Source organism: Rhizobium sp. N122, from assembly GCF_002211295.1.
GTDB lineage: Bacteria > Pseudomonadota > Alphaproteobacteria > Rhizobiales > Rhizobiaceae > Rhizobium.
Genome location: NZ_LOKU01000005.1, coordinates 1 through 55,942, shown reverse-complemented (window position 1 = coordinate 55,942; position 55,942 = coordinate 1). Strand labels below are relative to the sequence as shown.

Below are 55,942 nucleotides of genomic sequence, written 5' to 3'. Positions count from 1 at the left end.
AGAAATCTCGGGCGCCAGCCATATAGAGCGCTTCACCGGCATCCTCGATGCCCATGCCATAGGCATCCGCCTTGACGACGGCTGCGGCGCGCGCCGCGCCGGAGCGGCGCGCCATGTCGCGCCAGTTCTCCGTCAGCGCCGTCAGATCGACGGTCAGCCGCAGGCCCGCGGAAGCGAAAAGATCGTCGTCTTCGAAGGGGATGGGGAAATCTGTCATGAATCGCCGTGAACCAGTGGAAGGAAATCGCCAGAGCCAGTTTAAAGCATGTCGCGCAAAAGTGTGCAGCGGTTTTGCGATAACGACATGTGTAAAAACAAAGAGCTAAAGCGCAAGGAGCGAATCTGAAAGATCGCGACGCGCTTTAGAAAGCATTAGGGCCAAGGCAGGTCACATACCACCCTTTGCCTGTCATACGATCACTTTTGTTCAAGACGCGTGCAGGCTTCCGCGATAATCTTGGGGGATGCAGAACGTATCGCAAAAAGAAGCGGCGGAGGCCATGCCGCTTGCGAACGTGGAATCGGCCCGCTTCTGGCGGGATAGCCGCTTCCGCGGCATGGAGTGTTTGAGCGCCACCTTCCTGACCCACGAATATGCGCCGCATGCGCATGACACGTTCAGCATCGGCGCGATAGAAAGCGGCAGCCAGATCGCCACTCTCAGCGGCAGGCGGGAGGAAACCGGCCCGGGCGACCTTTATCTCATCGATCCCGGTGTCATCCATGACGGTGCTCCGGGCGGCGAGGGCTACCGCTACAGGATGATCTATCCCGACATGAAGCTGTTCGTCGATATTCTCGAGGATGTTACCGGCAAGGCCTTCCATGCGACGCCCTCTTTCTCCGGCGGGCTTCCACGTGATCCACAGCTCGCCAATGCCTTTCACGCCGCCCATCGAACGCTTGAGAGCGGGGCCGGCGCGCTGGAATCCGATGAGGGAATGTTTTCGGTGCTGGCAGCGATCTTTGCGCGTCACGGCAGCGCAATCATCGTTCCTGTCGATACGCAGGAACGAAGCGCGGTGGCCCGCGCCCGCGAATACCTCATCGAGAACTTCGACAGCGATGTCGGCCTCGAGGAGCTGGCCGGAGTGGCGGGTTTGAGCCGCGCCCACCTCATCCGTGCCTTCCGCAAGGAATATCACATTACCCCGCACGCTTTTCTGACGGATCGGCGCGTGCAGGTGGCCCGTCGGCTGCTGCGCCAGGGGCGCATGCCTGCCGATATTGCGCTCGAATGCGGTTTTGCCGATCAGGCGCATTTCACCCGACACTTCAAGGCACGGACAGGCGTAACACCAGGCCAATTCCGCACGGGCTGATCACTTTCGTTCAATACGGCCCTGGCTGGCCGGGCTAATACTCCGCGATCTTGATCAGGAGGTTGCCATGTTGCAGCACAGCCGGCCATCCGGCGAATTTTTTGCCGGAATGCGCGCCATTTTTCCGCTCGTTGTCGCCGTGTTGCCGATCGGCCTGGTGTTCGGCGCGGTTGCGGCCACCAAAGGGCTTTCCCCGTTGGAAACGACGCTGATGAGCGCGCTTGTCTTTGCGGGCGGTTCGCAATTCGTGGCCATGGACATCTGGACCCATCCGGCAAGCTGGATCGGCGTCGGCTTTGCAGCCCTGCTGGTCAATATCCGCCACGTGCTGATGAGCGCGTCGATCGGCACGAAGATGCAGTCCTTCTCCAGCGTCAAACGATATATCGCCATGCTCTTCCTCGCAGATGAGCTGTGGGCCATGGCGGAATTCCGCGCCGGCGCCACGCGGCTGACACCGGCCTGGTATGCCGGGATCGTCACGCCCTTCTACCTCACCTGGGTCGGCTCTTCGCTGGCAGGCGCACTGCTCGGCGCCTTTCTCGGCAATCCTGCGGCCATCGGCCTCGACTTCGCTTTTCCGGCCGTCTTCATCGTGCTCGTCATGGGGTTCTGGAAGGGGCCGGAAACCGGCGCCGTCCTTGCGGCAAGTGGTGCGGCATCTGTTGCGGTCCACCATTTCGTGCCGGGGGTCTGGTATATCGCCGCCGGCGCTCTGGCCGGGCTGGCAACGGCCCTGTGGCAGGGCAGGGCGCGGGAGCAGGCGGCATGACACTCGATCTCAACATCATGATCGCCATCCTCGCGATGGCCGCCGCAACGGTGTTCACCCGCGTCGCCGGCCTCCTATTGGTCCGTCATGTCGAGATGGATGAGCGGCGGAGAACGGCGATCGAAGCCATTCCGCCGGCCGTGCTGATGGCGGTCATTGCCCCGACCGCCTTTGCGGCGGGCTGGGCGGAGACCCTGGCCTGCGCGGTAACGACAATCGCCGCGCGCCGTCTGCCGATGCTTGCGAGCATCGTGATCGGCGTCGCAACGGTTGCCCTGTTGCGGACCGCCGGGCTTTAGCTAAGGAAATCGACGCGGAACTGCGTCAATGTTCCTCGTAATGTGTGAAGGAGGGATCGGCGAGATCGGCGAAGCGGGTGAATTCCGACTGGAAGGCGAGCTTCACCGTTCCCGTCGGCCCGTGACGCTGCTTGGCGATGATGACGTCGGCGGTGCCCTTCACCTTGTCGAACAGCGCTTCCCATTCCGGATATTTCGGATCGTGGGGATCGCGCGGCTCCTGGTTCTTGACGTAATATTCCTCGCGGAACACGAAGAGCACGACGTCGGCGTCCTGCTCGATCGAACCGGATTCGCGAAGGTCGGAAAGCTGCGGCCGCTTGTCGTCACGGCTTTCGACCTGACGCGAGAGCTGCGACAGGGCGATGATCGGAACGTTGAGTTCCTTGCCCAGCGCCTTCAGGCCGGTCGTGATCTGGGTGATTTCCTGCACGCGGTTGTCGCTGGATTTACCCGAGCCGGTCATCAGCTGAATGTAGTCGACCACCAGCACGTCGAGGCCGCGCTGACGCTTGAGACGGCGCGCGCGCGCCGAAAGCTGGGCGATCGAAATGCCGCCGGTCTGGTCGATATAGAGCGGCACCTTCTGCATCATCATCGAGCAGGCGACAAGCTTTTCGAAATCGGCATCGTTGATGTCGCCGCGGCGGATCTTCGAGGAGGAGACTTCCGTCTGCTCGGAGATGATACGGGTGGCAAGCTGTTCCGACGACATTTCGAGCGAATAGAAGCCGACGACGCCGCCATTTCTAGCCTTCATGCTGCCGTCCGGCTGGACTTCGCCTTCATAGGCGGCGGCGATATTGTAGGCGATATTGGTCGCAAGCGAGGTCTTGCCCATGCCGGGGCGTCCGGCAAGGACGATCAAGTCCGAACGCTGCAGGCCGCCCATCTTGGAATCCAGCGAATGGATGCCGGTGGAAATGCCGGAAAGCCCGCCGTCGCGTTCCTTGGCGACGGCCGCCATGTCGATCGCCAGCGCAACCGCATCGTTGAAGGCCTGGAAGCCGCCGTCGTAGCGGCCGTTTTCCGCCAGTTCGAAGAGGCGGCGTTCGGTGTCTTCGATCTGAGACTGCGGCGGCATGTCGAGCGGCGCGTCATAGGCGATGTTGACGACATCCTCGCCGATGGTGATCAGCGCCCGGCGCAGCGCCAGATCGTAGATCGCCCGGCCATAATCCTCGGCATTGATGACGGTGACGGCATTGCTGACGAGACTTGCCAGATATTGCGAAACCGTCATGTCGCCGACCTTCTCGTCGGCCTTCAGGAAGGTCTTGATCGTCACCGGGTTGGCGATCTTGCCCATGCGGATAATATCGCCGGCAACCTCGAAGATCTTCCGATGCAGCGGTTCATAGAGATGGATCGGCTTCAGGAAGTCGGACACCCGGTAATAGGCGTCGTTGTTCATCAGGATGGCACCCAGAAGCGCCTGCTCGGCTTCGATATTGTTGGGTGCTTCGCGATAATGCTGCTCCGAGGGAGCAACAGCTGCAATCTTTCGAGCGGCGTCGTTCATCATCATCCGTTCTGTCTTTTTCCAGCTCCCGGATTTGCAATTCCGGACGCGAAAATCAAGAGGTTGCGAAAGGAGCAGGCGCCCGCTTCGCTGAAATCCTGAACGCTGTGCACGTTGTTCGACTTCTCCACAGTCCGGGGCGACACAAAGGAGAAATACCGTCAGTGTCACCCGCACGACACGGCATGGTGCCGACTCAGCCCATCCGTTTCGGAGAAGGTTATTTTAACGCGATGCCATAAGGCACGCAGCAAAAACATCCGGATCATCCCCAACGAAAAAGCCCGGCGCTAAGGCCGGGCTTCCCTCACGCGGATCGCTCCGGCGATATTATGCTTCGTCTTCGTCGACGCCGTCGGCTTCCGGATCGAAGAAATCTTCCGGACGCAGAGCGTCTTCGTCGACGCCGTAGATGGCGTCGACCGAGGTGAGTTCTTCACCCTTGGCCTGGCGCTCTGCCTCTTCGGCGGAACGGGCAACGTTCAGCTCGACATGGATTTCGACTTCGGCATGCAGCTGCAGCTCGACCTTGTGCAAGCCGATCGCCTTGATCGGCGTGTTCAGGTGAACCTGGTTACGGCCGATGTTGAAGCCTTCGGCGGCGAGAATCTCGACGACGTCACGGGCAGCGACCGAGCCGTAGAGCTGGCCGGTTTCGCCGGCCGAGCGCACGACGATGAAGGACTTGCCGTCGAGAACGTCGGCGACCTTCTGCGCTTCCGACTTGCGTTCGAGGTTGCGGGCTTCGAGCGTCGCACGCTCAGCTTCGAAGCGGGTCTTGTTGGCGGCGTTGGCGCGCAGCGCCTTGCCGAGCGGCAGCAGGTAGTTACGGGCAAAGCCGTCACGAACCTTTACGGTTTCGCCCATCTGGCCGAGCTTGGAGATGCGTTCGAGAAGGATGACTTCCATTTTCTTTTACCTTTCTGTGTCTCAGATTTTCGTGTCGGATTGTTTGGGGGCATCAGCATCTTTCGTCGGGGTCAGCGCGATCGCCTTGCGCGTATCGCTGAGACCGAGGACGAGGATGAGGAAAGCTGGCAGCAGCATGAGCATCGAGGCCAGGTAGCTGAGGATGAGGGCCGGCAGGCGCCAGTCCTTGCCGCGCGTGCGGAAATGCAGCGAGGCGAAACCGGAAAGCATGAAGCCGGCGCCGAAAGTGCCGATCACCGTCGCGCCGACCAGTGCCGGCACGCCGCCGAAGAAGCAGGCGGCAAGCCCGGCGAGGAAGATGAAGATCGAGTTGCGGTTCATGCGCAGCGAGGAGGGGATGTCCTCGCGCGGGCGAAGACCGCGGCCGGAGGCTGCGACGATGCGCACGGCAAAATAATAGGCGGCAAACAGCATAGAGACCCACATGCCGCCCTGCACCGCCGGCAGCATCAGCACGATCAGCGACTTGGTCTGCGCGGTCGCCGCCGGATCGGGCATGAATTCCGGTTGCTGTTCCTTGACCGAGGCGATCAGCAGATCGACGATCTGATCGGTGATGGCCGGCCCATAGCCGATCATCACGCCGATGACGATGACGGCGAGCGTCACCAGGCCGCAGAGATGCAGCAGGATATCGGAGAGCGGATACCAGGCAAGCAGATGGTCCGGGCCGCCGAGTTCGGAAGCCGGCCGCGCGAGATTGGCGAGATGGCTGAGCCAGCCGGCCGGCAACAGCGTCACCAGCGTCATGATCAGCGCGAAAGAGCGGGAGATGAGGGCCGCGCCGAGTGCGGCTGCCGTGACCACGGCAGCGATTGCCGCGGCATTGCCCCAGCCGAGCCCGACGATCAGAATCGGCAGCGCCGAGGCCGTATAGAGCAGCGCGCTGAAAAACGACGGCTGCATGCTCGCGCCCAGCATCAGCAGGAAGGCGGTCAATCCGGCGAGTGCGCCGATCAGCAGCGTTTTAAGGTCAGGTCGGTTCAAGGTCGCTGTCCTGCTTCATCAAGCAGTTAGAGGATGTTGCTGAATCGAATTCAGAAACGTCTCAACATGGGTTTTTAGAGTTCCGATCCGCGCCCATCGCGGAAGGGAGGCAACCCCCGGATCCGCGATCCGGGGGGCACATATTGTATCAGGCTACGACGTAGGGCAGCAGGCCGAGGAAACGGGCGCGCTTGATCGCCTGGGCGAGTTCGCGCTGCTTCTTCTGGGAAACGGCCGTGATGCGGGACGGAACGATCTTGCCGCGCTCGGAAATGTAGCGCTGCAGCAGGCGAACGTCCTTGTAGTCGATCCGCGGCGCGTTGGCGCCGGAGAACGGGCAGGTCTTGCGGCGGCGATGGAACGGGCGGCGGACCGGAGCGGAGGAAGTTTCAGACATATCTCGGATCTCCCTTATACGCGGTCTTCGCGCGGACGGCGCGGACGGTCTTCACGGTCGCCGAAGCCACCTTCACGCGGCGGACGCGGGCCGCGGTCACGATCGCCGAAGCCGCCTTCACGCGGGCCACGGCCGCCTTCACGCGGACGGTCGTCGCGGTCGCGCTTCTGCATCATGGCAGACGGACCTTCTTCATGCTTCTCGACGGCGATCGTCATGTAGCGAAGAACGTCTTCGCTGATGCGCATCTGACGTTCCATTTCCTGGACGGCAGCAGCCGGTGCATCGATGTCCATCAGGGCGTAGTGCGCCTTGCGGTTCTTCTTGATGCGGTAGGTGAGGGACTTGAGGCCCCAGTTCTCGATACGCCCGACTTTACCGCCGTTAGCTTCGATCACACCCTTGTACTGTTCTACGAGGGCATCGACCTGCTGGGCGGAAATATCCTGCCGGGCAAGGAATACATGTTCATAAAGAGCCATGACAGCTTTGCCTTTCTTGCGTTTGGTTCAACCCGATATTCGGCGGCTAAGCCTCAACGACTGCTCCTGATTGGGCGAACCCAGGCAAGAAAGCGTTTCCGAGACGGTCGAGAGCGGAGACACGGGAGGCTGGAACGCTTGCGTTCCGAACGATTTCCGAGGAAACCGGCCCTCCGTTCAGCCACCAGCCAGAAGACCGGGTTAACGAACAGCGCGGCTTATACGGATTTTTAGGGGAAAGGCAACCCCCAATCGATATTCAAGCCCGACGCAGACCGTTCGCCAGCGTCGGGCCGGATCAGAGGAACAGGTTCAGAGCGTCAGCGGATACTGCCGGTGCACCTTGGCGATCTCAGTCAGCACTTCGTTCGACAGCGTCAAGTCGGCCGCGCCGATATCGATTTTCAGCTGCTCCATCGAGGTGGCGCCGATGATGGCCGAGGTCATGAAGGGCCTGGACAGGCAGAAGGCGAGCGCCATGGCCGCCGGGTCGAGACCGTATCTGGCCGCGATCTCCAGATAGGCCTTGGTCGCCGGCTCCTGCAGGGGCTGAAGGCGGCCGCCGATATCGTGGTTGATCGAGCCGCGCGAACCCTTCGGCCTGGCGCCACCGACATATTTGCCGGACAGGATGCCGCCGGCGAGCGGCGAATAGGCGAGCAGCCCGACATCCTCGTGATGGGAAAGCTCGGCGAGATCGAGGTCGAAATGGCGGTAGAGCAGATTGTATTCGTTCTGGACGCTGGCAACGCGCGGCAGGCTCTTCTGCTCTGACAGCGTCAAGTATTTCTGGATGCCCCAGGTGGTTTCGTTGGAAAGGCCGATCGCCCGTATCTTGCCTTCCTTGACCAGTGCGCCCAGCGTTTCCAGGATGTCGAGCATGTTGGCGACGGCCTTGTCGCGATCCTGGGTGAAGGGATTGTAGCTCCAGTTCTGGCGGAAGTGGAAATGGCCGCGGTTCGGCCAGTGGATCTGGTAGAGGTCGACATAGTCGGTCTTGAGCCGCGTCAGGCTGGCCTCGAGCGCCAGCCGGATATTCTTTGCGTCGGCGCCTTCGCCGCCGCGTATATAGTCGCGGCCGCGGCCTGCGACCTTGGTGGCGAGTACGATATCCCCGCGTTTGCCGGTCTTTTCGAACCAGGTGCCGATATAGTCTTCGGTCCAGCCCTGCGTTTCAGGCGAAACCGGGGTTGTCGGGTAGAGTTCGGCGGTATCGAAGAAGTTGACGCCCTTTTCGACGGCGTAATCCATCTGCGCATGGGCGTCGGTTTCGCTGTTCTGCGAACCCCAGGTCATGGTGCCAAGGCAGATTTCTGAAACGGAAATGTCGGTGCGGCCGAGTGAATTGTACTTCATGAGAAAACCTTGGGAGAGAGCTGAAGCCTTGGGGAGGACCGGGCAAATCTAGGCCGGATTTGGCGGAGCGCAAGAGTAAAAGCCTGGCTTTTGCGCCGGTCCGGAAGGCTTTGCGGAGGATGGGCCGCCACTTGACTCTGCCGGAAAGAATGTCAATTGGAGGCAAAACGCCTCGCGGGGCGCGCGCAATCAGGGGCATGAGCCAGGGATACGAGAATGACCATTGCTTTCACTTTTCCCGGTCAGGGCAGTCAGGCCGTCGGCATGGGCAAGGATCTAGCCGAAAATTTCGCCGAAGCCCGCGCCGTTTTCGACGAGGTCGATGAGGCGCTCGGTGAAAAGCTTTCGGACGTCATGTTCAACGGTCCCGAGGATACGTTGACCCTGACGGCGAATGCCCAGCCGGCGCTGATGGCCGTCTCGATCGCCGTCGTCCGCATTCTTGAGGCCAAGGGGCTGGATCTGAAGTCCAAGGTCGCCTATGTCGCCGGCCACTCGCTCGGCGAATATTCTGCCCTTTGCGCCGCCGGCACCTTTTCGCTCGCTGACACCGCCCGGCTGCTGCGCATCCGCGGCAATGCCATGCAGGCGGCAGTCCCGGTCGGCATCGGCGCCATGGCGGCGATCATCGGTCTCGAACATACCGACGTCGTCGCCGTCTGCGAAGAGGCCGCTGCTATCGGCGCATGCCAGATTGCCAACGACAATGGCGGCGGCCAGATCGTCATCTCGGGGGACAAGGTAGCCGTCGAAAAGGCAGCCGGCCTGGCAACCGATAAGGGCGCCAAGCGCGCCATCCTGCTGCCGGTCTCAGCACCCTTCCATTCGAAGCTGATGGCGCCCGCCGCCGAGGCCATGCGTGCGGCCCTGGCAACGGTTGCCAAATCCGATCCGGTCGTGCCTCTGATCGCCAATGTCCGCGCCGCCCCGGTGACGAGTGCCGACGAGATCGCCAGCCTGCTGGTCGAGCAGGTGACCGGTCAGGTCCGTTGGCGCGAGACGGTGGAATGGTTCGCCGGCAATGGCGTCACCACCCTTTATGAACTTGGTTCCGGCAAGGTGCTGACCGGCCTTGCGCGGCGCATCGACAAGACAGTCAACGGCATCTCCGTCAACGGTCCGGCGGATATCGACGCGGCCGTTGCCGCCCTCATGGCCTGATTGGTATTTCCAGATATCCAGATATAAGGAACGTTTCCATGTTCGATCTTTCCGGCCGCAAGGCTCTCGTCACCGGCGCATCGGGCGGTATCGGCGAGGAAATCGCCCGCCTTCTGCATAAGCAGGGCGCCATTGTCGGCCTGCACGGCACCCGCGTCGAGAAGCTGGAAGCGCTGGCGGCCGATCTTGGCGAGCGCGTCAAGATCTTCCCGGCAAATCTCTCCGACCGCGACGAGGTCAAGGCGCTCGGCCAGAAGGCCGAAGCCGAACTCGAAGGCGTCGACATTCTCGTCAACAATGCCGGCATCACCAAGGACGGCCTGTTCGTGCGCATGAGTGACGAGGATTGGGACGCCGTTCTCGAAGTGAACCTGACGTCGACCTTCCGTCTGACGCGCGAATTGACGCATCCGATGATGCGCCGCCGCTATGGCCGCATCATCAACATCACTTCCGTCGTCGGCGTCACCGGCAATCCGGGCCAGGCCAATTACTGCGCCTCCAAGGCCGGCATGATCGGCTTCACCAAATCGCTGGCGCAGGAGATTGCCACCCGCAACGTGACGGTCAACTGCGTCGCGCCCGGCTTCATCGAAAGCGCCATGACCGGCAAGCTGAACGACAAGCAGAAGGAAGCGATCATGGGGGCGATCCCGATGAAGCGCATGGGCACGGGCGGCGAGGTCGCGTCGGCGGTCGCCTATCTTGCCTCCTCCGAGGCTGCCTATATGACGGGCCAGACGCTGCACGTAAACGGCGGCATGGCGATGATCTGAAACGACAAACCGCCGGCATGCGAGTATTTCCGCCAATAGCATGTTGAGCAATCACGAACCGTTGATTTTCTCGCTTTGCGGCAGACCTAAAGCATGTTAAGCGGGCCATGACTGTCAACAGTCGTCCCGAGAAAGCAGACGGACCGGCGAGCTTTTTGCAAGCCTGGGACATCTCTGAAGCCGGGTAAACGAGTTTGCCGAGGATGTCTGAAAACATCGCAGGCTGAAACAGGGTAGGGGTGCCGCAACGGCATTCCGATCAGGACATAAGGTCGAGGAAACCGACATGAGCGATATCGCAGAACGCGTAAAGAAAATTGTTATTGATCATCTTGGCGTCGATGCCGACAAGGTCGTCGAGAGCGCCAGCTTTATCGACGATCTGGGCGCTGACTCGCTCGACACGGTCGAACTTGTCATGGCATTCGAAGAAGAATTCGGCGTTGAAATTCCTGACGACGCTGCCGACTCGATCCTGACGGTCGGCGATGCCGTGAAGTTTATCGAGAAGGCCCAGGCCTGATCCTGTAAGTTTGAGAAAGGGCGGGCCTGGAGTCCGCCCTTTTCTTTTCGGCCTATTTCTCCATAGAACATAAGAGACGGGGGAAAGCACGCGATGAGACGTGTCGTCATAACGGGTACCGGCATGGTGTCACCCTTGGGATGCGGAACCGAGGTGACGTGGTCGCGGCTGCTTGCCGGCCAGAACGGCGCCCGCCTCGTCACCGAATTCGAGGTCGACGACCTTCCCGCCAAGATCGCCTGCCGTATTCCCATCGGCGACGGCACCGACGGCACCTTCAATGTCGATCAGTGGATGGAGCCGAAAGAGCAGCGCAAGGTCGATCCCTTCATCATCTACGGCATGGCCGCCGCCGACATGGCGCTTGCCGATGCCGGCTGGCATCCCGAGACCGATGAGGACCAGATCGCCACCGGCGTGCTGATCGGCTCCGGCATCGGCGGCATCGAAGGCATCGTCGAGGCGGGCTACACCCTGCGCGACAAAGGCCCGCGCCGCATCTCCCCCTTCTTCATTCCGGGCCGCCTGATCAACCTCGTTTCCGGCCAGGTCTCGATCCGCCACAAGCTGCGCGGACCCAATCATTCGGTCGTCACCGCCTGCTCGACGGGCGCGCATGCGATCGGCGATGCCGCGCGGCTGATCGCGCTGGGTGACGCCGACGTCATGGTCGCCGGCGGCACGGAATCCCCCGTCAGCCGCATTTCGCTCGCCGGCTTTGCAGCCTGCAAGGCGCTGTCGACCCAGTACAACGACGACCCGCAGAAGGCCTCGCGCCCCTATGACCGCGACCGCGACGGCTTCGTCATGGGCGAGGGCGCCGGCATCGTCGTGCTCGAGGAACTGGAACACGCCAAGGCGCGGGGCGCCAGGATCTACGCCGAAATCGTCGGCTACGGCCTGTCGGGCGACGCCTATCACATCACCGCACCGTCCGAAGACGGCGAGGGTGCCGGCCGCTGCATGGCGATGGCGCTGAAGCGCGCCGGACTGACGCCGGCCGATATCGATTACATCAACGCCCACGGCACCTCGACCATGGCCGACACGATCGAACTCGGCGCCGTCGAGCGGCTGGTCGGCAACGCGGCATCGAAGATCTCGATGTCCTCGACCAAGTCGGCGACGGGGCACCTTCTCGGTGCCGCCGGCGCGATCGAGGCGATCTTCACCACGCTTGCCATCCGTGACAATGTCGCGCCGCCGACGCTCAATCTCGACAATCCCGAACGCGAGACGGCGATCGATCTGGTTCCGCACAAGGCGCGTGAGCGAGAAATCAATGTGGCGCTGTCCAACTCGTTCGGATTCGGCGGCACGAACGCGTCGCTCGTCCTGCGCCGTTACGCGCAATAACAGCCCGCGCGGCGCAATAAGTGTCCCTTGCGCCGCGACGGCCGCTCCTCTGCATTGCGCAGCAGGGCGTGCGGGCGCATAACGACCGGCAGCGGCGCCGTTGAACGGCGGCAGAACCTGCTTTTGCCGCATTGCTTCGCGAAATAGCGATGTGAGGGTCAAGTTTTAGAGGATTGCCGGTGAGCGATACGACGAACCAGAGCAACGATGCCCCGCAGGGCGAGAACGGCCGGCAAGCGCAGAAGGGACCGATCATCCCGAAGTCGCCGAGCGAAGCCCTGCGTCCGGAGCGTGTTCCGGAGCCGCCGAAGCGGTCCAAGAAAGCCCGCGGCCAGGTCGTTCTGTTCATGAACTTCATCATGACGATGGCGGTATTGGTCTGCGTCGTCGCCGTCATCGGCTTCTACTACGCCACCTCGACCTATCGGAATCCCGGTCCGCTGCAGACCAATACCAATTTCATCATCCGCAATGGCGCGGGTCTGGCTGAAATTGCCTCGAACCTCGAGCGCAATGCGATCATCAGCGATGCCCGCATCTTCCGCTATCTCACGGCAACGCATCTGTCTGCCGGCGAGAGCCTGAAGGCCGGTGAATATGAGATCAAGGCCAGAGCCTCCATGAGCGATATCATGGAGCTTCTGAAATCGGGCAAATCCATTCTCTATTCCGTTTCCTTCCCCGAGGGCCTGACGGTTCGCCAGATGTTCAACCGCATGCTGGAGGATCAGGTGCTGGAAGGCGATCTGCCGGCCGCCCTGCCTCAAGAGGGCAGCCTGCGCCCGGATACCTACAAATTTTCGCGCGGCACCAAGCGCTCGGAGATCATCCAGCAGATGGCGGCGGCACAGCAGAAAATCGTCGATCAGATCTGGGACAAACGCGACTCCTCGCTGCCGCTGCGGTCCAAGGAAGAATTCGTGACGCTCGCCTCGATCGTCGAAAAGGAAACCGGCGTTGCCGACGAACGCGCCCATGTCGCCTCGGTTTTCCTGAACCGGCTCGGCAAGGGCATGCGCCTGCAGTCCGACCCGACGATCATTTACGGCCTCTTCGGCGGCGACGGCAAACCGGCCGACCGGCCGATCTATCAGTCGGACCTGAAGCGCGAAACGCCCTATAATACCTACGTCATCAAGGGCCTGCCGCCGACGCCGATCGCCAATCCAGGCAAGGATGCGCTTGAGGCCGTCGCCAATCCCTGGAAGACCCAGGACCTCTATTTCGTCGCCGACGGCACCGGTGGCCATGTTTTCGCGGCGACGCTCGAGGAGCACAATGCCAACGTCAAGCGGTGGCGCAAGCTCGAAGCCGACAAGGGCTCGGACCCGAACATCGCAGTCGACGGCCAGCCTGAAGAGCAGCCGGCCGACGACGGCGCTGCCGTCACGCCGCCGAAGAAAAAGAAGATCAACTGATAGCTTCTGGAGGCTCGTATGGCTTTGCAGTCCATGACCGGTTTTGCGCGGCGCGAGGGAACGAGCGGCCGCTGGCGCTGGGCATGGGAACTGCGCTCGGTCAACGGCAAGGGCCTCGACCTGCGGCTGCGCCTGCCGCCCGGCCTCGAACGCATGGAGGCAGACGTCCGCCGCCTTGCCGGCGAAAGCTTCAGCCGCGGCAACCTGCAGGCATCCCTGTCCGTCACCGCCGACGAGAACCGCTTCGAGGCCGTGCTGAACAGGCAGGCGCTCTCAGCCGTGCTTGCGATGCGCGAGCAATTGGACGGCGTGATCGATCCGGCGCCGCTGAAGCTCGATACGCTGCTGCTGGTGCGCGGCATCGTGGAGTTTCGCGAAGGCGAGGATGGCGAGGAAGCACTCGCCGCCCGTGACGCCGATATCACTGCCGGCCTGTTGGCAGCCCTTGCCGATCTCCGGGCCATGCGCGAACAGGAAGGATCGGCGCTGACCCGCATTCTCCTCGACCATGTGACGACGATCGAAGGCCTGACGCGCACGATCGAGGCCGATCCCTCACGCTCGCCGCAGGAGATTGCCGCTCGGCTTACCGCGCAGGTCGCCTTGCTGATGGACGGCATGGCCGCGCTCGACCGCGACCGGCTGCATGCAGAAGCCGCACTGCTGGCGACCAAGGCGGATCTGCGCGAAGAAATCGACCGTCTGAAGGCGCACGTTGCCGCAGCACGCGATCTCCTGGTGAAAGATGGCCCTGCCGGACGCCGGCTGGACTTCCTTGCACAGGAATTTAACCGCGAATCGAATACCATCTGCTCGAAGTCGAATGCCTCGGCGGTCACCGCCGCCGGCATCGAGCTGAAAGTCGTGATCGACCAGTTCCGCGAGCAGGTCCAGAATTTGGAGTAAGACATGAAACCGGCGAAATCCTCGCCCGTCCAGATCGCCCGCCGCGGTCTGATGCTTGTCATCTCGTCGCCGTCGGGCGCCGGCAAGTCCACCATCGCGCGCACGCTGCTGGAGCAGGATAGGCAAATCGGCCTCTCCGTCAGCGTCACCACGCGCCAGCGCCGCCCGAGCGAAGTCGAGGATGTGCATTACCACTTCAAGAGCGTGCGCGAGTTCGAGCGGATGCGCGACAGCGATGCGCTGCTCGAATCGGCCGAGGTGCATGGCAATTTCTACGGCACGCCGCGCGAGCCTGTGGAGCAAGCCATGGCCGAGGGCCGCGACATGCTCTTCGACATCGACTGGCAGGGCGCCCAGCAGTTGCAGGAGAAGATGTCGGCCGACGTCGTCTCGATCTTCGTGCTGCCGCCGACCATGACCGAGCTGCAGTCGCGGCTGCACCGCCGCGCCGAGGATTCCGAGGAGGTCATCCAGACGCGCCTCGCCAACAGCCGCGCCGAGATCGCCCACTGGCGCGAATACGACTACGTCATCGTCAACGACGATCTCAATGCCGCCTTCGACGCCGTCCAGTCGATCGTCAAGGCCGAACGCCTGCGCCGCGACCGCCGCCACGGCATGTTCGATTTCGTCCGCGAGCTGCTGGAAGAGACGCCGTCGCTCTAAAGACTGTTTGCCAGAAGGCAGAATTCCTCGACCGAGAGGGTTTCCGCCCGCCGCGCCGGATCGATCGCGGCCTTGACGAGCAGTCTCTCGCCGCCGAGCGGTTTGAGGCTCTGGCGCAGCATCTTGCGGCGCTGACCGAAGGCGGCCTGCGTCACTCTTTCCAGATTGGCAACGGCGCAGGGGATGGGGTTTTCCCGCGGCGTCAGATGCACCACCGTCGAAGTTACCTTCGGCGGCGGCGTGAAGGCTTGCGGCGGCACGTCGAAGGCCATGCGCGCCTGCGTCCGCCAGCCGCAGAGCACGCCGAGCCGGCCGTAATGGTCGTCGTCTTCCGAGGCGACGATACGCTCGCCGACTTCCTTCTGAAACATCAGCGTCAGCGACTGCCAGAACGGCGGCCAGGCCTTCGGCAGCAGCCAGTTGACCAGAAGCTGCGTACCGACATTGTAGGGCAGGTTGGCGATGATCTTAATCGGGCCTTCCGGCGCCAAGGCCTCGAAATCGGTCTTCAGCGCATCGCCTTCGATCACCTCCAGCCGGCCGGAATAGTGATCGGCGATCTCGGCGAGCGCCGGCAGGCAGCGTGTATCCCGCTCGACGGCGATAACCTTTTTGGCGCCGAGCGCCAGGATTGCCCGCGTCAGTCCGCCCGGGCCGGGGCCGACCTCGAAGACCGTCGCCTCGTCGAGCGCGCCCGCCGTGCGGGCGATCTTCTGCGTCAGGTTGAGGTCGAGCAGGAAGTTCTGCCCGAGCGCCTTGCGTGCGTCGAGGCCGTGACGCTGGATGACGTCGCGAAGCGGCGGCAGGCCATCAAGTGCTGCCATCAGCGGCGGCTTTCCGCACTACGGCCGAGCTGGGCGGCGAGCTTCAGCGCCGCAACCAGGCTCTGCTCCCGCGCCAGTCCCTTGCCGGCGATGCCGAAAGCGGTGCCGTGATCGGGCGAGGTGCGCACGAAGGGAAGCCCGAGCGTGACGTTGACGCTGTCGTCGAAACCGAGTGCCTTGGCCGGGATCAGCGCCTGATCGTGATACATGCAGACGGCGACGTCATAGCGCGCCCGCGCCTCGTCATGAAACATCGTGTCGGCGGGCAGGGGGCCGATCGCATCGATGCCCTCGTCGCGCAGGCGCTCGATCGCCGGGCGGATGACATCTTCGTCCTCCCTGCCGATTGTCCCGCCTTCGCCCGCATGCGGGTTGAGACCGGCAACGGCGAGCCGCGGCGCCTCGATGCCGAAGCGCTGCCTCAGGTCTTCATGGGCGATCCGGCAGGTTTCGACGATCAGGTTGCCGCTCAGCGCCTGCGGCACGTCCCGGACCGCAATGTGGATGGTGACGGGAATGGCCCGCAGCTTCGGTCCCGACAGCATCATCACAGGTGTCACCGGCCGGCCGGTCGCCCTGGCGGCGAGATCGGCGAGAAATTCGGTATGGCCGGGAAACCGGAAGCCGGCCCCGTAGAGCACGGATTTGGCGATCGGGTTGGTCACGACCGCGAGCGCCTCGCCGTTGATGACAAGCGACACGGCTTTCTCGATCGCCGCGATCGTGCCTTTCGCTGACGCCGCATGCGGCTCGCCGGCCACCACTTCGATACCGGCCGGCACCGTCATGACCGGCAGCGCGTCGGCAAATAGACCGGCCGCCTCGCTGGCTTTATCGACCCCGCGGATCGAAACCGAAAGATTGAGCTGGCGGGCTCGCAATGCCAAGACATCGGGATCGCCGATCAGGAAGAAAGGCGGCAGCCCGAGTTCACGCCGCCGGAGCCAGGCCATCAGCGTAATATCCGGCCCGATGCCGGCGGGGTCGCCCTGGCTCAGCGCAAGCGGTTGCGAAAACGGTATCGTCATCGCAGATCAACGATAGGCGATCTGCGCCTTTTTGCGCAGTTCATCCAGATACTTCTTGCTGTTTTCGTTTTCCGGGCTGGCGTCCTTGTCGGCCTTGGCCTTGCCGAGATCTTCCTGGCGGAAGACCATCTCCGCCGCCTGGTCGTCGGAAACCTGGCGCTGGCTGCAGATCGCCAGATATTCGACGCCCTTGTCGGTGACGCGGGTTCCTGTCGTATTGCCTTTGGCCTGTTCGACCAGCGGCTTCCAATCCGGCGGGATTTCGGGGGCGAGCATCCGGCCGAGATCGCGCACGGAAACATCGCGCATCGTCGCGGCAAAGACCTTTGCCTGGTCGCAACCCGGAAATTTCGCGCGCGACGCCTCGGCCTCGCCCTTGCGCTTGCCGGTGATGGCGTTGCGCTTGGCCTGCGGAATGACGAAGATGATCTGCTGCAGCATGTATTCGGTCGTCACCGGCTTCTGCTTGTTGTTCTGCATCATGCGCGAGACGAGGTCATAGTTCGACAGCCGCGAGGTCGAACCGTAGCGCGCGTTGACGACACGCGGCCAGCTCATCTGTACGGCGATGAAACCCTTGAAATGGTCGACGCCGACGCCGGCGCGATCGAGAATCTGCGACATCTGCGCGACGGAAAGCTTGTTGCCGGCCGAAAAGCGCGCGAAAGACGCATCGACGTCCTGCTGCGAAACCGACATATGGACGCGGGAAACCTCCTGGCGCTTGAGCGCCTCGTCGATCAGTTGCTCCTCGGCAGCCTTGGCGTCGGCCTTGGTATGCTGCAGGCGCAGGAAGGCCTGGCGTTTGGCGACGTCGCCGCTGGTGATGGCGGTGCCGTTCACCACGGCCTTGACCTCGCTTGCGGCAAGTGCAGGAGCGGCAACACCCGTCAGCAAGGCAAGCGCCGCCCCGGCGAGGAACTTGGTTATGGCTTTTTTCGCGTCAATCATCTGTTGACCTCCCGATAGCGCCGCGAGACGTTGTTCGCGGCGTTTTTTACCACAGTGCGAGACACGCGGCCAAACCCCTATGCCTCAGATATCGACTGGCGGCAATGTCCTGCACAGGCATACGGCGAAAGAATGGCTTCAAGCCATGTTTGCGCCGGCCGCCCGTCACTCAAGGGTGTTTGTTCCGATCTTGATGTCGCCGAGCGTCCGGAAGGTCAGCCTTGCGCCGATCGTCCAGTCGCTGGCCGACTCGTCGTCGGAGTCCCGGGTATCGGTATAGGCGATCGTGAAGATCGTGCATTCGTCCTCATAGGAGAGACCGAGCGTCCGGCGGCTGAGCACATCATTGTTCAGATCCCAGGCGATACCGCCGAAGATCGACCAGTAATCCTTGAACTTGACTTTGCTGCTCGTCTGAATCTCGTCGTTGTCCTCGGCAAAGCCATAGGCCGGCTGGGCGCTGAGATGGGTGTAGGTCACCTGCGTCTGGAAGGTGTCGTTCTGGTAGGCCGTCGTCAGGTCGCCGCGGCGGAACTCGAAATCCTTCTCGTCGAGGCGGTAGGAGGCCGCGACGGACACGCCGTACGGTGTTTCGACGCCGCCAAGGCCGACATAATCGGAACGGTCGGTCTCCAGGCCGGAATCCGCACCGACATTGACCAGATCATCGGTTGCAAAGGAGTTCTGGCCGGCAATCTGATAGGATTGTCCGAAGATGCCGTGCAGTTTGTAGCCGCTGTCGAACGTCCCGGTATACTGGATGCCGACATTGGCGCGGGTGCCGCCTTCGACGCGGTCGTAGCCTGAGAATTTATCGCGATCGAACAGCGAGGTGGCGTCGAAGACGAAGCTCTGCGCATCCTCGTTCGGCAGCCGGCCGGCGAGCTGCTCGTCGGGGCGGGCATAGATCTGCGCGATCGGTTCGAGAATATGGGTGCTGTTCTCCGTCGTCATCAGGATCGGATAGCGCAGCTCCAGCCCGGCGGTGAACATCGAGCGGGTGGCGGAATTGTCGTCGAGATAGTTGCCGGCATAGGGAACGCCGTTGGCATTGACCGGACTGTCCATGTTAAGCGCGAAAGCATCGCCGCGCGCGGCCAGTAACGGCGTGATCACCAGGCCGGTCGGCGTGACGTAGGTGCGCTTCCACTGCAGTTCGGCCGTCAGGCGCGAGGTCTGTCCCTTCAGGCCGCGGAATCGGTCGAAACCGTCGACGGTGGTAAGGAAATCGTCATGGGTGCGCGAAATATTCGTCAGGTTGACATCCGCCGACAGTTCGCCGCCGGCAAGCGGCTGCGGCGCCACATAGTGGTAGTCGAGCGACGGATAGACGATCGCCTGCCGTTTTTCGGCCGTATTCGTCCGATCGGCATCCTGGACGTCGAAATAGAACGCCCGCATGTCGAAATAATTGCGTTTCCCAAGTCCCGTCAGGTAGATCTGGTTCGTGCGATCCGTGGCGGTGAAATCCCGCAGCTTGTATGTTTTCGAGAAGTTGTTGTCGCTCTGCACCATGACGTCCCAGCCGAACGTCCAGCGCGGATTGATGCGGAATTCGGCCTTCGAGGCGACCATGCCACGCCGACTGGCTTCGGCATCGCTGGTGCCGGAGCTGAAATTGTCCGGCTTTGCCTGGTCTATGCCGGCGACGCGCAGGATATGCGTACCGTTTTCGAAGCGCTGGCGGAATTCGCCTTCGACGAGGAAGCCCTGGGCGGTGTAGCCGGTGGTGGTGACCGTGGCGTCCATGCTCGGCGAGATCACGTAATAATAAGGAATCGAAAGTCCGAAGCCGAGATTCTGCGACAGGCTCATCGTCGGGAAGAGAAAGCCCGACTTGCGCTTCACCGTATTGTCGGGAACCTCGATGAACGGCAGGAAGGCGATCGGATAGCCGAGCAGCTCGAAACGCGCACTTTCCAGACGGATCGTGTGGGTCACGCCGTTCTGGATCACGCGCTTGGCCTTGACCTGCCAGAAAGGCGCGCGCTTCGGATCTTCGGCGCAGGGAAGGCAGGCGGTGTAGACGCCCTTGTTGAGAATCATCATCGTGCCGCCGACACGCTGGCCGCTTTCGGCGACGATACGCGTATTGTCGGAGGTTTCGATGCGCAGCGAGTTCAGGAACCCGTCGGCGAAATTGTCGGTCACGTCTAGGTTGTCGGCATAGATGCGGTTGCCGTCCGGGCTGACCAGCTCGACATTGCCGAGCGCCATCATCCGGCCGGTCTTCTGATTGTACTCGACCTTCTGCGCGACCATCTTGTAGCCGGCATAATTGATCTGCACGCCGCCGACCGCCGACACCAGATCGGCGTCACGGTTATAGACGAGTTCATTGGCCGAAAGCAGGAGCTTGGCCCCTTCCGGAATCTTCTTCCCAATATCTTGAGCGGACGTATTGGCCTGGCCGTAAGAGACCGGGACACTGCCGAAATAGGAACATAGAGTCGCGCCGACGAGCAGGGCAACCAACTGTTTACTAAAATACTTGCGGTCGCCTGCCGCCACTAGCCGTCCTCCTGATGAAGCAGAATAGTCGCACCCAAGGCCAGCGCGACGATCACCGGTATCCAGGTCGCCACGAAGGGAGGCACGACTCCACTGCTTCCGAATGCCTTTACAAGCACGGTGATGACATAAAGCATGAAGCCCGAAAGGATGCCACCCAGAATCACCGAGCGGGATTGGTTGAACCGGCTAAATTTTAGGGACACTGTTGCAGCAATGAAAGTCATGGCCACCAACAGCAACGGCTGGGACAACAGGGAGTTGAATTGCGTCTCCAGCGCCTTGGTCGAGATGCCGAAGGATTTGGCCGCGGCGATGCGGTTGGAAAGGTCAAAGAAACCAATTGTTTCCGGCGCTGTCAGCCGCTCCTGGACGAAGTCCTGTTTCAGATTGGTGCGAAGTTGAACCGAAGCTTTACGCATCGGGATTTCGCCAGGCTTGCGCTCGACAACGTTGTTAAGTTGCCAGTAACCATCTTCCAATTTAGCCGTCGCGGCGTCCTGTCTCAGAATGACCTGACCGCTTGAATCGAAATGGATCAGTACGGCGTCGATCAGCTTGGTTCCGTTCTCCTGAACCGTATGAGCGCCGATGATGACATCGTCCCGGCCGCTGATCTGGCGCAGCCACGGAATCTGCGGCGCCTTGCGCAGAACCGCGTTCTCGCCGCGCCAGTCGGATTCGACGAGCAGCGCCTGGCGCTGCCCCCAGGCGGCAAGCGGGTTGAGCGCCGTCATCGTCAGCAGGCCGAGTATCAGCGAGCCGGCGATGAAGGGGAACATGAACTGCCAGACCGAAATGCCGGCGGCGCGCGTGACGACGAGCTCATATTTGCGGTTGAGCCCGATCAGCACCGTCATGCCGACGAACAGCGCGATGAACGGCACCGTCTGCTGCAGGATGAGCGGCAGGCGCACGGCGGTCATCAGAATGCCGCCGCCGATCGTGTAGCCGGGCAGGCCCGACATCCGGCCCGCCGTCTCGCTGAAATCGAGAAGGAAGGAGATCGCCGAGACGCCGATCAGGAACCAGCCCATCGTCACTAGGTAGCGGCGAAAGAAATAACGCGACAATGTCCCGAACATCATTGGGCGGCATCTCCGCCGGTCCTGCCGGTTGCGGCAAGCAGCCTTTCCTGCGTCCGTCTCCAGAAAGACGACATCCGGTCGCGAATGAACGACGGGACGGCCAGTCGTTTGTGCAGGCCGAGGAAGACGATCGAGATGATGCTGCTGACGATCGGTATGGCATAAAGAACGACGATATATTCAGGATCGGTATCGATCTGATTGGCAGCGTAAAACGCCGCCCATCTGAGCGCGAAGGCATAGGCGAGGGCGCTCACCATCGGATGCAGCCGCGCTTCGCGGTGCGAGCGCGCATCACCGGCAATCGCCAGCGAAAACAGCGCGAAGACGACAGGCAGGACCCAGTCCGTCAGCCGCCGATGCAGTTCGGCGCGATAGCTCTGCGGCCGGATCGTATAGTCCTTGTCGGCCGGATCCGGATTGAGCAGGAACCACAGGTCGCGGTCGCTGGCGCGCAGCGTCGCCTGGCCGCGATTTTCCGTCATGTCGGAGAGGTCGAAGGAATAGGAATCGAAATTGATGACCGAGACATTGCCGTCGGGCGTTTTGCGGTGCACCTCGCCCTGATGCATGATCAGCGTCGTGCCCGTATCGTCGACGGCGCCTTCCTTCGCATAATAGATCAGCTCGTAGGCCGGATCGCGCTCGTCGGCGACGAAAAGGCCCTTCAGCATGCGGCCGGCCATTCGCTTCGAGATCTGCACATAAAGGCCTTCATCAAGCTTGCGGAAGGTCTTCTCTTCGATCACCGAAGACAGCAGATCGGCATAGGTCTCGGCGATCATCTGGCGCACGACGGTCTTTGCGCGCGGCTCGACGACGTTGTCGACGAAGAAGGAAAAGAGGCTGACGACGGCGGCAAGCAGCAGGATCGGGCGGATCAGCACGCTGCGCCGCGCCCCGGCCGCGTCGATGACGGTCAGCTCGGAATCGTTGTTCATCGTCGTCAGCGTCTGGGTGATCGCGATGACGAGGGCGAAGGGCAGGACAACAGGAATGATCGACGGCAGGATCATCGTCGCGAGCTTGGCGAACGAACCGATCGACTGGCCGCTGTCGGTGACCAGGTTGATGCGCTGCAGAACCTGAGTCGTCCAGATGATCGCCAGAACGGGCAGGAGCGCCACGAGAAACATCTGGCCGACGCGCCGCAATATGTATGTCTCGAGTAGTTTCATGCCTGCCCTTGAAAGCACCTGCACGCCCAAACGGCTTTGCAGGAGAAACCCTCTACGCTCTTTGTCGCCGTATTGCGACAAGCTGGTGTCAAAAATTCATTCAATTTTCAGAATTTTTTTGATGCTGTTGCGACTCAGTTAACGCCAGCAACGCGGCGAAGACGACAAGCGATGAAAGCCATCCGAGAACGACGTCGGAAAGGTAGTGCGCGCCGAAGGATAGCCGCATTGCAGGCGTCAGGATCGAGATCGCCGCAAGGGGTGCCGCCACGGCATACCGCAGGGATTTCGGCACGAAAAGCAGCAGGCAGAAAAGCCAGCCGGCGCTCGCGGCCTCGCCAGAGATGAACGAACAGTTCGAAACGCATTTTCCGGCAAGCGAACCGGCCTCGACGAAATGCAGCGCGCCGCCGAAAATATCGGTCTGTATCGGCCGCGGCCGGCCCCAATGTTCCTTCAGCACGACATTGACGAGCAGCACCGGTCCGATCAGCAGCGTTCCCAGCGCCACTTTCAGCTTGCGCGCCCGTTCGGCGTTGAAGGTCGCGCCGTGCTGCTGGTAGCATTCGATGAATTTCCACGCCATCACGATGGCCACCACATAGGGCAGGCGGAAGAAGATCGTGCGCAGCAGGTCGAAGTTCCCCGAGTCGCGATAGGGAAAGCCACCGCAGATGCTTCCGGCCGCAGCCGTCGGGTCGCAATCCGTGGCCAGAAAAAAAAGCTGGGAAAAGTAGATGTCTATCCCGGGAAAGGCGCGGAAGGCGGCAAGCAGCGCCCACCACACCCAGAACAACAGCATGAATGCACCGAAAGTCGTTTTAGGCAGGCGGACGACCGGCCCCCGCGGGCGATTTTTCGAAAAAACTGTCAACGCGAATATCTACGAAACTGACGAAAACATGGGGGCCGTGATGGCCGCGGGCGACCATAACAATTGTCGCCAGCCATTGACAGACCCGCCAAACGCGAAATTATCCGCCGGGAACGGATTTCAAGAATCCCTGCGGAGAAGACATGTCAGCAAAGTTCGAAATCTCATTTTCTAAGTCGGCAAAGCTCACCGGCGGTTTGGCGATCCTGCTGAAGACCGGCGAAGCCGACAGCGCTGCCGGCGCCGAAACAGCCGATCCGGCAGGCGTGATCGCCAAGGCTGCCAGAATCGCCCGGTTCTCCGCGAAATCCATGAGCGCGCTCGATATCGTCGCCCCGGAAGGCGCGCCCGTCGAGCGCATCGTCGTCATCGGGCTCGGCAAGGCCGCCGATCTTTCCGCCCATGACTGGCTGAAGGCCGGCGGCTGTGCGGCAGCGAGAATCAAGAATACCGACAAGGCGGCCGTGTTCATCGACGTGCCCGGCCTTCCGGCGAGCGCGCGGGCGGCCGCCGATTTCGCGCTCGGCATGCTGCTGCGCGCCTATAGCTTCGATAGCTACAAGACGAAGAAGAGCGACGACGAGGAAAAGGCCGGGAAATCCGTCAAGGTGACGATCGTCACCGCCGATCCGGCAGGTGCCAAGAAGGCGTTTTCCGATTCCGAAGCGATTGCCGGCGGCGTCAATCTTGCCCGTGACCTCGTCAACGAACCGCCGAACGTGCTCGGCCCCGTCGAGTTCGCCGCCAAGGCGAAGGAGCTGGAAAAGCTCGGCGTCGAAGTGGACATCCTGACCGAAAAGGAGATGCGCCGTTTCGGCATGGGCGCCCTTCTCGGCGTCGCCCAGGGCTCCGTCCGCCCGCCGCGCCTGGCGGTCATGCAATGGAAAGGCGGTAAAGCCAAGGATCGTCCCATCGCCTTCATCGGCAAGGGCGTCGTCTTCGATACCGGCGGCATTTCGATCAAGCCGGCCGCCGGCATGGAGGACATGAAGGGTGATATGGGTGGTGCGGCGGCCGTCACCGGCCTCATGCATGTGCTCGCCGCCCGCAAGGCCGCCGTCAACGCCGTCGGCGTCATCGGCCTGGTCGAGAATATGCCTGACGGCAACGCCCAGCGTCCGGGTGATATCGTCACGTCGATGTCGGGCCAGACGATCGAGGTGATCAATACCGATGCCGAAGGCCGCCTCGTGCTCTGCGATGCGCTCTGGTACTGCAACGATCGTTTCAAGCCGCAGTTCATGATCAATCTCGCCACGTTGACCGGCGCCATCGTCGTGGCGCTCGGCAATGTGCATGCCGGCCTGTTTTCCAATGACGACCAGCTTTCCGCGCAGCTGACGGCAGCCGGCCTATCCACAAACGAGAAGCTCTGGCGCATGCCGCTCGGCAAGGATTACGACAAGCTGATCGACAGCAAGTTCGCCGACATGAAGAACACCGGCGGCCGGCAGGCCGGCTCGATCACCGCTGCGCATTTCATCAAGCGCTTCGTACAGGACACGCCCTGGGCGCATCTCGACATCGCCGGCACGGCGATGGGCTCGCCGCAGGACGAGATTAACCAGTCCTGGGGTTCCGGTTTCGGCGTGCGCCTGCTCGACGAGCTCGTTCGCGCCCATTATGAAGCCTGATGACGGACGTTCTCTTTTATCATCTGACCGAAACCAGGCTGGAAGACGCGCTTCCGCCGCTGATCGACAAAAGCGTCGAGCGCGGCTGGCGCGTCGCCGTCCAGACGCGCGAGCCGGCGCGGCGCGATGCTCTCGACGCGCATCTCTGGACGTTTCGCGAGGAGAGTTTTCTGCCGCACGGCACCGACGAGGGCGATTTCGCCGAAAGCCAGCCGGTGCTTTTGACGGTGACCTCAGGCAATGCCAATGCTGCGACCGTGCGTTTCATCATCGACGGCGCCGAGCCGCCGCCGGTCGATGCCTATGAGCGCGTCGTCTTCATGTTCGACGGTCACGACCAGGCGCAACTGGAGGCGGCCCGGGCGCAATGGAAGAAGCTGAAAGGCGAGGGGCATAACCTCACCTATTGGCAGCAGACGCCGGAAGGGCGGTGGGAGAAGAAGGCTTGAGCGCTTAAGCGGAGATACCGACAATCGGCGCCAGTATGGCACCGATTGTCGGCCTGCGAAAAACCTGACCCTTGCGGCGGGTCTTGTTGCTCAGCCTGCAAGTCCAAGGAGGCGTCCCAAAGCCGCCAATGGCTCAGTCGTGGAACGCGTCCACGAATTTGCGCTTGCCGAGCATGAAGGCGTCGGCGACGTGGCGCAGCGGCGCCAGATCCACATCCGATGTGCCGGCTTTGATGATTTCGGCGAAGCGGCGGTAGAGCGAGGGATATTCCTGCTCCGGCTCGGCGAAGGTCAGCGTGCCGTCGATGGAAAGCTTGGCGCCGCCTTCGGCGAGAACCATCTGGCCGGCCGCCGTCTCCGCGACGATATCCCAGCTCTGCTTGCCGGTCTGGCGCCAGTCGAATTCGGCATGAACCGGAAGGCCGTCGGCATCGCGGAAGCGAATGTCGGACGCGATCGGCGCATCGCGGTTTTCAGGAAATTCGAGCACGGCCTCGGTGATGAAGATCGGCCGCGGCAGGATATGGGTGACGATCGACAGGGCGTTGATGCCGGGATCGAAAACCCCGAGGCCGCCGGCCTGCCAGATCCAGTCCTGGTTCGGATGCCAGTGGCGGACGTCCTCCTTCCAGATCACGTGCACGCTGTTGATCGTCGTCGAAGCCAGAAACGCCTTGGCGGCTTCGACGGCCGGCGCATAGCGCGAATGCCAGCTGGCAAACAGTGACGCGCCCTGCTTTGCGGCAAGCGCCTCGAGATCGGCCACTTCGCTCAGCGTGGCACCCGGCGGCTTTTCCAGGAAGACGTGCTTGCCGGCGACGAGCGCCTTATAAGCGGCCTCGTAGCGGTATTGCGGCGGCATGCAGAGCGACACCGCATCGATCGACGGCTCGGCGTCGAGCATCGCCTCGATCGTCGTATAGCTGTTGATGCCTTCGACCGTGCCGTGGCGGCTTGCCGTGGCGACGAGCTTGAAATCGGCATTCTTGGCGATGGAAGGGAGGTGCTGGTCGCGGACGATCTTGCCGACGCCGACGATGGCGAGGTTGATAGGAGACATGGTTTCGCTCGAGCCTGTGAAAAGTATGATTTATTGCGCTTCTTTTAGCAGAAAGGAAAGCGCCGACAAGCTCTCTCCCGTCATTCTATTCTATCCTACCGCATGATGGCCCGTCTTACCTCATGATAGTGTGGCGAAGGAAGCTGTAACCCATGGCCGCGCGGGCGGCGCGCTCCTCGGAATTGCCGTCGCCGCCATGCCCGCCCGAGCCGAATTCATGGAAGAGCGGCCGGTGTCCGGCTTCCTCCAGCCGCGCGGCAAAGCGGCGCGCATGCGAGGGATGCACCCGGTCGTCATTGGCGGAGCTTTCGATATAAATCGGCGGATAGCTGATGTCGGTCGCCGGCCTGACATTGTGAAGCGGCGAGTAGCCGAGCATGAAATCCCGGTCGGCCGGTATCTCCGGATCGCCATATTCGTCCATCCAGGCCTGCCCTGCGCTGAACAGGTGGAAGCGTGTCATGTCGAGCACCGGCACCTGGCACCAGACGGCGCCGAAATCCTCCGGGTAGCGCGTCAGCATCACGCCGGTCAGCAGACCGCCATTGCTGCCGCCCTGGCAGGCGATCCGCGACGGCACGGTGTAGCCGCGGGCGACGAGATCGCGGGCGACGGCGACGAAATCGGCAAAGGCCTTGTCGCGTCCCTGCCGCTTGGCGCTGCGATACCAGTCGGGCCCGAATTCGCCGCCGCCGCGGATATAGGCCTGCACGTAGGCGCCACCTTGTTCCAGCCAGCGGCCGGTTACGCCGGAATAGTTCGGCGACAGCGACACATCGAAGCCGCCATAACCGTAAAGCAGCACCGGCAGCGCGCCCTTGGTCCATTGCTTCGGCAGGACCAGCCGGTAGGCAACCCTGGTCCCGTCCTCGGACACCGCCTCCAGCAGTTCGGATGACATGCCGGTCGCATCGAAATAGCTGGGCGCCGCGGCGACGAAAATCGGCTCGGCCTCCTTGCTGCGGTCCGACAGCTCCAGCCGGTAACAGGCCGGAGGCTGCAGGAAGCCCTGGCCGATGATGCAGAGCGTATCGTCGCCAAGATGCAGATCCGCATAGAGCGGCCTGAAATGAGCCGTCTGCATGTCCGCCGGCAGCGCGATCTCGCGCTGTTCGGCGTCGGGCTTCGTCAGATCCAGCACCATGAGACGCGGACGCAGCCGATCGGAGATGATGAAGACGCACCACTCGCGCATCAGCATCAGCTGCGAGATCGACTGGCCCTCGCCAGGCTGAAACAGGATCCGCTCGGGCCCGAGCGGAACTGTCGCCGAGCCGGGATCGAAGCGCTGCAGCACGAGGCTGCCGGTGGGAACGCGCTCATCGTTCTTTGCCCGCCAGAGGCAATGATCGTGATTGAACTGGAAGTCCGCTTCCTTGGGCAGATCGATGCGCCGCTGCGTGCCGTCGTCGGCAGTCAGGAAGGCGCTGGCCACGCCGATCTCATGGGCAGCGACGAAAATGTCGATCAATCCGGCATCCGCCGTAGCGCCCGACAGGGCGGGGTCGATGATGAGATTGAAGCCGTAGACGTCCTCGTTCGCAGCTTCGAACATGACGGCCGCATCTTCCGGCCGCTGCCCGCGCTTCAAGCGCCGCCCGACCCGCGGCCATCCGGAGCGGGTCGCCGAAAATCGGTCGATCGAACCGAAATAGCAGATCTCGTCGCGGTTCAGCCAGTTGGCATGCGATCGTGCGGCCGGCGTATCGAAACCGCCCTCGACGACCTGTTTGCTCTCGGCGTCGAATTCGAGCAGCCGGAGAAGATCGGAGCCGCCGTCCGAAAGCGTCAGCAGCACCCGTGTCGGCTCCCATGGGCAGGTGACGACGCCGCGCCAGTTCCAGCGCTTGCCTTCACTGACGCAGAAAGCATCGAGGTCGAAGACCGGCTCCCAGTCGGCGTCCGGCAGCGGCTCCTGGTCATCAGGCAGACGCAGCCAGACGCCCAGAGGATTGTCCTTGCTCTGCCGAAAATCGAACAGCCAGCCGCCGCGCCGCATCGGCACGATCAGCCTGTCCTGCCGCTCGATCAGCGCCTTGATCGCATCGCGATCCCTGGCGAATTCAGCCGTCCTGAGTGCCGCGTCGGAAACCCGGTTATATCCGTCGATGAACTGACGGGTGCGCGGATCGTCGTCCGTTTCGAGGTGAAGGTTCATGTTCGACCTGCCGGCTCCTGTTTAGCGTCTTCCAAGATGCTGTAGCATTTTGAATTGTGCAGGAGCCACTATTTCGCAGAGTTAGGGCGAAATTGGCACAGGCCGCGTCAGGCCGAGATGTTCGCGAAGCGTCGAGCCGCCATATTCCCTGCGGAACAGGCCGCGCTCCTGCAGGATCGGCACGACCAGCTGCGTGAAGTCTTCCAGGCCTCCGGGAAAAAACGGCGGCATGACGTTGAAGGCATCGGCGGCGCGGCTGTCGAACCATTGCTGCATCCTGTCGGCGATTTCGACCGGCGTGCCAAGGACGATATGATGGCCGCGGCCGGCAGCAACGCGCAGCGCCAGCTGCCGCATCGTCAGATCCTCGCGCCTTGCCAGCGCCGTCAGCAGTTCGGCGCGGCTGCGCAACTGATCGGAGATCGGCAGATCCGGCAGCGGGCCGTCGAGATCGTATTCGGCAAGGCTGTGGCCGATGCGTTCTTCCAGAAGCGGCATGGCGCTTTTGATATCCGTCCACCTGTCGAGTTCTGCAAGCTTGTCCGCGGCCTCCTTGGTCGTGCGGCCGATCACCGGCAGGAAGCCCGGCATGACGGCGACGTCGTCCGGCTGGCGCCCGAAGCGAGCGACACGCTCCTTCAGACTGCTGTAAAAAGCCTGCGCCTCTTCAAGGCTCTGCTGCGCCGTGAACACCACGTCGGCGGTGCGGGCGGCAAGATCCTGGCCCGGTCCGGACGAGCCGGCCTGGATCAGGATCGGGTGGCCCTGCGGTGCGCGCGGAATGTTCAGCGGTCCCTTGACCGAGAAATACTTGCCCTTGTGATCGAGAACACGGAGCTTGGCCGGGTCGGCATAGACGCCGCTCTGCTTATCCTTGATGAAGGCATCGTCGTCCCAGCTGTCCCAGAGCCCGCGCACGACGTCGACAAATTCCTCGGCCACGGCGTAACGCTCGTCATGCTCGGGATGGGCCTTGGAGAAATTGTTCGCCGTGCGGGCATAGGAGGTCGTGACGATATTCCAGGCGGCGCGGCCGTGGCTCAGATGGTCGATCGAGGCGAAGGCGCGGGCCGTGTGATAGGGCTCTCCGTAGGTCGTCGACGCCGTTGCCGCCAGCCCGATCTTGTCGGTCACCACGGCCAGCGCGGAAAGTAGCGTCAGCGGTTCGAAACGGGCGATCGTCGAGGGATGCGCATCGACGCCGCTGGTCAATCCGTCGGCCAGGAAGACCATATCGAATTTCGCCGCCTCGGCGATCTCAGACACGCGCCTCAGCAGGTTGAAATTCTCGCTTCCCGCCTCGGCATGAGGATGACGCCAGCCGGATACGTGGTGGCCGGCCCCTTGCAGGAACAGGCCCAGATGGATTTCTCTCTTGCGGGTCATGGCAAAATCTTTCGTCAAACGAGGTTTTGGGCGGCATCTTGATTGAGCAGCGCCAGGAGTTTTCGAAGGTCGGCGGCGCTGTGCATGGTCCGGACGAGTGAGGGGATGTCGGCGAAGGCCGGATGGCGACCGGTCGCGTCACGAAATTTTTCCGTCGGATCGGTCAGCCCCGGCAGGCCGTCGAAACGGCGCTGTATCGTGCTGCCGTCGGCAAACGCGATATCGACGATGACGAAGCGGGTCCGTGGATCGCTCGACATGCGCGGCGCGGCCTCGTCATGGCGGCGGCCGGCGCGCTTGACGAGCGCGATCAGCCGTGGCGCGACCGGCTGCCCGTCAAAATGATCGAGCCGCAGGCCGCCGTCGATCAGGGCCGCCGCGAACACGTATTCCGGGCTGAAGCGCGCCTCGATCCCGTTGGTGGGCTCGCTCACCACCAAGGCTGCATCGGCACCGGGCGGATAGGTAAAGGTGATGCGCTCGATTGCCTCTGCGCGCAGGCCTTCCCTGTTGAGATCGATGCCGAGAGACGCGACCGGATGGCTGGCTGTGCAGCAGGGATAGGCCTTCAGCGTCAGCCCTGGCGCGACGATCTGCCAGGGCGAGCCCCAGTCCTCGGTCAAGGCGGACAGGCGTTCCGCTCCGAAGGCAAAGACCGAATGGAAGCCGACGGGGTTGTCGAGGAAATCGGACGCGCCGCCAAAACCGGCCGCCGCCAAACGCGCCGACAGGAGCCCCGATCGCGCCGCCATGCCGGCATGAAAGGGTTTGGCGTCCTTGCCGAACTGCAGCCGCAGGCCGGACGATTGCGTTGCCGCAAGGCCGAGTGCGACAGCGGTCTCGTCCACCGAGGCGCGCGTCAAGTGGGCGATTGCGGCTGCCGCCCCCACCGTGCCCAGCGTTGCCGTGGCATGGAAACCCTTCTCGTAATGCTTCGAGCCGAGTGACAATCCAAGCCGCGCCATGGCTTCGAGCCCGACGATATAGGAGGCGACCAGCGCCTCAGCGGAAAACGCGCGCTCGGCGGCCAACGCCAGCAGCGCCGGAACAATCACCGTAGTCGGATGGCCGCGCACGCTCGCATGCACGTCGTCATAGTCGAGCACATGGCCGGCATAACCGTTGACGACCGCAGCTGCCAGCGGATCGGTTCGGCGCGCGCTGCCGATCAGGATCGCTTCACCCGGGAGATCGGCTCCGACCGCATTGGCCAGAAGGCCGGTCGTCCTGTCTCGGGCGCCGGCAATCGCGCAGGCGAGAAAATCGATGATCGCCAGGCGGGCCGCGTCCATCGCCGCGACATCCTTCAACGGGTCCGAGGCGATGATCGCTTCGGCGAATGCCGACGTTAGAGGTGCGAATGTTCTCGTCATGACAATATCCTACATGCCTTCGCCGCGGTCCATGCCGCGTCCGCCGGCAAGGCCCCCGACGAACTGGCGGATACGGGCATTGTCGAACGTATGGAATATTTCTTCAGGGGAGCCGTGGTCGACAATGCGTCCGTTCTCGGTGAAGACGACGGTGTCGCTGATCTCCTCGGCGAAGCGCATTTCATGGGTCACCAGGATGCTGGTCATGCCGTCGCGGATGAGGTCGCGGATCACCCACAGCACTTCGCCGACCGTCTCCGGATCGAGCGCCGAGGTGACTTCGTCGAACAGCACCAGTTCCGGCTTCATCGCCAGCGCGCGGGCAATCGCCACGCGCTGTTGCTGGCCGCCGGAAAGCTGTCCGGGATAGGCGCCTGCTTTTTCGGAGAGCCGCACCTTTTCGAGCAGTTCGCGCGCCAGTTTTTCTGCCTCGCCCCGCGCGACACCGAGGATGCGGGTCGGAGCCAGGACGATATTGTCCAGCACCGTCAGGTGAGGAAAAAGATTATATTGCTGAAAGACGATGCCGACGCGCTTGCGCAGCGCAATGCGCTCGCTTTCCGTGGCCAACTGGTCGACGCGGGTGCCGCCGACCGTGATGCGGCCGCGCTGCGGCGTCACCAATGCGTTGATGCAGCGCAGGATCGTCGACTTTCCGGAGCCGGATGGGCCGATAATGGAGACCGCATTGCCCCTGTTGACGGTCAGGTCGATGCCCCTCAGCACCTCGGTCTGGCCGAAGGAAAGGTGTACGTCTTCCAGTCTTACGATCGCGTCGTCGGTTTTCATGTTCATCGTCTCAAATCCTGGAGCCCGCGTTGAAGTGCTGCTCGAGGCGTCGGGTCAGGCGGGCGATCGGGTAGCAAAGCGTGAAAAAAGCGGCCATCACCACGATGTAGGCGATGATCGTGAAATCGAGCCGGCGCACGGCCGTGCTGGCATCGGTTGCCGCATGCAGGAGTTCGTGCACGCCGACCAGCGAGGCAAGCGACGTGCCCATGGTGATGGACGCCAATATGTTCATCCATGGCGGCAGCGAGCGCCGCAGGCATTGCGGCAGAATGATCCAGCGCAGCGCCTGGCTGCGGGAAAACCCCAGTCCCTTTGCCGCTTCCCATTGCGTGGTCGGGATCGAAAGAATGGCGCCACGCGTAATCTCGGCCACATAGGCGCTGGCCGGTATGGCAAGCCCAATCACCGCTTTCAGCCAGTCCGGGAAGGGCAGATAGTTGCCGAACACGACGATCTCGAAGGGAAAGATATAGGTCGTGGCGAAAATCAGCACGAGATGCGGGGCATTGCGGAAGGCCTGCACATAGGCGACGACGGGGTAACGCACCGGCCTGTAGGGCACCAGTTGAAGAATGCCGAATATGGTTCCGACCACCGTTCCCAATGTCATCGCACTGAGGCTGATGACGACGTTCATCAGGAAGCCGGAGGCGAGATAGGGAAGCCACTCCACCAGTTCGCGCCCAAGGGTGAGATCGGCCAGCGACCAGAGGAGAATGAGGGCAGGGAGTGCTGCGAAGCCGATATTGCGCAGCAGGTGGCCGCTCTTGCGCGGCTCGGAAAGCGCCACCGTCGTCATAGGCCATATCCCGGAACGGCGAGCTTGCGCTCTACCCATAGGCCGACGCGGGCGACGACGAGATTGATGAGACTGAAGAACAGCAGGATGACGATCATCAATGACACCACATTGTCGCGCTGCGTCCACACCATGATAGAGGCATAGGTGATCTCGCTGACTGCAATCGCATTGCCCACCGTCGTCAGTTTCACGAGGTTGATGAGGTTGTTGACGATCGCCGGCAGCGACGCCCGGAACGCGAGAGGAATTTCGACGTAACGAAGGATCTGCAGCTTGCTGAAGCCGATACCGCGCGCCGCCTCCACGGTCGAGGCCGGAACCGCTTCGATACCCGCTCGGATCGCCTCGGCATGCAAGGCGGCAATGTGCAGCCCGACCACCGCCACCACCCAGAAGAACGGCGTCAGCGGATTGTTCTGCGCGCCGCCGACCAGGTTCGACACGAAGGTATTGAGGACGAGGAAGCTGAACATCAGTTGCACCAGCGTTGGCGTGTTTCGGGTGATTTCCACGAAAGCGCGCACCGGCGCGGAGAGCCAGAGCCTGTCCGATGTCAGGCAGGCGGCAAACAGCAGTCCGGCAATCAGGCTGACCGGGATCAGCAGGGCGATCAGATAGAGCGTGGTAATGAAACCGTCACGCCATATCTGCGCTTCGTAGCCCGTTGCCAGAAACTCGTAGTTCAGGCCAAGCCTCTTCGTCAGGTCGACGAACAGGCCGGTTATGCCGCTATTCCACATGTCGCTCTACGACCCGTCTTATTTGCTGGCTGTCAGGGTCTTGCGCTCCTGCTCGAGATATTCGGTGTTGCTGAGCCTGTTCGCCTTGGCAAACTCCAGCAATTTTCCGGAGGTATGAAGCTGCCGAATCGTCTTATCGAGTGCCTCGGCCGTTTCCTTTTCGCCTTTGCGAACCCAGATGACGGAATCGGACGGGATCAGTTCCGTCGGGAACAGAATGGCGTAGTCCTTCCAATCCTCAGGGCGATCCTGCAGCAGCAGGCCAAGAGTTGCGCCGACATGCACCGCGACCACGCAATTGCCCCCCTGCAGCGCCAGCAGCGATTCCGGCTGGCTCGGCAGGCCCTTTACCTCGGCGCCGTATTTTTCGATCAGCGGCTGGGTGTAGTTAGACCCCTGAGAAACGCAGACCGGCTTTCCTTTGAGATCTGCCCAGTCCTTCAGGCCGCTGTCTTTACGTCCGACGGCAGCGCCGCCGCTGCGGTCGTATGGCGTTGGCACCCAGTCGAGGACTTTGGCGCGATCTTCGGTGTATTGCATGTTGGCAATCAGAATATCGACCTTGCCCTGCTGGAGAAATTGCACCCGGTTCGGCGGCGTGACGGTGACCGTTTCGAGTTTGACGCCGAGATCGTCGGCCAGCGCTTTGGCGATATCGAGATTGTATCCCTTCTGCGTTTGCGATGTCGGATCGATATAGCCGAAGGGCGCGCCGGACAGGATGACGCCGACGGTGAGGGCGCCGCGGGCTTTAATGCGATCGAGCGTGGCATCCGCGAATGCCTGCGTTGTGGCCAGCAGCGAAATCGACATGGCGAAAAGCGCCTTTGGCAGAATTTTATGTGACATTTTGAGCTCCATTACGAAACGTAGGAAGGAAAGAAAGGGATGGAAAAGAGAAGGCCGGACGAAATCGAAACCGGCGATGCGGCGGGCGCTTGGTGAATAATCTCACTCATGCCTCGTCTCCGGATGCGTCGAAACCGCCGGCCTGAAGAAGAGCCGCGACCGCCTTTCGGGCAATCTCCGCCGGCCTCGCTTCCGGTCGCAGGACCGATGCGGCAAGCACGCCTTCGTAGACGACGAGCAATTGCTCGCTGATCTCGTCGTGAGCCGGGCCTGGCGGGACAAGCCGGCCGAAGAGGGCGCGAAGAAAGGCCTTATGCGCGCGGGCCACGTCCCGGATCGCTGCCGAGCCGGGGTTTTCGGTCACCGCAATGAGGAAGGCGCAGCCCCGGAAGCTTTCGTTGCGGGTCTTGTCGGCCAGGCTATCGAAGATCGCGAAAATGGCCGGCGCACTGCTTTTGCCGGCGACGAGTTTCTCCAGTTGATCGCTGACCAAGGTATGGCGGTGGCTGAGATAGGTGACGATGAGACCCTCTTTGCCGTCGAAATGACGGTAGAGAGTGGCGCGGGCAATGTTTAGTTCCCGTACGATTTCGTCGATGCCGACCAGATAGGTGCCGCGCTGGTAGAAAAGGTCGCTGATCGCATCGATTATTCTTCCGCGGGTCGACATTTGGGCAGTTTTGAAAGGCATCGGTGACCAGTGAGAGAGAAGGAACGTTCTTTCTCAAAAGATCACCATCACGATCGTTTTTATAGATTTTATTTTTTCAAATTCATGCGAGCTTTGAAAAATCCTCCGCGCGAGACGCCGTTGATTGGCCTCTCGTCTAACGCGTGGTCACGAAATCGGCCGAGGCGACGAGGTTGCTCGGCGCCTGCGTCTTCTTGAACCTCAGCGTCACCACCTTGTAGCCTTCGGCCTCGAGTTCCGATAGCAGGGTCGGCAGCATCGTTGCCGTGCGTTTGTGGATGTCATGCATCAGGATGATGCCGCGGCCGCGCTTGTGCAGCAGGTCCATCGTCCGCTGCGTCACGGAGGCCGGTGTGATGGCGAAATAGTCCTTGCTGTCGATGTCGACATCCATGACCACCATATCGCGCAGGGCGATCGCGGCGCGCAGCCGGTGGCTCTCGGCAAGATAGGGGAAGCGGAAGAAGGAGACGTCGGTTCCCGTCGCCTTGGTCACCGCCAATTCGCCTTTGATCACCTCGGCCATCGCCGCGTCGAAATCGAGCAAACTCAGATTGGCGTGGTCATAGGTGTGACTGCCGATCGTGTTGCCGTCCTCGGCGACCTTGCGGGCGAGCGCCGGATGCATCTCGGCCATTTCGCCGACCATCATGAAGGCGCCCTTGACGCCGAACTGGTCGAGGATGGCCAGCACCTTGTCGGTCCGGCCGGGGATCGGGCCGTCGTCGAAGCTCAGGATCACTTCCTTGTTCTGCAGCTTGAGATCGGCGAGGGAGGAGACCTCAAGCGTCCGTCCGGCCAGATGGTGCCAGCCGGTCATACGCGGCGCGGCTGCATCGTCGCCGGCATAGCCAAATTTCCGCCCCTCGGGCGCAATCACCGAGGAGGTCTTGATCGATGTATCCGGGGCCTGTTTGGTGGTGCTGCAGGCAGACAGCGCGGCCGTAAGGGCCATGCAGGACAGAATGAAAAAGCGATACATCGAAAGGGCTCAACAAATCGGTAACGAATGTTGAGACAACCTTTCGAATTATGGTTAACGATTGGTTGATGGCGGCCGAAATTGTGCCGATCCGCGGCACTTCGCCACGCTTTGGACGGAGCATGATGCCGAAAAGTGTCAGCGGTTTTCGGGCGACATCATGTTTTGAGGAATGTGGCTATCCTGCCATGGCTTCTTCGTATTCGGCCGAAAGCATCAGCCAGTCTTCCTCGGCGGCAGCCAGCTTGGCCGCGGCCTCGCCGCGCTGCTTTGCCTTCTCGGCCGCCTTGGCGGGCGTCTTTTCGTAGAGGGCGGGATTTGCAAGTTCCGCGTCAAGCGCCTGAATCTGTTTCTCCAGCTTCGCCGTCAAGGATTCGATTTCGTTGATCTTTTTCTTGAGCGGCGTCAGCGAGGCACGACGTTCGGCATTGAGCTTGCGCTGGTCGGCCTTCGACGTCGCATCCTCAGTCAGCTGCGGCTTTTCTTCTTTTTTTTTACCGGATGTGACGATCAGGTCGCGGTATTCGTCCATGTCGCCTTCGAAGGTCGTCACCGTGCCGCCATTGACCAGCCACAGCCGGTCGACCGTCGCCTCGATCAGGTGGCGGTCATGCGAGATCAGAATGACGGCGCCTTCGTACTCGTTCAGCGCCTCGATCAGCGCCCGGCGGCTGTCGATGTCGAGGTGGTTTGTCGGTTCGTCGAGGATCAGCAGATTGGGTGCGTTGAAGGCGGCGAGCCCCATCAGCAGCCGGGCCTTTTCGCCGCCGGAAAGATCCTTGGCGGCGGTCGCCATCTTCTCGGTCGCAAGCCCCATCTGGGCGACGCGGGCGCGCACCTTCGGCTCCGGCGCGCCGGGCATCAGCCGGCGCACATGCTCGACCGGCGATTGCTCGGGAATGAGGTCGTCGAGCTGATGCTGCGCGAAGAACCCGATCTTCAGGCTCGGCGCCAGCTTCACTTCGCCGCTTTCCGGCGCAAGCCGGCCGGAGATGAATTTGGCGAAGGTCGATTTGCCGTTGCCGTTCGAGCCGAGCAGGGCGATGCGGTCGTCATTGTCGATGCGCAGGTTGAGGTTCTTCAGGATCGGATTGCCGGGCTCGTAGCCGACGGCGCCGCTCTGAATCGCCACGATCGGCGAGGCCGGCTGCTTTTCCGGCTCGGGAAAAGTGATCGGCTGTACGTGATCCTCGATGACTGCGGCAACGGTTCCCATGCGCTCGAGCGCCTTGACGCGCGATTGCGCCTGCCGGGCCTTGGAGGCCTTGGCCTTGAAGCGGTCGATGAAGCTCTGCAGATGTTTGCGCGCCGCATCGTTCTTGGCCTTGGCCTTGGTCTGCAGTTCGTCGGCTTCCGCCTTCTGCCGCTCGAACTGGTCGTAGCCGCCGCGATAGAAGGTCAGCTTCTTCTGGTCGAGATGGACGATTGCGTTGACCGCGTTGTTCAGGAGGTCGCGGTCGTGGCTGATGATGATGACCGTGTGCGGATAACGCCGGACATAGTCTTCCAGCCACAAAGTGCCTTCGAGGTCGAGATAGTTTGTGGGTTCGTCGAGCAGCAGCAGGTCCGGCTCGGAAAACAGCACGGCGGCCAGCGCGACGCGCATGCGCCAGCCGCCTGAGAAGGAAGAGGCGGGGCGGGCTTGCGCCGCCTGGTCGAAGCCGAGGCCGGCAAGAATGCTCGCGGCGCGCGCCTCGGCCGAATGCGCGTCGATATCGACGAGGCGCATCTGGATTTCGGCGATGCGGTGCGGATCGGTCGCCGTTTCCGCCTCGGCAACGAGGGCGGCGCGTTCCTTGTCGGCTGAAAGCACAATCTCGATCAGGGATTCCTCGGTCGCCGGTGCTTCCTGCGCCACCTGGCCGATGCGTGCCGCCTTCGGGATCGACACGGATCCAGTCTCCGAGCCGAGATCGCCGGTAATGACGCGAAACAGCGTGGACTTGCCGGCGCCGTTGCGCCCGACTAGCCCCGCCTTTGTGCCCGAAGGCAGCGAAATGCTGGCATTGTCGAGAAGCAGGCGCCCGGCAATGCGGGCGGAAATATCGGTGAGCGTGATCATGGCCGGCGTTTTGGCCGAAAGCGCCCGCCAAGGCAAGAGCTTGTCCGCTTCTCAGTGGCCGAAGGCTTGCACCGGCTGGCGGGGGTTGGTCTGCGCGGCGAGAAGCGCCACGCGGGCATTGGCCTGCAACTGTCCGGGCGTTGCCGCATCCGTGCTGAGGGCAACGCCGATCGAGATGGTCAGCCTGCCGCGATCGGCCCTGTCAGAGGTCGCGAAGACCAGATTGTCCTCGACGGAGGCACGCAGGCGCTCGGCGATCGTCATCGCATCCTGCATGCCGACATTGGCAAACAGGAAAGCGAATTCGTCCGCCTCGGTGCGGGCGACGAAGTCGTTTTTCTTGACCGACTTGCGGAAGAGGCCGGCGAGCTTTTTCAAGAGCTTGTTGCCGGCCTGGGTGCCGTATCTGTCGTTGAGATCCCTGAAATTATCGATATCGACCATAACAAGCGCGCTGCCGGCGAACCCCTCTTCGCGCTGATAGAGTTCGGCGATCTCGCGGTTCAGCGCGATGCGGTTCGGAAGTCCGGTGATCCGGTCGGCGACGGCGGCCGACTGCATCGCCGAAATGCCCCGTTCCAACCTTTCCAGTTTCTTGATGTCGTCCTGCAGCCTATCCGCGATCTCCGTTTCCGCCGACAGCACCGTCGCCAGCGAGGCGGAGAGGTAGTCGATCTCGCCGAGAAACGCGGTGAGGCTCTGGTTGTCGTTGCCGGAAACCGATTTCAAGATCGTGCCGCAGGCGTGTGCAAAGGCGTCTTTGTGCCGCAGCCCCTCGGCAAGCCTCTCCGCCACCTCGCGCAGCATCCGGCTCGCCTCGTTGCGCGAGGTCTCGCCGGCCAGGCCGCAATGGCCGACAAGGCGGTATTTCAATCCGAGTGCGTCGAGCATCGCCTGTTGCGGCTGCGGCCCGAGTGCTGCGATATCCTGGGCAAGACCGGCATTGAGCCCGACGATCGCCTCGTGAAAAAGTTCGTAATTGCGCGGCAGCGCCGCAATGTTCAGCCGCGTCAAGTGCTGAGCGATCCTCTGAATGTCGGCCATAGGCGCCGGGTGCGCCGCCTCGCGCGGCACCAAAGCGTTTACGCTTGCATTCTGCATGACGATTCCTCGCAGCCGGCTTTTCCCTTCATTCCGCTATGCCTGCAAGGCTTTAAGAGAGGTTGAATCTTTGGCTGGATTGCCTGCGCAACCGGCAAAGGCGGTTAATGCGGTCTTGATGATGAAGGCTGCCTCACATCCACTCGCGGCCTTCGCTGCGCAGGAAGTAGATGAGATCGAGACTGAGGCTCGGCTTGCCGAGCGCCGTCAGCGTCATATGGCATTGGCCGCGATGATGGGTCTGGTGATTGAAGAGATGCGCAAGCGCCGGCTGCAATGGCTGGGTGATCTCGATCGGCTGCGTCACCGGCGCATAGGTGAAATCGGCGGCAAGGCTTGCCTCGTCAAGCGTGCCCGTCCAGGCAATGATCCGCTCGTCCTCCGCCCTGCGTGCGACGGTAAGCGCATCCAGCTCTTCGTAGAGAACGGCATCGAGTGTCGCCGGCGCCTCGCCGGTACCGGTGAAACGCTTCATCCAGATCCGGTCGGCGGCGAGCAGGTGATTGAGCGTGCGGTGCAGTGAGCCGAAGAAGGCGCCGCGGTCGCTGCGGAATTCCGCATCGCTGAGTTCGGTCGCGGCCGCGTAGACCTGGGCGTTGGCCCAGCGGTTATACGCAGCAAACATCCTGTAATGTCGGAGCATTCGGTCCCCCTGTCGTGATTACGGCAGTCTAGCCAGTTTCCCGAGAAATCCGAGTGATGGCGCCATGAAATTTCCTGATTTGATCGCAGGCTTTTTCTGTCGTGGAATGCACTGCGTTTCGATCTCGAAAGGACTGTCATGACCAGAGCCCTCTATTCCCTGTGCGGTGCCGACAAGCAGCACTTCTTCTCGCCTCATTGCTGGAAGGCGGTGATGGCGCTGGCGCATAAGGGGCTCGATTTCGAGGAGATCCCGACGACCTATAGCCGCATCCGCGCGATCGGCGGCGGCGTCTCGCAGACCGTGCCCGTTCTCGATGATAACGGCCGGCTGATCTCCGACAGTTTCTCCATCGCTCTCTATCTGGAGGAGGCTTATTCCGAGCGGCCGTCGCTGTTTGGCGGGGAGGGCGGCAAAGCGCTGTCGCGCATGGTCGAGGGCTATTCGCAGATGATCATCCATCCGGCGATCATGCGCATCGTCCTTCTCGAAATTCACGCCAACCTCGACGAGGGAGACAAGGCCTATTTCCGCGAAAGCCGCGAAGCGCGTCTCGGCAAGCCGCTTGAAGTCGTTGCTGCCGACAGCGAGGCGGAGAAAGCCGCCTTCGGCGCCAAGCTCGAGCCGCTCCGGCATATGCTGAAATTTCAGCCCTTCATCGGCGGGCAGACGCCGCTGTTTGCCGATTATATCGTCTTCGGCGCGCTGCAATGGCTGCGCGTCTGCGCCGGCCTCGCCATGCTGGCCGCCGACGATCCCGTCCGGGAATGGTTGGAACGCTGCCTCGATCTCCATCAAAGCCGCGGCCGGACTGCGACAGCGGCGTGAAATTGCCGCGGGGGCTTAGCTGGCGTTCAGTGCCGCCCCATGACCAAGGCGGATCTGGGCGTTAGCGCAGCGGGCTAGGTTTTCCGAAGACGCGGCCGACCATCGACGCGATCGCATTTGCTGCCGAAGCGAACATGGAAGGCTTTGGCACGATGGGCGGCAGGCCCATTTCCAAGCGCTGCCGAGGCGTCAGCGATACCGTATCGACGAGGGTCCACGCATCGCCGGTGGCAACATCGATCAACCCGAGATCTGCGGCCGCTTTGACTACGTCATCATCCGCGAGGCCGACACCGGAAACACGGCCTCCTTCTGTAGCAACAATGGTCAAAAGCGTATCGATTTCCCGTGAATATGACACCTTTCGCTCCCCCCCCCCCAAGCACCTCACACCCTGGCGCACCGAGTAACAGGTTGTGAAATGCTCGTAAATCGCCTGTAACGTTGGTCATGGAAAGAGACCAAAAATGGTCCGTCAGGTTACATTTTGCCAATCACCGTCATCAGGCTATTTGCCGTATCCAAAAGCTTGAGAGAAGCGAACTTAAATTCAGGTTCTACAAAATGTCGTCCGATATAGATTTGGTTTAAATAATATCGGCGACATGTATATTTTCTTATTTGGAAGATTTTTATGCTTAATGAGTAAGAGGAGAGTTTTGGTTGTTTCAAACACTCAGGACTTGTTGTCTTTCAGCCATTCGATCTTGCGTGAAGCGCCATTCGAGTGTGCGCGCTGCAGTCACGCATGCCTCGATCGTCACCAAACCCGCAACAGCACTGTGACAGCGGCGTGAAATTGCCGCCGACCCCTTGTTTTCGGGCGTTGGGGCGGGTAAAGACCGCCCACTTTTCCCGAGAAAACAGAGGATTTGACTATGGCGATTGAACGCACCTTCTCGATGATCAAGCCGGATGCAACCAAGCGCAACCTGACGGGCGCCATCACCAAGATGCTCGAAGATGCCGGCCTGCGCGTCGTCGCCTCCAAGCGCGTCTGGATGAGCCGCCGCGAAGCCGAAGGCTTCTACGCCGTTCACAAGGATCGTCCCTTCTTCGGCGAACTCGTCGAAGGCATGACCTCCGGCCCGACCGTCGTTCAGGTTCTGGAAGGCGAAGGCGCCATTCTCAAGAACCGCGAGATCATGGGCGCGACCAACCCGGCAAACGCTGACGAAGGCACGATCCGCAAGGTTCATGCGCTGTCGATCGGCGAAAATTCCGTTCACGGTTCGGATGCTCCGGAAACGGCGGCCCAGGAAATCAAGTACTGGTTCTCCGATACCGAAGTCGTCGGCTGAGTCCACGCTTCGGCATTGGCTCGCAATGCCTTGAATTGACTCTCGAAAGCCGGGGCCTGGCCCCGGCTTTTTCTATGCAGGTATTCCTATGCCGGGCACTTGTCGGTATTGGAAAAATCGACGCTGCCATCCGGCTTGAAGACCTCAGGGTTCTTGTCATAGAGCGCACCAACGACGAGCGGCTTGCTCGGCAGCACGGTCTGATCCAGGTCGGATCGGAACTGCGTCTTCAATTCCTGCAGCACCTTGCCGTCCTTGTCGACCAGCCGGACATTCACTGCATAGGGTCGGTCCTTGCGTACGCAGTGCAGGTTTTGGCTCTGCAGCGCGATCTTGTCGTCGATCGGATAGATTTTCTGGTTCAGCACCAGCGGTTCGCCGCCTTGAGGATTTTCGAATTCGGCAATGATGACCGAACCGTCGGGGATAGGCCCGGTCTTTTTCAGCGTCAGCAGATAGGTGGCGCTCGCCACCCGATAGTTGAAGACGAAGAGGTGGCCGGTCACTTCGACCAGGTTTTCGGCCTGACGCTGGCAGGCGGACAGCAGGAGGCCGATTGCCGCCGCTGTGACGATCAGATGTTTCCTCATGGGATGTCCTCCTTCTTGCGACGATAATGCCGGTTCGCCTTGGCGCGGTTGCCGCAGACCGCCATGTCGCACCAGGCTCGGCTCCTGTTCTTGCTGCGGTCGATGAACAGCCAGCCGCAATTGCCGCAGATTTTCATCCGCTCCGGATCCGGCATGGCAATCAGCCGCAGCACCGAATGGGCGGTCGCCGCAACTAGGCTGCCGGGGCTTGCCTCGCGCAGCACCTTTGCCAGCGCGTCCAGCAGTCCGGCCAGCAATTGGTCGTCGCCGCCATCCAGTATACGCTTGCGGAAATAGCGGTCGATTGCTTCCCGCAGCGCGATGAAATCTGCCTCGTTTTCCCTGGACAACGGGGCGATATCGCCGAAGAGGGCCCGCTCGGCGCAGAATTCGGCAGCGGCGCGCGGAAAATCCCGCATCTGATCCCGGGCCGCGAAGCGGTCGATCCGCCGCGCTGCATCGTGGCGCAGCACGACGCTATTGGCGACATCGAGCGCCAGCGCGCCTCCGGCAAAGCGGTGAGGGGTCCAGGAAAAGCTCATGATGAAATTATAACTGGTGAAGTCCGTTTTACCAGTTATAATTTTGGCGACGCGGAGTGTCTGGGATGGCCTATCTTCTGCAGCAGCTGGCGAATGCGGTTCCGCTCGCGGCCCTCTATGCCGCGCTCGCTTTCGGCTATTCCGTCGCCTTCGGCGTGACCAAGCGGGCCGACATCACCTATGGGGCGATCTTCGCCTTCGCAGGGCAGATCCTGCTGCTCTTCACCGAACTCGCCTATGTCAAGTTCTGGCTGGTGCTGCCGGCAGCCCTTGCCGTCGGCGCCGGCGCTGCGATCGTCTACTCGTTGGCAGCGGGCCTGTGGATCGGCCGATCGATCATGCTGCCGCTGGTCAGCAGATCCCCGAATACGGTGATCGTCGCCGCCCTCGGCATCATGATCGTGCTGATGGAAACCGCCCGGCTCGCCGCCGATACCCGCGCCATCTGGCTGCCGCCTTTCCTGAACGGTACGGTCGTGTTCTGGAGCGACGGCCCGTTCAAGGTGACGCTGACTTATATCCAACTGATCGATACCGCGCTGATGGCGGCCATCGTCGCCGTGGGGACGCTGATCCTCAGGCGCACGGCCTGCGGCCGCGTCTGGCGCGCCGTCACCGACGATCCGCTGGCCGCCGAACTCTGCGGCACCAGCGCCGACCGCGTTTTTCTCGTCGCTTATGCGGCAGCCGCCCTCGTCGCCACGATCTGCGGCATCCTCGCCACTTTCTATTACGGCTCGATGGATTTCGGCGCCGGCCTGATGTTCGGGCTGAAAGTGCTGCTGATATCAGCCGTCGGCGGCTACTCCGACCCGCTGCGCTCGGCCGGCGGCGCCGCCGGCCTTGCCGTCGTCGAAACCCTATGGGGCGCCTACGGCCCCTTCGTCTGGCGCGATCTGGTCATCTTCTCACTGCTCGTCCTGCTCTTGGTCATGAGCCGCAGGGAGCGAGTGGTGCTCTGATTACTTCCACTTGTCGCGCGCCGCGTCGTCGGCATCCTTTGCCGCGATCCAGTCGCCGGCGCCGCCATCCCTAGCGTGCTCCTTCTTCCAAAAAGGGGCCGCGGTCTTCAGGAAATCCATGACGAAGTTGGCGCCATCGAACGCCGCCTGCCGGTGCGACGCGGCCGCGACGACGAGCACGATATTCTCGCCCACGGCGATCTTGCCGTAGCGGTGGATGGCGGTGAGGCCGAGCAGCCCGAAACGTGTAATGGCAAGGTCGCCGATCCGGATCATCTCGGCTTCGGCCATGCCGGGGTAATGTTCGAGTTCGAGAGCGGCAAGCGTGCCGCCGTCATCGCGGCAGAGGCCGGAAAAGGTGACGATGGCGCCGATGCCGGGGTTGTTTTTGGAGAGGCGGTCGACCTCGGTCTGCAGGTCGAAGTCTTCACGCTGGACGCGGATGGTGGGGGTGACGGTCAATGCAACCTCCCCCTTCTCTCCGGCGGGGAGAAGATGTCCGAAGGACAGATGAGGGGGGTGAGCGGCGAAAGCCGCGAACGCACTGAGCGCAAGCGAAGGGCAGCCTTGCTCCCGGCGGCCCCCTCATCCGCCCTTCGGGCACCTTCTCCCCGAGGGGAGAAGGGGGAACATGCCGCGCCCGCCCTCATCCCGATCACCCTCCCGTCATCGGCGGAAATATCCCGATCTCCCGCGCGCCTGCTATCGGCTCGTCATGCTCGGCATGCTCCATGTCGAGCGCCACGCGGATCACGTCCGGATATTGAAGTGCGGCCTCATATTCTTCGCCCAGCGTCTTCAAATGATTCAGAAGATCGGCGACGGTGACGACGGAGGAGGGGAGGTCGATCTCCTCCTCAGCCTTGCCGATGCGCTCGCGCACCCATGCGAAATAGACAAGCCGCGTCATTCCTCGTCATCCACGATATGTTTCAGCCCGGCGCGGAAATAGTCGTAGCCGGTATAGATGGTCAGCAATGCGGCGATCCATAAGAGCGCGATGCCGGTCTGCGTCGTATAGGGGAAAATCTCGTCGCCGGCAGGACCCGCGAGCAGGAAGGCGATGGCGACGAGCTGCAGCGTCGTCTTCCACTTGGCGATCCGCGTCACCGGCACGCTAACCTTCAGCGCCGCCAGATATTCGCGCAGGCCGGACACCAGGATTTCGCGGCAGAGAATGGTGATCGCCGCCCAGATCGACCAGCCGGCAATCGTCTGGTCGGCTGCGACCAGGAGCAGGATCGAGGCCACCAGCAGCTTGTCGGCAATCGGGTCGAGCATGCGGCCTATATTCGACGTCTGGTTCCAAATGCGCGCGAGATAGCCGTCGAGGAAATCGGTGATCGAGGCGATGACGAAGATCCACAGCGCCACCCAGCGCGCCGTGTTGCTGATCGACAGCCTGCCTTCGATGAAGAAGCAGAGAACGATCAGCGGCACGGCGAGGATACGGCCGTAGGTCAGAAGATTGGGGATGCTGTACGCACGCGATGCCATGGGATCGTTTCTCTGAATGGATGCACCGCTACAGCGCCGCGCGTCTTTTCAGGACGCTGTAACACTTTGAACCGACGCATCGTACTTTCCTGATAATCGAGTCCGATTTTCGGGCCGATGCGGTAGATGACGGCTTTGACCGCGGACCGTCAACATTCTTTCTGTCTTTTCACTGCCTTTGCGTGGAATTTGCGACGGACGCCGGTTATTTCGCGGCGTCATCGTGGAAATGGTTATAAACCTGCTTGGCGACCGCTTCCGAGATGCCTTCCACCGTCATCAGGTCGGAGAGCGCGGCGCGCGAAACCGCTTTTGCCGTGCCGAAATGCTGCAGCAGCGCGCGCTTGCGCGACGGGCCGATGCCGCCGATCTCGTCGAGCGGGTTCTTGACCATTTCCTTCTTGCGCCGGGCCCGGTGCGAGCCGATGGCGAAACGATGCGCTTCGTCCCGCATGCGCTGGACGAAATAGAGCACCGGATCGCGCGGCGGCAGGGTAAAACTCTCGCGTCCCGGCGGGAAGAAGCGCTCGCGCCCGGCATCGCGGTCGACGCCCTTGGCGATGCCGATCGCCATGACGCTGTCGGTGATGCCGAGTTCGGTGAGGATGGCGCGCACCGCCGTCATCTGCCCCTGGCCGCCGTCGATCAGGATCACGTCGGGCCAGGCCGGGAAGGGCATGTCTGCGGCGTCGGCAGTGGCCGTCTGCGCCGATCGGTCGGGAATGCCTTCCTCCTTGATCAGCCGCGAGAACCGCCGCGTCATCACTTCCTTCATCATGCCGAAGTCGTCACCGGGGGTGATGTCGGTCGATTTGATGTTGAACTTGCGGTACTGGTTTTTGACGAAGCCTTCCGGCCCCGCGACCACCATGCCGCCGACGGCATTGGTGCCCATGATATGCGAGTTGTCGTAGATCTCGATGCGCTGCGGCGCATAGGCAAGCCCGAACGTGTCCTTGAAGCCTTCGAGCAGCCGCGACTGCGACGCCGTCTCGGCAAGCTTTCGCCCATGCGCCTCGCGGGCATTGCCCACGACATGGTCGACCAGATCACGCTTCTCGCCGCGCTGCGGCACCAGGATCGAAACCTTGTGGCCGGCCTTTTCGCTGAGCGCGGCTGCGAGCAGTTCCATCTCCTCGATCGTTTCCGACAGCATGATCTGCCTCGGCACCGGCTTGTCGTCGTAGAATTGCGCGAGGAAGGCATTCAGCACTTCGGCGCCGGACAGCTGCGGATCGGCTTTCGGGAAATAGGCGCGGTTGCCCCAGTTCTGTCCGGTGCGGAAGAAGAACACCTGGATGCAGGAGACGCCGCCCTCGTGGTGGATGGCGAAAACGTCAGCCTCCTCGACGCCGGCCGGATTGATGCCCTGATGGCTCTGCACATGCGAAAGTGCGGCCAGGCGGTCGCGATAGATTGCCGCCCGCTCGAAGTCGAGATCCTCGGCCGCCTGGTTCATGGCCTCGGCCATATGCGACTTGACCTTCTGGCTCTTGCCGGAGAGGAAGTCCTTCGCCTCCTGCACCAGTTCGGCGTAACCCCCGTCGCTGACCTCGTGGGTGCACGGTCCGGAACAGCGCTTGATCTGGTAGAGCAGGCAGGGGCGGGTGCGCGTTTCGAAGACGCTGTCGGTGCAGGTGCGGATCAGGAAGGCGCGCTGCAGCGAATTGATCGTCCGCCCGACCGCGCCGGCCGAAGCGAACGGCCCGAAGTAGTCGCCCTTTCGCGCCCGCGCACCGCGATGCTTGAAAATGGCAGGCGCCCGGTGATCGCCGGTGATGAGGATATAGGGAAAGGACTTGTCGTCGCGCAGCAGCACATTAAAGCGCGGCCGCAAGCGCTTGATCAGATTCGCTTCCAGGAGCAGCGCTTCGGTTTCCGTGCGCGTCGTCACGAATTCCATGTTCGCCGTCTGGCGCACCATCTGGGCGATGCGGTTCGAATGCACGCGGCCGACGGCGTAATTGCCGACGCGTTTCTTCAGGCTGCGCGCCTTGCCGACGTAGAGCACGTCACCCTCGGCGTTGAACATGCGGTAGACGCCGGGGCTGTTCGGCAGCCGCTTGACAAATTCGCCGATCAGCTCGGCCCCGATGAGCCCGGTCTCGTTGAGGCTGCCGGCGTTCCAGTCGACACCAGCCGCAAGCGGGGTGGCGGCGGAAACGTCGCCTTCCACCTCGATCTCGTCTTCGCTCTCATCCGTATCGTCGTAGAGAACGCCGCCATCCGGCAGCTTTCGTCCGTTCATTCCGTAATCTCCGCCACATCGGGCGTCTGCCAGGCAAGGTGCTGGCCGCCGTCGAGGGCAATCATCTGGCCGGTGATCGAGGGCGTGTCGTAAAGGAAGCGAATCGTTTGTCCGAATTCCTCCAGCGCCGGCCCTCGCTGCAGGATAAGGGCTGAGACCTGTGCTTGGAAGTCCTCCTGCGCTTGCCGTTCGCTCGGCATCGACGGGCCGGGGCCGATGGCATTGACGCGGATGGCCGGCGCCAACGCCTGGGCAAGCGTCTGCGTCGCCGTCCACAGCGCCGATTTGGAGAGCGTATAGGAATAGAAGCTGGGCCTCAGTGCCCAGACCCGCTGGTCGATGATGTTGACGATCAGCCCGGCGGCCTCGCCGGGTATCTGCTGCGCGAAGGCCGCGGCAAGGATCGAGGGCGCCCGCACATGCAGGTCGAAATGCAGTGCCCAGGTGTCGGCGTTGAAACTGCGAACGGAATCATTCTGGAAGATCGACGCATTGTTGACGAGCAGATCAAGCGGGCCGAGCGCTGCCGACGCCTTTGTGACCAGCTCGCTTGTTTCGCCGATATCGGTAAGGTCGGCCTTGAGCGCGATCGCCCGAAATCCCTTCCGCCGCAATTCCGCCGCCAACTCTTCGGCTTCAGCGAGGGAGCCGTTTGCGTGGATCGCGACGGAAAAGCCATTTGCAGCAAGGTCTTCGGCGATTGCCCGGCCTATTCTTTTAGCAGCCCCTGTTACAAGGGCCGAGCGAAGTCTTTTGTGGTTCAAAATCCTGCCTTCTAATCCCGCGAGTCTGTCTGCCGACTATATAGGCGCGGGCGGAGATTATATAAATAGGTCGTTGTGGTTGCGTCCGCGGGCGGGATATTCTATGTATTATTTAAGAATGCGATTTCTTAAAATAAGTATTTTAAGTTTAACCCTTCAGTAAGGTTAATGAAGTGTATGTTGCGACAAAGCAACATCGAATTTCGGCCATGCGGCAGCCACAATGATATCACAATTTGGCTCTTTCAAATCCGCATTTGAGTTCCAATTTCAGTCTCGATCCGGAAGGGACATCTGGCAATATCCCGCCAATGCTTCACTGATAGACAGATGATAAGCGGTGCGGGACTGAAAGGAGACTAAGTATGCGTGTACTCATTGCTGGCCTCATGGCCTCCGTTTTTGCAATTGCGGGCGTCTCGGCAGCTCAGGCGGCCGATGCCGTCGACCAGGTTCCGGAAGCACCGGTCGCCCAGGACGCTCCGGTCAAGCCGGCCGGCAGCTGGGAAGGTTTCTACCTCGGCGGCGCCGGCACCTATAACATGGGTGACTTCGGTTCCGACCGTCACACCTATGGTTTCGGCGGCCAGGTCTTCACCGGCTACAACTGGCAGCAGGGCCAGATCGTTTACGGCGTTGAATCCGATCTCGGCTACAGCGGCGACGACGTTTCCTCGGGCGGCGTCAAGAACAAGTATGGCTGGAACGGCTCCGTCCGTGGCCGCGTCGGCTACGACATGAACCCCTTCCTGCTCTACGGCACGGCCGGTCTCGCCCTCGGCAACATCAAGGTTTCCGACGGCACCTCGGACGAAAGCAAGACGAATTACGGCTATACCGTCGGCGCCGGCGTCGAAGCCTTCGTGACCAACAACATCACGACGCGCTTGGAATATCGCTACACCGACTATCAGAGCAAGGACTACGACCTCGACTCCGGCAGCTTCTCGCGCGGTTACGACGAGAACAGCGTCAAGCTCGGTATCGGCGTCAAGTTCTAAGCCGAACGGAATTATTCAAACATGGAAAAGCCGGGCACGTCGCCCGGCTTTTTGCTGCTCGCCTGTTGTTGCCAGGCGCTCAGGCCTGGGTCTTGAGTTCCTGATAGGCTGGGAATTTCTTTTCGAACTGCCGCAACCAGTCGATCAGCGGTGCATGATCGGCTTCCCACTGGCCCTTGAAGCGCAGATCGAGATAGCCGAGCGTGGCGGCCAAGGCGAAATGCCCGCCGTTGAGTTTCTTGCCCAATTTCGGCGGCTTGGCACTCAGATGCGCAAGCCCGCTCGTCACCTTCTTCCATTGCCGGTCGATCCAGGGCTGGTGGATCTTTTCCTCATCGCGAAAACGCCGCTCATACATGATCGCCAGCAGGCAATCGCAGATGCCGTCGCAGAGCGATTCGAGGACGTCGGCATCCGTGCGTTTGCCCTTCTTGGAGGGATAGAGCTTGCCCTTCGCCAGCCGGTCGAAATAGTGCATGATCGCCACGCTGTCGAAGACCGAGGCGCCGTCATCGGCCAGCAGCGTCGGGATCTTGCCGAGCGGATTGTTCTCCACCAGGATCGCCGGCGCCGTATTGGTGTCGACCCGGATGGCGTTCAACTCGAGATCCAGGAAATGCGCGGCCATCCGCACCTTGCTGGAATAGGGGGAGGGCGGCGACCAAAGGAGCTTCATGAGATACCTGACGAGATTGTGAAACTGCGGCGGACTATTCCCGAACCGGGTTAATGGGTCAATCGTCCTTCACCGCCTTGGTCTCGCCGCGCAGCCAGAAGGCCCGGTGCGAGGCGAAGCGGTCCTGGGCCAGATGGTCCTTCAATGCTGGCAGCAGCTGGTGCAGCTCGTCCTTCAGCGTGAAGGGCGGGTTGACGATGACGAGGCCCGAGCCCGTCAATCCGGTGATGCCGCGGTCGCTCCGAACGGAAAGTTCGGCGCAGAGCATTTTCGGAATGTCGAGCGCCTGTAGCCTCTCGTGGAATTCCTTGATCGGCGCGCCCTTTTTCAGCGGATACCACAGGCAATAGGTGCCGCCGGGAAAACGGCGATAGGCCTTTTCCAGCCCCTCGGCCAGACGCTGATATTCGTCCTCTTCCTCGAAAGGCGGATCGACGAGCACGATGCCGCGCTTCTCCTTCGGCGGCAGATGCGCGCCGAGCGCCAGCCAGCCGTCGAGCTCGGTGACGCGCGCATGGTGGTCGCCTTCGAACAGCCGGTGCAGCCTGACAAAATCCTCGGGATGCAGCTCCATCGCCGACAGCCGGTCCTGCGGCCGGAACAGCAGGCGCGCCAGTTTCGGCGATCCGGGATAGAAGCGGATGCCGCCCTCGGGGTTGAGTTCGCGGATGGCTGTCAGGTAGGGCTCCAGCAGTTCGGAAACCTGCGGTCCGAGATCGGTCTCCATCAGCTTGCCGATGCCGTCGAGCCATTCGCCGGTTTTCTGCGCTTCTTCGGAGGAGAGGTCGTAGAGCCCGATGCCGGCATGCGTGTCGAGCACGCGGAAGGCGCCATCCTTCTTCTGCATGTAGCGGATCAGCCGCGCCAGCACGGCATGTTTCAGCACATCGGCAAAATTGCCCGCATGATAGATGTGGCGGTAGTTCATTTTCGGTGATGTCCGTATGAATTCGCGTCATGGGAAAGTTTGTGGCTTTTGGCCGTGCAAGGCTTGGAATATACAAATGCCATGAACATTGCGACCCCCATCCACGCCAAATCCCCGAAGCCGGACACCAGGGTAGGCCACACCGCCTGTCCGCACGACTGTCCCTCCACCTGCGCGCTGGAGGTCGACATATCCGAGGACGGCCGCATCGGCCGCGTCCGCGGGGCCAATGATCACTCCTACACCTCCGGCGTCATCTGCGCCAAGGTCGCCCGCTATGCCGAGCGGCTCTATCATCCCGATCGCCTGATGCATCCCCTGCGCCGCGCCGGCGCCAAGGGGGCAGGGCAATGGCAGCAGATTTCCTGGGACGATGCGCTGGATGAGATTGCCGAAGCCTTCGTGAAGGCCGAGGCGCGGGACGGCAGCGAGGCGATCTGGCCTTATTTCTATGCCGGCACCATGGGCTGGGTACAGCGCGATTCGATCGATCGCCTGCGTCACGCCAAGCGTTATTCCGGCTTCTTCTCTTCGATCTGCACCAATCCGGCCTGGACCGGCTTCACCGTGGCGACCGGCACGCTGCGCGGCCCCGATCCGCGCGAGATGGGCCGCACCGATTGCGTCGTCATCTGGGGCACCAATGCGGTCTCGACCCAGGTCAATGTGATGACCCACGCCATCAAGTCGCGCAAGGAGCGCGGCGCCAAGATCGTCGTCATCGACATTTACGACAATCCGACGATGAAGCAGGCCGACATGGCCTTGATCGTCAGGCCCGGCACCGATGCGGCACTGGCCTGCGCCGTCATGCACATCGCCTTCCGCGATGGCCATGCCGACCGCGACTACATGGCGCGCTATGCCGATGATCCCGCCGGCCTCGAAGTCCATCTGAAAACCAAGACGCCGCAATGGGCGGCCGATATCACCGGCCTTTCGGTCGAGGAGATCGAAGCCTTTGCCCGCCTCGTCGGCACGACGAAGAAGACCTTTTTCCGCCTCGGCTACGGCTTCACCCGCCAGCGCAACGGCGCCGTCGCCATGCATGCTGCCGCCTCGGTCGCCACCGTGCTCGGCTCCTGGCAGTATGAGGGCGGCGGCGCCTTCCATTCCAACAACGATATCTTCCGCATGAACAATGCGGAACTGACAGGCCGCTCGATGAAAGACGGCGATATCCGCATGCTCGATCAGTCGCAGATCGGCCGGGTGCTGACCGGCGATCCGGTGGCGCTGCGCCATCGCGGCCCGGTGACGGCGATGCTGATCCAGAACACCAACCCGGCCAACATCGCCCCCGAGCAGCGCCTCGTCAAACGCGGTTTTGCCCGCGACGACCTGTTCGTCGCCGTGCACGAGCAGTTCATGACCGAGACGGCCGAGATCGCCGACATCGTCATTCCCGCGACGATGTTCGTCGAGCATGACGACATCTACCGGGCCGGCGGCCAGAACCATATCCTGCTCGGGCCGAAGCTGGTCGAGCCGCCGCCGACCGTGCGTACCAATCTCTTCGTCATCGAGGAACTGGCCAAACGCCTCGGCGTCGCCGATCGCCCCGGCTTCGGCTTTTCAGCCCGCGAAATGGTCGATCGCTTACTGGAATCGAGCGGCCTGCCGGATTACGAGCATTTCCTAGAACACAAATGGTTCGATCGTCAGCCGGCCTTCGAGGAGGCGCATTTCCTGAACGGCTTTGCCCATCCCGACGGCAAGTTTCATTTCCGCCCGGACTGGATCGATCAGCCGGCGCCGAACAAGCCGCCGGCGGCGGTCGGCCTGCTCGGGCCGCATGCCGAGCTTCCCGCCTTCCCCGATCAGGTCGATGTCATCGAAGTCGCCGATCCCGGGCATCCCTTCCGCCTCGCCACCTCGCCCGCCCGCAATTTCCTGAATTCGAGCTTCGCCGAGACCAAGACCTCGCGTCAAAAGGAGGGCCGTCCTGAGGTGATGATCAATCCGGCCGACGCCGAAGCCAACGGCATCGCCCATGGCGATCTCGTCCGAATCGGCAACAGCCGCGGCGATCTGCGCATCCACGCCCGCATCACCACCGACGTGAAGCCTGGCGTGCTGATCGCCGAGGGCCTCTGGCCGAACAAGGCGCATATCGACGGCGAGGGTATCAATGTCCTCACAGGCGCCGACCCGGTCGCGCCCTATGGCGGGGCGGCCGTGCACGATAACAAGGTCTGGATTCGCAAGGACGCAGCATGATGCAGCCGAAATCACGCGTGAAGATCGTCAGCGCGGAAACGCTGTCGAATGGTTGGACAAAGCTTAGCAGCTATCTGCTCGACTATATCGACCGCAAGGGCGCGACCCAACGCTTGAAGCGGGAGGTCTACCACCGCACGCACGCCGCCTGCATCCTGCTTTATGATCCGCAACGCGATCTCGTCATTCTCGTCCGCCAGTTCCGCCTTCCCGTCCATCTGAACGGCGATCCCGCCTGGATGATGGAGGTGCCGGCCGGCCTCCTCGATGACGATCATCCCGAACAGGCGATCCGCCGCGAGGCGATGGAGGAAACCGGTTACCACCTGCGCGACGCGCGTTTCCTCTTCAAATGCTACAGCTCGCCCGGCGCCATCACCGAAGTCGTTCACTTCTTCGTCTCGCTGATCGACATCGCCGACCGCGTGGCGGAAGGCGGCGGCCTGGACGAGGAGCACGAGGATATCGAGGTTCTCGAAGTCCCGCTCGATGAGGCAGCCCAAATGATCGAAAACGGCGAGATCTTCGACGCCAAGACGATCATGCTGCTGCAATGGGCCTTGTTGAACAGGAATAAGCTTCGATAGCGGGTGAGCGGTCTCGGGCAACCCGCCGGGTTGGGCTCAAGACGGTTTCGGTATCGCGGTTCTGGCGTTCGAAAAGTTCATACGTTTGTCACGAAGCGGTTCTATCCGCTGCGGTCTGTCAATCATCGATGCGGTCAGGAGAAAGCCCATGTGGCTCAGCAATTTCACCCTCGTTCTCCCCAACGAGGTGGTGAGTGAAGGTTCCGTGCGGGTTGAAGACGGCGCCATCGCCGAAATCAGGCCGGAGCGGGTCGCCGGGGCTGCCATCGATGGCGGCGGGCGGCTGCTGATGCCGGGCTTCGTCGATCTCCACGGCGACATGATCGAGCGCGAGATCGCGCCGCGCCCGAACGCGACGATGCCGATCGATTTCGGCATCCACGAGCTCGACAAGAAGCTGGCCGCCGCCGGTGTCACCACGGCCTTTGCCGCCGTCTCTTTCGCCACCGAAAGTGTTTACGGCCACGTCCGCTCGCTGGAGACCACCTCGGCGGTGATCGAGGGCATCAACCGCCTGCGCGATGATCTGCTGATCGACCACCGCGTCCACGCCCGCTACGAAATCACCAATGTCGGCGCCGCTGCCGCACTCGAGCGCCTGCTCAATGCCGACCAGATCGATATGGTTTCGCTGACCGACCACACGCCGGGGCAGGGCCAATACAACAACCTGCAAAGCTACATCCTCAGCATTTCCGAGCGCCGCGCCATCTCTGAGGATATGGCCGCCGAGATCGTCGCCAAACGCATCGCCATGCGCAGCAATCCCGAGATCGAGGCCAAGCTGAAGGAGATCGTCGCGCTGTCGCTGAAGCATAAGCTGTCGCTTGCCTCGCATGATGATGACAGTGTCGAGAAAGTCGCGGAAATGCACGATCTCGGCGTCACCATCAGCGAGTTCCCGGTGACGGCGCCCGCCGCCGAAGAGGCGCGCCGCCGTGGCCTCTGGACGCTGATGGGCGCGCCCAATGCGCTGCGCGGCCAGTCGATGTCGGGCAATCTCAGCGCGCTGGATGCCGCCAGGGCCGGCCTCTTGAGCGTCATAGCCGCCGACTATCACCCGGCCGCCTTCGTGCCCGGCATCTTCAAGCTCGCCGAGATGGTGGAAGGCGGCTTGCCTTCAGCCGTCGCCATGGCGACCGGCAACGCCGCCCGCTCCGCCGGCCTCTCGGATCGCGGCGAAATCGCCATCGGCCAGAGGGCCGATCTGGTGGCGGTCGAACCGGGTGAAGTCCATCGCATCCGCGCCACCTTCCGCGCCGGCCGCTTCGTCTATAGCGACGGCACCCTGCATCCGCTGCGGGCGCTGGCGGCTTAGTTTTAACGCGAGTTTGTCGTCCAGAAGTGTGATCCACGTGTGTGTGGGCTGACCAAAGGAACCGCCGCGATTTTCCTATTGTCGCGCGGTTCGCAGCTGTGACGACGGGCATCGACCTAATTTGCTGAGACCCTCCTGCTGTCAGCAGCCTGATCTCGTCGCTATTAAAACTTTAGCTTCTGCTGCGATAATTACTTCAACCTCCATGCGTATATCAACTAAAAGGAGAAAGGGTCGCGCCGGCCTTCAAGGAGGAGTAGGGGTCATGCGACACCGGGCCGACCAAAACCTGAGCGGAGTGGAAACTAGAGTCTGTCAGCGCTAATCGGAATCGTGCGGAGATTCCCTTGCCTTTGATTTTGTGATTCAAGGTCATTGCTGGTGTGGAGGCCGGCAATGATGGTGCGACCTCTTTCTCTGGATTTGCGAAC

The 55,942-nt window shown here is 62.0% G+C and carries 57 protein-coding genes (1 of these 57 cut by a window edge); 19 read left to right on the top strand and 38 right to left on the bottom strand.

Annotation, left to right across the window (positions count from 1 at the left end; translation table 11 throughout):
• On the bottom strand, positions 1-217 hold the 5' end (the start) of the coding sequence (alr, locus tag ATY75_RS05110; RefSeq protein WP_088936695.1) for an alanine racemase. The gene continues 950 nt to the left of window position 1, outside the view; 217 of the gene's 1,167 nt are visible here — the first part of the coding sequence; the start codon lies at positions 215-217; the stop codon falls past the left edge of the window.
• Between the two features lie 283 nt (positions 218-500).
• Between alr and ATY75_RS05105 the strand changes: the two genes are divergently transcribed.
• From ATY75_RS05105 to ATY75_RS05095, 3 genes are all read left to right on the top strand, one after another.
• Positions 501-1,322, top strand: a complete 822-nt coding sequence (locus ATY75_RS05105; RefSeq protein ID WP_065092576.1) for an AraC family transcriptional regulator — start codon at positions 501-503, stop codon at positions 1,320-1,322.
• Between the two features lie 67 nt (positions 1,323-1,389).
• Complete coding sequence (locus ATY75_RS05100) at positions 1,390-2,094, top strand: AzlC family ABC transporter permease (protein ID WP_088936694.1); 705 nt, start codon at positions 1,390-1,392, stop codon at positions 2,092-2,094.
• Entirely contained in the window at positions 2,091-2,393 is a 303-nt protein-coding gene (locus ATY75_RS05095; protein ID WP_088936693.1) for an AzlD domain-containing protein, read from the top strand. Before ATY75_RS05100 ends, ATY75_RS05095 begins: the two co-directional genes overlap by 4 nt.
• A 25-nt stretch (positions 2,394-2,418) precedes the next feature.
• Here ATY75_RS05095 and ATY75_RS05090 read toward each other — a convergent pair whose 3' ends face one another.
• From ATY75_RS05090 to ATY75_RS05065, 6 genes are all read right to left on the bottom strand, one after another.
• Complete coding sequence (locus ATY75_RS05090; RefSeq protein WP_064841302.1) at positions 2,419-3,915, bottom strand: replicative DNA helicase; 1,497 nt, start codon at positions 3,913-3,915, stop codon at positions 2,419-2,421.
• Positions 3,916-4,245: 330 nt separating this feature from the next.
• On the bottom strand, positions 4,246-4,824 hold the full coding sequence (gene rplI / locus ATY75_RS05085; protein ID WP_049733920.1) for a 50S ribosomal protein L9: 579 nt from the start codon (positions 4,822-4,824) through the stop codon (positions 4,246-4,248).
• Positions 4,825-4,845: 21 nt separating this feature from the next.
• Positions 4,846-5,832: a DUF2232 domain-containing protein gene (locus ATY75_RS05080; protein ID WP_088936692.1), complete on the bottom strand. Its 987-nt coding sequence runs from the start codon at positions 5,830-5,832 to the stop codon at positions 4,846-4,848.
• A gap of 148 nt (positions 5,833-5,980) precedes the next feature.
• Complete coding sequence (gene rpsR / locus ATY75_RS05075; protein ID WP_003547038.1) at positions 5,981-6,229, bottom strand: 30S ribosomal protein S18; 249 nt, start codon at positions 6,227-6,229, stop codon at positions 5,981-5,983.
• Positions 6,230-6,243: 14 nt separating this feature from the next.
• Positions 6,244-6,711 (bottom strand): 30S ribosomal protein S6, encoded by a 468-nt coding sequence (gene rpsF / locus ATY75_RS05070; RefSeq protein WP_003574183.1) that lies wholly within the window; start codon positions 6,709-6,711, stop codon positions 6,244-6,246.
• Positions 6,712-7,023: 312 nt separating this feature from the next.
• Positions 7,024-8,067 carry an aldo/keto reductase gene (locus ATY75_RS05065; protein WP_088936691.1) on the bottom strand — a complete coding sequence of 348 codons (1,044 nt, stop codon included), beginning with the start codon at positions 8,065-8,067 and terminating at the stop codon, positions 7,024-7,026.
• A 216-nt stretch (positions 8,068-8,283) separates the two neighbouring features.
• Here ATY75_RS05065 and fabD point away from each other — a divergent pair, with 216 nt between their 5' ends.
• The 7 genes from fabD (at position 8,284) to gmk (ending at position 14,873) form a co-directional block, all read left to right on the top strand.
• Positions 8,284-9,228 (top strand): ACP S-malonyltransferase, encoded by a 945-nt coding sequence (fabD, locus tag ATY75_RS05055; RefSeq protein ID WP_088936690.1) that lies wholly within the window; start codon positions 8,284-8,286, stop codon positions 9,226-9,228.
• Between the two features lie 38 nt (positions 9,229-9,266).
• Positions 9,267-10,004: a 3-oxoacyl-[acyl-carrier-protein] reductase gene (fabG, locus tag ATY75_RS05050; protein ID WP_003578339.1), complete on the top strand. Its 738-nt coding sequence runs from the start codon at positions 9,267-9,269 to the stop codon at positions 10,002-10,004.
• Positions 10,005-10,290: 286 nt separating this feature from the next.
• Positions 10,291-10,527: an acyl carrier protein gene (locus ATY75_RS05045; RefSeq protein ID WP_003547058.1), complete on the top strand. Its 237-nt coding sequence runs from the start codon at positions 10,291-10,293 to the stop codon at positions 10,525-10,527.
• 93 nt (positions 10,528-10,620) lie between these two features.
• Positions 10,621-11,883 carry a beta-ketoacyl-ACP synthase II gene (gene fabF, locus ATY75_RS05040; protein ID WP_088936689.1) on the top strand — a complete coding sequence of 421 codons (1,263 nt, stop codon included), beginning with the start codon at positions 10,621-10,623 and terminating at the stop codon, positions 11,881-11,883.
• A gap of 179 nt (positions 11,884-12,062) precedes the next feature.
• Positions 12,063-13,301, top strand: coding sequence for an endolytic transglycosylase MltG (mltG, locus tag ATY75_RS05035; RefSeq protein WP_088936782.1), 1,239 nt, complete (start codon positions 12,063-12,065; stop codon positions 13,299-13,301).
• 18 nt (positions 13,302-13,319) lie between these two features.
• The gene (locus tag ATY75_RS05030) at positions 13,320-14,207 is read left to right on the top strand and encodes a YicC/YloC family endoribonuclease (RefSeq protein WP_064837943.1); all 888 of its coding nucleotides are present in this window, start codon (positions 13,320-13,322) and stop codon (positions 14,205-14,207) included.
• 3 nt (positions 14,208-14,210) lie between these two features.
• Entirely contained in the window at positions 14,211-14,873 is a 663-nt protein-coding gene (gene gmk, locus ATY75_RS05025) for a guanylate kinase (protein ID WP_064837944.1), read from the top strand.
• Here gmk and rsmA read toward each other — a convergent pair.
• The 7 genes from rsmA to ATY75_RS04990 form a co-directional block, all read right to left on the bottom strand.
• A complete protein-coding gene (rsmA, locus tag ATY75_RS05020) occupies positions 14,870-15,697 on the bottom strand; it encodes a 16S rRNA (adenine(1518)-N(6)/adenine(1519)-N(6))-dimethyltransferase RsmA (protein ID WP_088936688.1) in 828 nt (275 codons plus the stop codon). The genes gmk and rsmA overlap by 4 nt on opposite strands.
• Positions 15,697-16,725, bottom strand: coding sequence for a 4-hydroxythreonine-4-phosphate dehydrogenase PdxA (gene pdxA / locus ATY75_RS05015; RefSeq protein ID WP_088936687.1), 1,029 nt, complete (start codon positions 16,723-16,725; stop codon positions 15,697-15,699). The genes rsmA and pdxA overlap by 1 nt, the downstream gene beginning before the upstream one ends.
• A 6-nt stretch (positions 16,726-16,731) precedes the next feature.
• Entirely contained in the window at positions 16,732-17,676 is a 945-nt protein-coding gene (locus ATY75_RS05010) for a peptidylprolyl isomerase (RefSeq protein WP_064837947.1), read from the bottom strand.
• Positions 17,677-17,841: 165 nt separating this feature from the next.
• Positions 17,842-20,187, bottom strand: coding sequence for an LPS-assembly protein LptD (locus ATY75_RS05005; RefSeq protein ID WP_088936686.1), 2,346 nt, complete (start codon positions 20,185-20,187; stop codon positions 17,842-17,844).
• A complete protein-coding gene (gene lptG, locus ATY75_RS05000; protein WP_054181791.1) occupies positions 20,187-21,275 on the bottom strand; it encodes an LPS export ABC transporter permease LptG in 1,089 nt (362 codons plus the stop codon). The genes ATY75_RS05005 and lptG overlap by 1 nt, the downstream gene beginning before the upstream one ends.
• Entirely contained in the window at positions 21,272-22,453 is a 1,182-nt protein-coding gene (gene lptF, locus ATY75_RS04995; protein ID WP_064841304.1) for an LPS export ABC transporter permease LptF, read from the bottom strand. Before lptF ends, lptG begins: the two co-directional genes overlap by 4 nt.
• A 100-nt stretch (positions 22,454-22,553) precedes the next feature.
• Positions 22,554-23,327 carry a phosphatase PAP2 family protein gene (locus tag ATY75_RS04990; RefSeq protein ID WP_064837949.1) on the bottom strand — a complete coding sequence of 258 codons (774 nt, stop codon included), beginning with the start codon at positions 23,325-23,327 and terminating at the stop codon, positions 22,554-22,556.
• Between the two features lie 143 nt (positions 23,328-23,470).
• Between ATY75_RS04990 and ATY75_RS04985 the strand changes: the two genes are divergently transcribed.
• Together ATY75_RS04985 and ATY75_RS04980 are read left to right on the top strand one after the other, a co-directional pair.
• On the top strand, positions 23,471-24,961 hold the full coding sequence (locus ATY75_RS04985) for a leucyl aminopeptidase (protein WP_088936685.1): 1,491 nt from the start codon (positions 23,471-23,473) through the stop codon (positions 24,959-24,961).
• Positions 24,961-25,410, top strand: a complete 450-nt coding sequence (locus ATY75_RS04980; RefSeq protein WP_088936684.1) for a DNA polymerase III subunit chi — start codon at positions 24,961-24,963, stop codon at positions 25,408-25,410. The genes ATY75_RS04985 and ATY75_RS04980 overlap by 1 nt, the downstream gene beginning before the upstream one ends.
• Positions 25,411-25,543: 133 nt before the next feature.
• On the opposite strand, the gene ATY75_RS04975 is transcribed toward ATY75_RS04980, so the two are convergent.
• From ATY75_RS04975 to ATY75_RS04915, 13 genes are all read right to left on the bottom strand, one after another.
• Positions 25,544-26,470 (bottom strand): Gfo/Idh/MocA family oxidoreductase, encoded by a 927-nt coding sequence (locus ATY75_RS04975; protein WP_088936683.1) that lies wholly within the window; start codon positions 26,468-26,470, stop codon positions 25,544-25,546.
• A 115-nt stretch (positions 26,471-26,585) separates the two neighbouring features.
• The gene (locus ATY75_RS04970) at positions 26,586-28,628 is read right to left on the bottom strand and encodes a prolyl oligopeptidase family serine peptidase (protein WP_088936682.1); all 2,043 of its coding nucleotides are present in this window, start codon (positions 28,626-28,628) and stop codon (positions 26,586-26,588) included.
• Positions 28,629-28,709: 81 nt separating this feature from the next.
• A complete protein-coding gene (locus ATY75_RS04965; RefSeq protein ID WP_088936681.1) occupies positions 28,710-30,014 on the bottom strand; it encodes an LLM class flavin-dependent oxidoreductase in 1,305 nt (434 codons plus the stop codon).
• A 14-nt stretch (positions 30,015-30,028) separates the two neighbouring features.
• Complete coding sequence (locus tag ATY75_RS04960; protein ID WP_088936680.1) at positions 30,029-31,387, bottom strand: MmgE/PrpD family protein; 1,359 nt, start codon at positions 31,385-31,387, stop codon at positions 30,029-30,031.
• A 9-nt stretch (positions 31,388-31,396) separates the two neighbouring features.
• Positions 31,397-32,182 (bottom strand): amino acid ABC transporter ATP-binding protein, encoded by a 786-nt coding sequence (locus ATY75_RS04955; protein ID WP_088936679.1) that lies wholly within the window; start codon positions 32,180-32,182, stop codon positions 31,397-31,399.
• A 4-nt stretch (positions 32,183-32,186) separates the two neighbouring features.
• On the bottom strand, positions 32,187-32,978 hold the full coding sequence (locus ATY75_RS04950; RefSeq protein WP_088936678.1) for an amino acid ABC transporter permease: 792 nt from the start codon (positions 32,976-32,978) through the stop codon (positions 32,187-32,189).
• On the bottom strand, positions 32,975-33,721 hold the full coding sequence (locus tag ATY75_RS04945; RefSeq protein WP_088936677.1) for an amino acid ABC transporter permease: 747 nt from the start codon (positions 33,719-33,721) through the stop codon (positions 32,975-32,977). The genes ATY75_RS04950 and ATY75_RS04945 overlap by 4 nt, the downstream gene beginning before the upstream one ends.
• Positions 33,722-33,739: 18 nt before the next feature.
• Complete coding sequence (locus tag ATY75_RS04940) at positions 33,740-34,570, bottom strand: transporter substrate-binding domain-containing protein (protein ID WP_088936676.1); 831 nt, start codon at positions 34,568-34,570, stop codon at positions 33,740-33,742.
• A gap of 106 nt (positions 34,571-34,676) precedes the next feature.
• Complete coding sequence (locus ATY75_RS04935) at positions 34,677-35,240, bottom strand: TetR/AcrR family transcriptional regulator (protein WP_245317534.1); 564 nt, start codon at positions 35,238-35,240, stop codon at positions 34,677-34,679.
• A gap of 157 nt (positions 35,241-35,397) precedes the next feature.
• Positions 35,398-36,243: a polysaccharide deacetylase family protein gene (locus ATY75_RS04930; protein ID WP_088936674.1), complete on the bottom strand. Its 846-nt coding sequence runs from the start codon at positions 36,241-36,243 to the stop codon at positions 35,398-35,400.
• Between the two features lie 178 nt (positions 36,244-36,421).
• Entirely contained in the window at positions 36,422-38,305 is a 1,884-nt protein-coding gene (locus ATY75_RS04925; protein ID WP_088936781.1) for an ABC-F family ATP-binding cassette domain-containing protein, read from the bottom strand.
• A gap of 51 nt (positions 38,306-38,356) precedes the next feature.
• Entirely contained in the window at positions 38,357-39,406 is a 1,050-nt protein-coding gene (locus ATY75_RS04920) for a GGDEF domain-containing protein (protein WP_088936673.1), read from the bottom strand.
• Positions 39,407-39,539: 133 nt separating this feature from the next.
• Positions 39,540-40,049 carry a DinB family protein gene (locus tag ATY75_RS04915; protein ID WP_088936672.1) on the bottom strand — a complete coding sequence of 170 codons (510 nt, stop codon included), beginning with the start codon at positions 40,047-40,049 and terminating at the stop codon, positions 39,540-39,542.
• A 138-nt stretch (positions 40,050-40,187) separates the two neighbouring features.
• Between ATY75_RS04915 and ATY75_RS04910 the strand changes: the two genes are divergently transcribed.
• A complete protein-coding gene (locus tag ATY75_RS04910) occupies positions 40,188-40,877 on the top strand; it encodes a glutathione S-transferase family protein (RefSeq protein WP_088936671.1) in 690 nt (229 codons plus the stop codon).
• 61 nt (positions 40,878-40,938) lie between these two features.
• Here ATY75_RS04910 and ATY75_RS04905 read toward each other — a convergent pair whose 3' ends face one another.
• Positions 40,939-41,208: a hypothetical protein gene (locus tag ATY75_RS04905; RefSeq protein WP_088936670.1), complete on the bottom strand. Its 270-nt coding sequence runs from the start codon at positions 41,206-41,208 to the stop codon at positions 40,939-40,941.
• Positions 41,209-41,755: 547 nt separating this feature from the next.
• Between ATY75_RS04905 and ndk the strand changes: the two genes are divergently transcribed.
• On the top strand, positions 41,756-42,178 hold the full coding sequence (gene ndk, locus ATY75_RS04900) for a nucleoside-diphosphate kinase (protein WP_003574140.1): 423 nt from the start codon (positions 41,756-41,758) through the stop codon (positions 42,176-42,178).
• Between the two features lie 86 nt (positions 42,179-42,264).
• On the opposite strand, the gene ATY75_RS04895 is transcribed toward ndk, so the two are convergent.
• Together ATY75_RS04895 and ATY75_RS04890 are read right to left on the bottom strand one after the other, a co-directional pair.
• Entirely contained in the window at positions 42,265-42,768 is a 504-nt protein-coding gene (locus ATY75_RS04895) for a hypothetical protein (protein WP_064837964.1), read from the bottom strand.
• Positions 42,765-43,310 carry a CGNR zinc finger domain-containing protein gene (locus ATY75_RS04890; protein WP_088936669.1) on the bottom strand — a complete coding sequence of 182 codons (546 nt, stop codon included), beginning with the start codon at positions 43,308-43,310 and terminating at the stop codon, positions 42,765-42,767. The genes ATY75_RS04895 and ATY75_RS04890 overlap by 4 nt, the downstream gene beginning before the upstream one ends.
• 65 nt (positions 43,311-43,375) lie before the next feature.
• Between ATY75_RS04890 and ATY75_RS04885 the strand changes: the two genes are divergently transcribed.
• A complete protein-coding gene (locus ATY75_RS04885; protein WP_088936668.1) occupies positions 43,376-44,272 on the top strand; it encodes a branched-chain amino acid ABC transporter permease in 897 nt (298 codons plus the stop codon).
• On the opposite strand, the gene ATY75_RS04880 is transcribed toward ATY75_RS04885, so the two are convergent.
• The 5 genes from ATY75_RS04880 to ATY75_RS04860 all read right to left on the bottom strand — a co-directional run bounded on the left by ATY75_RS04880 (position 44,273) and on the right by ATY75_RS04860 (position 48,781).
• On the bottom strand, positions 44,273-44,734 hold the full coding sequence (locus ATY75_RS04880; protein ID WP_088936667.1) for a molybdenum cofactor biosynthesis protein MoaE: 462 nt from the start codon (positions 44,732-44,734) through the stop codon (positions 44,273-44,275). It lies immediately after the preceding gene.
• 193 nt (positions 44,735-44,927) lie between these two features.
• Positions 44,928-45,182, bottom strand: coding sequence for a molybdopterin converting factor subunit 1 (gene moaD, locus ATY75_RS04875; protein ID WP_088936666.1), 255 nt, complete (start codon positions 45,180-45,182; stop codon positions 44,928-44,930).
• Complete coding sequence (gene pgsA / locus ATY75_RS04870; RefSeq protein WP_003587473.1) at positions 45,179-45,769, bottom strand: CDP-diacylglycerol--glycerol-3-phosphate 3-phosphatidyltransferase; 591 nt, start codon at positions 45,767-45,769, stop codon at positions 45,179-45,181. The genes moaD and pgsA overlap by 4 nt, the downstream gene beginning before the upstream one ends.
• A gap of 205 nt (positions 45,770-45,974) precedes the next feature.
• Entirely contained in the window at positions 45,975-48,017 is a 2,043-nt protein-coding gene (gene uvrC / locus ATY75_RS04865; RefSeq protein ID WP_088936665.1) for an excinuclease ABC subunit UvrC, read from the bottom strand.
• A complete protein-coding gene (locus ATY75_RS04860; protein ID WP_088936664.1) occupies positions 48,014-48,781 on the bottom strand; it encodes an SDR family oxidoreductase in 768 nt (255 codons plus the stop codon). Before ATY75_RS04860 ends, uvrC begins: the two co-directional genes overlap by 4 nt.
• 365 nt (positions 48,782-49,146) lie before the next feature.
• Between ATY75_RS04860 and ATY75_RS04855 the strand changes: the two genes are divergently transcribed.
• The gene (locus tag ATY75_RS04855; RefSeq protein ID WP_064837971.1) at positions 49,147-49,782 is read left to right on the top strand and encodes an outer membrane protein; all 636 of its coding nucleotides are present in this window, start codon (positions 49,147-49,149) and stop codon (positions 49,780-49,782) included.
• 79 nt (positions 49,783-49,861) lie between these two features.
• Here ATY75_RS04855 and ATY75_RS04850 read toward each other — a convergent pair whose 3' ends face one another.
• Entirely contained in the window at positions 49,862-50,458 is a 597-nt protein-coding gene (locus ATY75_RS04850; RefSeq protein WP_064837972.1) for a glutathione S-transferase family protein, read from the bottom strand.
• A 58-nt stretch (positions 50,459-50,516) separates the two neighbouring features.
• Entirely contained in the window at positions 50,517-51,386 is an 870-nt protein-coding gene (locus tag ATY75_RS04845) for a 23S rRNA (adenine(2030)-N(6))-methyltransferase RlmJ (RefSeq protein WP_088936663.1), read from the bottom strand.
• 81 nt (positions 51,387-51,467) lie between these two features.
• Between ATY75_RS04845 and ATY75_RS04840 the strand changes: the two genes are divergently transcribed.
• From ATY75_RS04840 to ATY75_RS04830, 3 genes are all read left to right on the top strand, one after another.
• Positions 51,468-53,606, top strand: a complete 2,139-nt coding sequence (locus ATY75_RS04840; protein ID WP_088936780.1) for a molybdopterin oxidoreductase family protein — start codon at positions 51,468-51,470, stop codon at positions 53,604-53,606.
• Positions 53,603-54,193 carry an NUDIX domain-containing protein gene (locus tag ATY75_RS04835; RefSeq protein WP_088936662.1) on the top strand — a complete coding sequence of 197 codons (591 nt, stop codon included), beginning with the start codon at positions 53,603-53,605 and terminating at the stop codon, positions 54,191-54,193. The genes ATY75_RS04840 and ATY75_RS04835 overlap by 4 nt, the downstream gene beginning before the upstream one ends.
• A 148-nt stretch (positions 54,194-54,341) precedes the next feature.
• Positions 54,342-55,511 (top strand): alpha-D-ribose 1-methylphosphonate 5-triphosphate diphosphatase, encoded by a 1,170-nt coding sequence (locus tag ATY75_RS04830; protein ID WP_088936661.1) that lies wholly within the window; start codon positions 54,342-54,344, stop codon positions 55,509-55,511.
• Between the two features lie 214 nt (positions 55,512-55,725).
• Here ATY75_RS04830 and ATY75_RS34880 read toward each other — a convergent pair.
• On the bottom strand, positions 55,726-55,942 hold a 217-nt coding region (locus tag ATY75_RS34880), incomplete at its 5' end, for a hypothetical protein (RefSeq protein ID WP_210199547.1).

Bases quoted from the DNA above. Each gene is read 5' to 3' on its own strand.
- ATY75_RS05105 (WP_065092576.1), top strand. From the start codon at position 501: ATGCCGCTTGCGAACGTGGAATCGGCCCGCTTCTGGCGGGATAGCCGC.
- ATY75_RS05100 (WP_088936694.1), top strand. From the start codon at position 1,390: ATGTTGCAGCACAGCCGGCCATCCGGCGAATTTTTTGCCGGAATGCGC.
- ATY75_RS05095 (WP_088936693.1), top strand. From the start codon at position 2,091: ATGACACTCGATCTCAACATCATGATCGCCATCCTCGCGATGGCCGCC.
- ATY75_RS05090 (WP_064841302.1), bottom strand. From the start codon at position 3,915: ATGAACGACGCCGCTCGAAAGATTGCAGCTGTTGCTCCCTCGGAGCAG.
- rplI (WP_049733920.1), bottom strand. From the start codon at position 4,824: ATGGAAGTCATCCTTCTCGAACGCATCTCCAAGCTCGGCCAGATGGGC.
- rpsR (WP_003547038.1), bottom strand. From the start codon at position 6,229: ATGTCTGAAACTTCCTCCGCTCCGGTCCGCCGCCCGTTCCATCGCCGC.
- rpsF (WP_003574183.1), bottom strand. From the start codon at position 6,711: ATGGCTCTTTATGAACATGTATTCCTTGCCCGGCAGGATATTTCCGCC.
- ATY75_RS05065 (WP_088936691.1), bottom strand. From the start codon at position 8,067: ATGAAGTACAATTCACTCGGCCGCACCGACATTTCCGTTTCAGAAATC.
- fabD (WP_088936690.1), top strand. From the start codon at position 8,284: ATGACCATTGCTTTCACTTTTCCCGGTCAGGGCAGTCAGGCCGTCGGC.
- fabG (WP_003578339.1), top strand. From the start codon at position 9,267: ATGTTCGATCTTTCCGGCCGCAAGGCTCTCGTCACCGGCGCATCGGGC.
- ATY75_RS05045 (WP_003547058.1), top strand. From the start codon at position 10,291: ATGAGCGATATCGCAGAACGCGTAAAGAAAATTGTTATTGATCATCTT.
- fabF (WP_088936689.1), top strand. From the start codon at position 10,621: ATGAGACGTGTCGTCATAACGGGTACCGGCATGGTGTCACCCTTGGGA.
- ATY75_RS05030 (WP_064837943.1), top strand. From the start codon at position 13,320: ATGGCTTTGCAGTCCATGACCGGTTTTGCGCGGCGCGAGGGAACGAGC.
- gmk (WP_064837944.1), top strand. From the start codon at position 14,211: ATGAAACCGGCGAAATCCTCGCCCGTCCAGATCGCCCGCCGCGGTCTG.
- rsmA (WP_088936688.1), bottom strand. From the start codon at position 15,697: ATGGCAGCACTTGATGGCCTGCCGCCGCTTCGCGACGTCATCCAGCGT.
- pdxA (WP_088936687.1), bottom strand. From the start codon at position 16,725: ATGACGATACCGTTTTCGCAACCGCTTGCGCTGAGCCAGGGCGACCCC.
- ATY75_RS05010 (WP_064837947.1), bottom strand. From the start codon at position 17,676: ATGATTGACGCGAAAAAAGCCATAACCAAGTTCCTCGCCGGGGCGGCG.
- lptG (WP_054181791.1), bottom strand. From the start codon at position 21,275: ATGATGTTCGGGACATTGTCGCGTTATTTCTTTCGCCGCTACCTAGTG.
- lptF (WP_064841304.1), bottom strand. From the start codon at position 22,453: ATGAAACTACTCGAGACATACATATTGCGGCGCGTCGGCCAGATGTTT.
- ATY75_RS04985 (WP_088936685.1), top strand. From the start codon at position 23,471: ATGTCAGCAAAGTTCGAAATCTCATTTTCTAAGTCGGCAAAGCTCACC.
- ATY75_RS04980 (WP_088936684.1), top strand. From the start codon at position 24,961: ATGACGGACGTTCTCTTTTATCATCTGACCGAAACCAGGCTGGAAGAC.
- ATY75_RS04975 (WP_088936683.1), bottom strand. From the start codon at position 26,470: ATGTCTCCTATCAACCTCGCCATCGTCGGCGTCGGCAAGATCGTCCGC.
- ATY75_RS04970 (WP_088936682.1), bottom strand. From the start codon at position 28,628: ATGAACCTTCACCTCGAAACGGACGACGATCCGCGCACCCGTCAGTTC.
- ATY75_RS04965 (WP_088936681.1), bottom strand. From the start codon at position 30,014: ATGACCCGCAAGAGAGAAATCCATCTGGGCCTGTTCCTGCAAGGGGCC.
- ATY75_RS04960 (WP_088936680.1), bottom strand. From the start codon at position 31,387: ATGACGAGAACATTCGCACCTCTAACGTCGGCATTCGCCGAAGCGATC.
- ATY75_RS04955 (WP_088936679.1), bottom strand. From the start codon at position 32,182: ATGAACATGAAAACCGACGACGCGATCGTAAGACTGGAAGACGTACAC.
- ATY75_RS04950 (WP_088936678.1), bottom strand. From the start codon at position 32,978: ATGACGACGGTGGCGCTTTCCGAGCCGCGCAAGAGCGGCCACCTGCTG.
- ATY75_RS04945 (WP_088936677.1), bottom strand. From the start codon at position 33,721: ATGTGGAATAGCGGCATAACCGGCCTGTTCGTCGACCTGACGAAGAGG.
- ATY75_RS04940 (WP_088936676.1), bottom strand. From the start codon at position 34,570: ATGTCACATAAAATTCTGCCAAAGGCGCTTTTCGCCATGTCGATTTCG.
- ATY75_RS04935 (WP_245317534.1), bottom strand. From the start codon at position 35,240: ATGTCGACCCGCGGAAGAATAATCGATGCGATCAGCGACCTTTTCTAC.
- ATY75_RS04930 (WP_088936674.1), bottom strand. From the start codon at position 36,243: ATGTATCGCTTTTTCATTCTGTCCTGCATGGCCCTTACGGCCGCGCTG.
- ATY75_RS04925 (WP_088936781.1), bottom strand. From the start codon at position 38,305: ATGATCACGCTCACCGATATTTCCGCCCGCATTGCCGGGCGCCTGCTT.
- ATY75_RS04920 (WP_088936673.1), bottom strand. From the start codon at position 39,406: ATGCAGAATGCAAGCGTAAACGCTTTGGTGCCGCGCGAGGCGGCGCAC.
- ATY75_RS04915 (WP_088936672.1), bottom strand. From the start codon at position 40,049: ATGCTCCGACATTACAGGATGTTTGCTGCGTATAACCGCTGGGCCAAC.
- ATY75_RS04910 (WP_088936671.1), top strand. From the start codon at position 40,188: ATGACCAGAGCCCTCTATTCCCTGTGCGGTGCCGACAAGCAGCACTTC.
- ndk (WP_003574140.1), top strand. From the start codon at position 41,756: ATGGCGATTGAACGCACCTTCTCGATGATCAAGCCGGATGCAACCAAG.
- ATY75_RS04895 (WP_064837964.1), bottom strand. From the start codon at position 42,768: ATGAGGAAACATCTGATCGTCACAGCGGCGGCAATCGGCCTCCTGCTG.
- ATY75_RS04890 (WP_088936669.1), bottom strand. From the start codon at position 43,310: ATGAGCTTTTCCTGGACCCCTCACCGCTTTGCCGGAGGCGCGCTGGCG.
- ATY75_RS04885 (WP_088936668.1), top strand. From the start codon at position 43,376: ATGGCCTATCTTCTGCAGCAGCTGGCGAATGCGGTTCCGCTCGCGGCC.
- moaD (WP_088936666.1), bottom strand. From the start codon at position 45,182: ATGACGCGGCTTGTCTATTTCGCATGGGTGCGCGAGCGCATCGGCAAG.
- pgsA (WP_003587473.1), bottom strand. From the start codon at position 45,769: ATGGCATCGCGTGCGTACAGCATCCCCAATCTTCTGACCTACGGCCGT.
- uvrC (WP_088936665.1), bottom strand. From the start codon at position 48,017: ATGAACGGACGAAAGCTGCCGGATGGCGGCGTTCTCTACGACGATACG.
- ATY75_RS04855 (WP_064837971.1), top strand. From the start codon at position 49,147: ATGCGTGTACTCATTGCTGGCCTCATGGCCTCCGTTTTTGCAATTGCG.
- ATY75_RS04850 (WP_064837972.1), bottom strand. From the start codon at position 50,458: ATGAAGCTCCTTTGGTCGCCGCCCTCCCCCTATTCCAGCAAGGTGCGG.
- ATY75_RS04845 (WP_088936663.1), bottom strand. From the start codon at position 51,386: ATGAACTACCGCCACATCTATCATGCGGGCAATTTTGCCGATGTGCTG.
- ATY75_RS04840 (WP_088936780.1), top strand. From the start codon at position 51,468: ATGAACATTGCGACCCCCATCCACGCCAAATCCCCGAAGCCGGACACC.
- ATY75_RS04835 (WP_088936662.1), top strand. From the start codon at position 53,603: ATGATGCAGCCGAAATCACGCGTGAAGATCGTCAGCGCGGAAACGCTG.
- ATY75_RS04830 (WP_088936661.1), top strand. From the start codon at position 54,342: ATGTGGCTCAGCAATTTCACCCTCGTTCTCCCCAACGAGGTGGTGAGT.